The sequence below is a fragment of the Pseudomonas sp. EA_5y_Pfl2_R50 genome, from assembly GCF_963970475.1.
Classification (GTDB): domain Bacteria; phylum Pseudomonadota; class Gammaproteobacteria; order Pseudomonadales; family Pseudomonadaceae; genus Aquipseudomonas.
The window spans coordinates 1-55,622 of sequence record NZ_CAXAPT010000011.1 but is presented as its reverse complement, the minus strand read 5'-3'; the positions used below and the strand labels follow the sequence as shown (position 1 = coordinate 55,622).

At 60.1% G+C, this 55,622-nt stretch carries 53 protein-coding genes and 1 pseudogene (1 of these 54 running past the window's edge); 22 read left to right on the top strand and 32 right to left on the bottom strand.

Annotated features, from left to right (window positions below):
- The 6 genes from AACY19_RS19140 to exbB form a co-directional block, all read right to left on the bottom strand.
- Nucleotides 1-373, bottom strand: partial view of an aminoacyl-tRNA deacylase and HDOD domain-containing protein gene (locus AACY19_RS19140; RefSeq protein WP_339452903.1) — the 5' portion only. 1,028 nt of this gene lie to the left of the window's left edge; the window shows 373 of its 1,401 coding nt (coding positions 1-373); the start codon lies at nucleotides 371-373; the stop codon falls past the left edge of the window.
- 79 nt (nucleotides 374-452) lie between these two features.
- The gene (gene recG / locus AACY19_RS19135) at nucleotides 453-2,528 is read right to left on the bottom strand and encodes an ATP-dependent DNA helicase RecG (protein ID WP_339452901.1); all 2,076 of its coding nucleotides are present in this window, start codon (nucleotides 2,526-2,528) and stop codon (nucleotides 453-455) included.
- Nucleotides 2,529-2,537: 9 nt separating this feature from the next.
- The gene (locus AACY19_RS19130; protein ID WP_339452899.1) at nucleotides 2,538-3,467 is read right to left on the bottom strand and encodes a hydrogen peroxide-inducible genes activator; all 930 of its coding nucleotides are present in this window, start codon (nucleotides 3,465-3,467) and stop codon (nucleotides 2,538-2,540) included.
- Nucleotides 3,468-3,744: 277 nt separating this feature from the next.
- On the bottom strand, nucleotides 3,745-4,491 hold the full coding sequence (locus AACY19_RS19125; RefSeq protein ID WP_339452897.1) for an energy transducer TonB family protein: 747 nt from the start codon (nucleotides 4,489-4,491) through the stop codon (nucleotides 3,745-3,747).
- Complete coding sequence (gene exbD / locus AACY19_RS19120) at nucleotides 4,488-4,916, bottom strand: TonB system transport protein ExbD (RefSeq protein ID WP_339452896.1); 429 nt, start codon at nucleotides 4,914-4,916, stop codon at nucleotides 4,488-4,490. The genes AACY19_RS19125 and exbD overlap by 4 nt, the downstream gene beginning before the upstream one ends.
- Nucleotides 4,917-4,922: 6 nt before the next feature.
- Nucleotides 4,923-5,876, bottom strand: coding sequence for a tonB-system energizer ExbB (gene exbB, locus AACY19_RS19115; protein WP_339452894.1), 954 nt, complete (start codon nucleotides 5,874-5,876; stop codon nucleotides 4,923-4,925).
- 189 nt (nucleotides 5,877-6,065) lie between these two features.
- Here exbB and AACY19_RS19110 point away from each other — a divergent pair, with 189 nt between their 5' ends.
- Nucleotides 6,066-6,923 (top strand): SDR family oxidoreductase, encoded by an 858-nt coding sequence (locus tag AACY19_RS19110; protein ID WP_339452892.1) that lies wholly within the window; start codon nucleotides 6,066-6,068, stop codon nucleotides 6,921-6,923.
- 138 nt (nucleotides 6,924-7,061) lie between these two features.
- Here AACY19_RS19110 and AACY19_RS19105 read toward each other — a convergent pair whose 3' ends face one another.
- From AACY19_RS19105 to AACY19_RS19080, 6 genes are all read right to left on the bottom strand, one after another.
- On the bottom strand, nucleotides 7,062-7,802 hold the full coding sequence (locus AACY19_RS19105; protein WP_339452890.1) for a hypothetical protein: 741 nt from the start codon (nucleotides 7,800-7,802) through the stop codon (nucleotides 7,062-7,064).
- 68 nt (nucleotides 7,803-7,870) lie between these two features.
- Nucleotides 7,871-8,251 carry a RidA family protein gene (locus tag AACY19_RS19100; protein ID WP_003229509.1) on the bottom strand — a complete coding sequence of 127 codons (381 nt, stop codon included), beginning with the start codon at nucleotides 8,249-8,251 and terminating at the stop codon, nucleotides 7,871-7,873.
- Between the two features lie 24 nt (nucleotides 8,252-8,275).
- A complete protein-coding gene (gene spoT / locus AACY19_RS19095; protein WP_339452888.1) occupies nucleotides 8,276-10,381 on the bottom strand; it encodes a bifunctional GTP diphosphokinase/guanosine-3',5'-bis pyrophosphate 3'-pyrophosphohydrolase in 2,106 nt (701 codons plus the stop codon).
- Nucleotides 10,382-10,438: 57 nt separating this feature from the next.
- Nucleotides 10,439-10,702: a DNA-directed RNA polymerase subunit omega gene (gene rpoZ, locus AACY19_RS19090; protein WP_016985812.1), complete on the bottom strand. Its 264-nt coding sequence runs from the start codon at nucleotides 10,700-10,702 to the stop codon at nucleotides 10,439-10,441.
- Between the two features lie 167 nt (nucleotides 10,703-10,869).
- A complete protein-coding gene (gene gmk / locus AACY19_RS19085; RefSeq protein WP_339452886.1) occupies nucleotides 10,870-11,490 on the bottom strand; it encodes a guanylate kinase in 621 nt (206 codons plus the stop codon).
- 12 nt (nucleotides 11,491-11,502) lie between these two features.
- Entirely contained in the window at nucleotides 11,503-12,366 is an 864-nt protein-coding gene (locus AACY19_RS19080; RefSeq protein WP_339452884.1) for a YicC/YloC family endoribonuclease, read from the bottom strand.
- Nucleotides 12,367-12,636: 270 nt separating this feature from the next.
- On the opposite strand from AACY19_RS19080, the gene rph reads away from it, so the two are divergent.
- From rph to gltS, 3 genes are all read left to right on the top strand, one after another.
- Nucleotides 12,637-13,359, top strand: a complete 723-nt coding sequence (gene rph / locus AACY19_RS19075) for a ribonuclease PH (protein WP_095187917.1) — start codon at nucleotides 12,637-12,639, stop codon at nucleotides 13,357-13,359.
- A 28-nt stretch (nucleotides 13,360-13,387) separates the two neighbouring features.
- On the top strand, nucleotides 13,388-13,756 hold the full coding sequence (locus tag AACY19_RS19070; protein WP_339452882.1) for a DUF4870 domain-containing protein: 369 nt from the start codon (nucleotides 13,388-13,390) through the stop codon (nucleotides 13,754-13,756).
- Nucleotides 13,757-14,127: 371 nt separating this feature from the next.
- Nucleotides 14,128-15,336 (top strand): sodium/glutamate symporter, encoded by a 1,209-nt coding sequence (gene gltS, locus AACY19_RS19065; RefSeq protein WP_339452880.1) that lies wholly within the window; start codon nucleotides 14,128-14,130, stop codon nucleotides 15,334-15,336.
- A 78-nt stretch (nucleotides 15,337-15,414) separates the two neighbouring features.
- Here the strand turns inward: gltS and AACY19_RS19060 are convergent, their stop codons facing one another.
- The gene (locus AACY19_RS19060; protein ID WP_007920349.1) at nucleotides 15,415-16,194 is read right to left on the bottom strand and encodes an exodeoxyribonuclease III; all 780 of its coding nucleotides are present in this window, start codon (nucleotides 16,192-16,194) and stop codon (nucleotides 15,415-15,417) included.
- A gap of 82 nt (nucleotides 16,195-16,276) precedes the next feature.
- On the opposite strand from AACY19_RS19060, the gene pyrE reads away from it, so the two are divergent.
- Nucleotides 16,277-16,921, top strand: coding sequence for an orotate phosphoribosyltransferase (pyrE, locus tag AACY19_RS19055; protein WP_186619259.1), 645 nt, complete (start codon nucleotides 16,277-16,279; stop codon nucleotides 16,919-16,921).
- Between the two features lie 104 nt (nucleotides 16,922-17,025).
- On the opposite strand, the gene AACY19_RS19050 is transcribed toward pyrE, so the two are convergent.
- From AACY19_RS19050 to coaBC, 7 genes and pseudogenes are all read right to left on the bottom strand, one after another.
- Complete coding sequence (locus AACY19_RS19050) at nucleotides 17,026-17,409, bottom strand: hypothetical protein (RefSeq protein WP_339452872.1); 384 nt, start codon at nucleotides 17,407-17,409, stop codon at nucleotides 17,026-17,028.
- Nucleotides 17,396-17,968 carry a hypothetical protein gene (locus tag AACY19_RS19045; RefSeq protein WP_339452870.1) on the bottom strand — a complete coding sequence of 191 codons (573 nt, stop codon included), beginning with the start codon at nucleotides 17,966-17,968 and terminating at the stop codon, nucleotides 17,396-17,398. Before AACY19_RS19045 ends, AACY19_RS19050 begins: the two co-directional genes overlap by 14 nt.
- A 17-nt stretch (nucleotides 17,969-17,985) precedes the next feature.
- Nucleotides 17,986-18,198, bottom strand: coding sequence for a hypothetical protein (locus AACY19_RS19040; RefSeq protein ID WP_339452868.1), 213 nt, complete (start codon nucleotides 18,196-18,198; stop codon nucleotides 17,986-17,988).
- A gap of 203 nt (nucleotides 18,199-18,401) precedes the next feature.
- Complete coding sequence (argB, locus tag AACY19_RS19035) at nucleotides 18,402-19,307, bottom strand: acetylglutamate kinase (protein ID WP_115079687.1); 906 nt, start codon at nucleotides 19,305-19,307, stop codon at nucleotides 18,402-18,404.
- Nucleotides 19,308-19,324: 17 nt separating this feature from the next.
- A pseudogene (locus tag AACY19_RS19030) lies at nucleotides 19,325-20,701 on the bottom strand (phosphomannomutase/phosphoglucomutase); the annotation flags it as partial.
- A gap of 268 nt (nucleotides 20,702-20,969) precedes the next feature.
- On the bottom strand, nucleotides 20,970-21,425 hold the full coding sequence (gene dut, locus AACY19_RS19025; RefSeq protein ID WP_016985816.1) for a dUTP diphosphatase: 456 nt from the start codon (nucleotides 21,423-21,425) through the stop codon (nucleotides 20,970-20,972).
- A gap of 5 nt (nucleotides 21,426-21,430) precedes the next feature.
- Entirely contained in the window at nucleotides 21,431-22,639 is a 1,209-nt protein-coding gene (gene coaBC / locus AACY19_RS19020; RefSeq protein ID WP_095119812.1) for a bifunctional phosphopantothenoylcysteine decarboxylase/phosphopantothenate--cysteine ligase CoaBC, read from the bottom strand.
- Nucleotides 22,640-22,774: 135 nt separating this feature from the next.
- On the opposite strand from coaBC, the gene radC reads away from it, so the two are divergent.
- Entirely contained in the window at nucleotides 22,775-23,449 is a 675-nt protein-coding gene (gene radC / locus AACY19_RS19015; RefSeq protein ID WP_339452861.1) for a RadC family protein, read from the top strand.
- Nucleotides 23,450-23,525: 76 nt separating this feature from the next.
- On the opposite strand, the gene AACY19_RS19010 is transcribed toward radC, so the two are convergent.
- Complete coding sequence (locus AACY19_RS19010) at nucleotides 23,526-25,112, bottom strand: ABC transporter substrate-binding protein (protein WP_339452859.1); 1,587 nt, start codon at nucleotides 25,110-25,112, stop codon at nucleotides 23,526-23,528.
- 448 nt (nucleotides 25,113-25,560) lie between these two features.
- Between AACY19_RS19010 and rpmB the strand changes: the two genes are divergently transcribed.
- Together rpmB and rpmG are read left to right on the top strand one after the other, a co-directional pair.
- Nucleotides 25,561-25,794 carry a 50S ribosomal protein L28 gene (gene rpmB / locus AACY19_RS19005; RefSeq protein WP_007920377.1) on the top strand — a complete coding sequence of 78 codons (234 nt, stop codon included), beginning with the start codon at nucleotides 25,561-25,563 and terminating at the stop codon, nucleotides 25,792-25,794.
- A gap of 11 nt (nucleotides 25,795-25,805) precedes the next feature.
- Nucleotides 25,806-25,961: a 50S ribosomal protein L33 gene (gene rpmG / locus AACY19_RS19000; protein ID WP_016772554.1), complete on the top strand. Its 156-nt coding sequence runs from the start codon at nucleotides 25,806-25,808 to the stop codon at nucleotides 25,959-25,961.
- A gap of 183 nt (nucleotides 25,962-26,144) precedes the next feature.
- Here rpmG and AACY19_RS18995 read toward each other — a convergent pair whose 3' ends face one another.
- The gene (locus AACY19_RS18995; RefSeq protein ID WP_339452857.1) at nucleotides 26,145-26,507 is read right to left on the bottom strand and encodes a cupin domain-containing protein; all 363 of its coding nucleotides are present in this window, start codon (nucleotides 26,505-26,507) and stop codon (nucleotides 26,145-26,147) included.
- 238 nt (nucleotides 26,508-26,745) lie between these two features.
- Here AACY19_RS18995 and AACY19_RS18990 point away from each other — a divergent pair, with 238 nt between their 5' ends.
- Nucleotides 26,746-28,239, top strand: coding sequence for an aldehyde dehydrogenase (locus tag AACY19_RS18990; protein ID WP_339452855.1), 1,494 nt, complete (start codon nucleotides 26,746-26,748; stop codon nucleotides 28,237-28,239).
- Between the two features lie 187 nt (nucleotides 28,240-28,426).
- On the top strand, nucleotides 28,427-29,572 hold the full coding sequence (locus AACY19_RS18985; RefSeq protein WP_339452853.1) for an MFS transporter: 1,146 nt from the start codon (nucleotides 28,427-28,429) through the stop codon (nucleotides 29,570-29,572).
- Nucleotides 29,573-29,599: 27 nt separating this feature from the next.
- Here AACY19_RS18985 and AACY19_RS18980 read toward each other — a convergent pair whose 3' ends face one another.
- Nucleotides 29,600-31,168, bottom strand: coding sequence for a phospholipase D family protein (locus AACY19_RS18980; protein ID WP_339452851.1), 1,569 nt, complete (start codon nucleotides 31,166-31,168; stop codon nucleotides 29,600-29,602).
- 60 nt (nucleotides 31,169-31,228) lie between these two features.
- Nucleotides 31,229-32,650, bottom strand: a complete 1,422-nt coding sequence (locus tag AACY19_RS18975; protein WP_339452849.1) for an aminotransferase-like domain-containing protein — start codon at nucleotides 32,648-32,650, stop codon at nucleotides 31,229-31,231.
- 179 nt (nucleotides 32,651-32,829) lie between these two features.
- Between AACY19_RS18975 and AACY19_RS18970 the strand changes: the two genes are divergently transcribed.
- On the top strand, nucleotides 32,830-33,075 hold the full coding sequence (locus tag AACY19_RS18970; RefSeq protein ID WP_339452848.1) for a DUF1127 domain-containing protein: 246 nt from the start codon (nucleotides 32,830-32,832) through the stop codon (nucleotides 33,073-33,075).
- Nucleotides 33,076-33,190: 115 nt separating this feature from the next.
- Here the strand turns inward: AACY19_RS18970 and AACY19_RS18965 are convergent, their stop codons facing one another.
- On the bottom strand, nucleotides 33,191-34,501 hold the full coding sequence (locus tag AACY19_RS18965) for an NAD(P)/FAD-dependent oxidoreductase (protein ID WP_339452846.1): 1,311 nt from the start codon (nucleotides 34,499-34,501) through the stop codon (nucleotides 33,191-33,193).
- A gap of 149 nt (nucleotides 34,502-34,650) precedes the next feature.
- On the opposite strand from AACY19_RS18965, the gene AACY19_RS18960 reads away from it, so the two are divergent.
- Complete coding sequence (locus AACY19_RS18960; protein ID WP_339453169.1) at nucleotides 34,651-35,004, top strand: YkgJ family cysteine cluster protein; 354 nt, start codon at nucleotides 34,651-34,653, stop codon at nucleotides 35,002-35,004.
- Between the two features lie 118 nt (nucleotides 35,005-35,122).
- Here the strand turns inward: AACY19_RS18960 and AACY19_RS18955 are convergent, their stop codons facing one another.
- Complete coding sequence (locus AACY19_RS18955; protein WP_003177284.1) at nucleotides 35,123-35,611, bottom strand: Lrp/AsnC ligand binding domain-containing protein; 489 nt, start codon at nucleotides 35,609-35,611, stop codon at nucleotides 35,123-35,125.
- A 154-nt stretch (nucleotides 35,612-35,765) separates the two neighbouring features.
- Here AACY19_RS18955 and dadA point away from each other — a divergent pair, with 154 nt between their 5' ends.
- From dadA to AACY19_RS18925, 6 genes are all read left to right on the top strand, one after another.
- Nucleotides 35,766-37,070: a D-amino acid dehydrogenase gene (dadA, locus tag AACY19_RS18950; protein ID WP_339452843.1), complete on the top strand. Its 1,305-nt coding sequence runs from the start codon at nucleotides 35,766-35,768 to the stop codon at nucleotides 37,068-37,070.
- On the top strand, nucleotides 37,042-37,395 hold the full coding sequence (locus tag AACY19_RS18945) for a RidA family protein (RefSeq protein ID WP_034152045.1): 354 nt from the start codon (nucleotides 37,042-37,044) through the stop codon (nucleotides 37,393-37,395). Before dadA ends, AACY19_RS18945 begins: the two co-directional genes overlap by 29 nt.
- Nucleotides 37,396-37,489: 94 nt before the next feature.
- Entirely contained in the window at nucleotides 37,490-38,563 is a 1,074-nt protein-coding gene (gene alr, locus AACY19_RS18940) for an alanine racemase (protein WP_339452840.1), read from the top strand.
- Nucleotides 38,564-38,651: 88 nt separating this feature from the next.
- Complete coding sequence (locus AACY19_RS18935; RefSeq protein ID WP_025112726.1) at nucleotides 38,652-39,200, top strand: cupin domain-containing protein; 549 nt, start codon at nucleotides 38,652-38,654, stop codon at nucleotides 39,198-39,200.
- 182 nt (nucleotides 39,201-39,382) lie between these two features.
- On the top strand, nucleotides 39,383-39,796 hold the full coding sequence (locus AACY19_RS18930) for a c-type cytochrome (RefSeq protein WP_339453167.1): 414 nt from the start codon (nucleotides 39,383-39,385) through the stop codon (nucleotides 39,794-39,796).
- Between the two features lie 133 nt (nucleotides 39,797-39,929).
- Nucleotides 39,930-41,852, top strand: a complete 1,923-nt coding sequence (locus tag AACY19_RS18925; protein WP_339452837.1) for an acetyl-CoA hydrolase/transferase C-terminal domain-containing protein — start codon at nucleotides 39,930-39,932, stop codon at nucleotides 41,850-41,852.
- 146 nt (nucleotides 41,853-41,998) lie between these two features.
- Here the strand turns inward: AACY19_RS18925 and AACY19_RS18920 are convergent, their stop codons facing one another.
- Complete coding sequence (locus AACY19_RS18920; protein WP_339452835.1) at nucleotides 41,999-42,571, bottom strand: xanthine phosphoribosyltransferase; 573 nt, start codon at nucleotides 42,569-42,571, stop codon at nucleotides 41,999-42,001.
- A 57-nt stretch (nucleotides 42,572-42,628) separates the two neighbouring features.
- On the bottom strand, nucleotides 42,629-44,638 hold the full coding sequence (gene rep, locus AACY19_RS18915; protein ID WP_339452833.1) for a DNA helicase Rep: 2,010 nt from the start codon (nucleotides 44,636-44,638) through the stop codon (nucleotides 42,629-42,631).
- 264 nt (nucleotides 44,639-44,902) lie between these two features.
- On the opposite strand from rep, the gene AACY19_RS18910 reads away from it, so the two are divergent.
- Complete coding sequence (locus AACY19_RS18910) at nucleotides 44,903-46,576, top strand: putative bifunctional diguanylate cyclase/phosphodiesterase (protein WP_339452831.1); 1,674 nt, start codon at nucleotides 44,903-44,905, stop codon at nucleotides 46,574-46,576.
- A 45-nt stretch (nucleotides 46,577-46,621) separates the two neighbouring features.
- On the opposite strand, the gene AACY19_RS18905 is transcribed toward AACY19_RS18910, so the two are convergent.
- A complete protein-coding gene (locus AACY19_RS18905) occupies nucleotides 46,622-48,019 on the bottom strand; it encodes a NorM family multidrug efflux MATE transporter (protein WP_445262317.1) in 1,398 nt (465 codons plus the stop codon).
- Between the two features lie 158 nt (nucleotides 48,020-48,177).
- Here AACY19_RS18905 and AACY19_RS18900 point away from each other — a divergent pair, with 158 nt between their 5' ends.
- The 3 genes from AACY19_RS18900 (at nucleotide 48,178) to AACY19_RS18890 (ending at nucleotide 52,693) form a co-directional block, all read left to right on the top strand.
- Nucleotides 48,178-49,098: a LysR substrate-binding domain-containing protein gene (locus AACY19_RS18900; protein WP_339452827.1), complete on the top strand. Its 921-nt coding sequence runs from the start codon at nucleotides 48,178-48,180 to the stop codon at nucleotides 49,096-49,098.
- 184 nt (nucleotides 49,099-49,282) lie between these two features.
- Complete coding sequence (locus AACY19_RS18895) at nucleotides 49,283-51,259, top strand: methyl-accepting chemotaxis protein (RefSeq protein WP_339452825.1); 1,977 nt, start codon at nucleotides 49,283-49,285, stop codon at nucleotides 51,257-51,259.
- A 219-nt stretch (nucleotides 51,260-51,478) separates the two neighbouring features.
- Nucleotides 51,479-52,693 (top strand): aldose 1-epimerase family protein, encoded by a 1,215-nt coding sequence (locus tag AACY19_RS18890; RefSeq protein ID WP_339452823.1) that lies wholly within the window; start codon nucleotides 51,479-51,481, stop codon nucleotides 52,691-52,693.
- On the opposite strand, the gene AACY19_RS18885 is transcribed toward AACY19_RS18890, so the two are convergent.
- The 3 genes from AACY19_RS18885 to AACY19_RS18875 form a co-directional block, all read right to left on the bottom strand.
- A complete protein-coding gene (locus AACY19_RS18885; RefSeq protein ID WP_339452821.1) occupies nucleotides 52,690-54,183 on the bottom strand; it encodes a YifB family Mg chelatase-like AAA ATPase in 1,494 nt (497 codons plus the stop codon). The genes AACY19_RS18890 and AACY19_RS18885 overlap by 4 nt on opposite strands.
- 594 nt (nucleotides 54,184-54,777) lie before the next feature.
- Nucleotides 54,778-55,323: an N-acetyltransferase gene (locus tag AACY19_RS18880; RefSeq protein WP_339452819.1), complete on the bottom strand. Its 546-nt coding sequence runs from the start codon at nucleotides 55,321-55,323 to the stop codon at nucleotides 54,778-54,780.
- Nucleotides 55,324-55,513: 190 nt separating this feature from the next.
- The coding region (locus AACY19_RS18875; protein ID WP_146427598.1) for an IS3 family transposase at nucleotides 55,514-55,622 on the bottom strand (109 nt) is incomplete at its 5' end.

Below are 55,622 nucleotides of genomic sequence, written 5' to 3'. Positions count from 1 at the left end.
AGTTGATCAGCAGCTTCGGTTCGCGCAGCAGGCTGTCTTCATACAGGCACGGCGAACTGGTCAACGCCGGCAGGCCCGGCAGCAGGCTCAGGTTGTGTTTGCCGAGCATCTTTTGCAGGCGCTCGGTCGACACGGCGGTGAGGCGCCGGCCCGTCAGTTCGGCGAGGCGATTGAGGTCGAGCAACTGGCTCTGCGCAAACAGCACCATCAGCGCACCGACAGCGTCATCCAGCAACACGGCTTGCACCTTGCGCGATGCATTGAGGCCGTGGTGGTCGAGCACTTCTTCGTAGGCGATCCCGAGCTTGTCCAGCAGCAGCCGGATGACAGACGGCGCGTGCGGAGATTCGGGGGCGAGAGCGGCTTCGGTCATGATCTGTATCCGTTTTTGAAACAATGGCAGGAGTATAACCAGCTTGGTCAGAACGATCTGTCAGAAACTGCGATGGTGCTCACACTTGGCCGTATTGCTGCCCATGGCGCAACCAGCGGTCGAGCAGCGGACTGACGTGGGTCGGCCAGCGCTCCAGCAGGGCTTGCGCGGCGTCGCGCACGGCGGGTAACAAGTCGGCGTCGCGCATCAGGTCGGCGACTTTGAATTGCAGCAGACCGGTCTGGCGGGTACCAAGCATTTCCCCGGGGCCGCGCAGTTCGAGGTCTTTTTCGGCGATGACGAAACCGTCGTTGGTCTCGCGCATGATGCCCAGGCGCTGGCGGCCGATCTGCGACAGCGGCGGATGGTAGAGCAGCACGCAATGGCTGGCGGCGCTGCCCCGACCGACGCGGCCGCGCAATTGGTGCAGTTGCGCGAGGCCGAGGCGCTCGGGGTTTTCGATGATCATCAGGCTGGCGTTGGGCACGTCGACGCCGACTTCGATCACCGTGGTGGCGACCAGCAGTTGCAGGTTGCCGGCCTTGAATTCGGCCATGACGGCGGCTTTTTCGACGGGCTTCATGCGCCCGTGGATCAGCCCGACTTTCAGCTCGCCAAGCGCGGCGGTGAGGTCTTCGAAGGTGGTTTCGGCGGCTTGGCAGGTCAGCTCTTCCGACTCTTCAATGAGTGTGCAAACCCAGTAAGCCTGACGCCCCTCGGCGCAGGCGCTGCGCACCCGTTCGATGACTTCGACGCGGCGCGTGTCGGTGACCAGCACGGTGTTGACCGGGGTGCGCCCAGGCGGCAGTTCGTCGAGGATCGAGGTGTCGAGGTCGGCGTAGGCGCTCATCGCCAGCGTTCGAGGAATCGGCGTGGCGGTCATGATCAGTTGATGTGGGCACATGCGTCCGCCGACGCCTTTCTGCCGCAGTGCCAGACGCTGCTGCACGCCGAAGCGGTGCTGTTCATCGATGATCACCAGCGCGAGGTTCTTGAACTGCACTTCGTCCTGAAACAGCGCGTGGGTGCCGACCACCATGGGTGTGCCGCTGGCGATCTGTTCCAGCGCGGCGACGCGGTTCTTGCCCTTGAGCTTGCCGGCCAGCCACGCCACTTCAATGCCCAGCGGTTCGAGCCAGCGCTTGAAGGTGATGAAGTGTTGCTCGGCGAGAATCTCGGTCGGCGCCATCAGCGCGACCTGATAGCCGGCCTCCAGCGCTTGCAGCGCAGCGAGGGCGGCAACCACGGTTTTTCCGGCGCCGACATCGCCCTGAATCAGGCGCAGCATCGGTTCGTGCTGACTGAGGTCATAGGCGATTTCGTTACCGACGCGCTGTTGCGCCCCGGTCGGGCTGAAACCGAGGTTGGCCAGGTATTTCGGTGGCAGCCTGGTCGCTTTTGGCATCGCCGGCGCGCGCAGGGAGCGCATACTTTCGCGCAGACGTTGTTGCGACAGCTGATGGGTCAACAATTCTTCGAAAGCAAGACGATGCTGCGCCCAGTGATGACCGAGGGCGAGTTCGTCGACATCGGCATCGGCGGGCGGGTTGTGCAGGTAGCGGATCGCGTCGGCCAGCGGCGCGAGTTGATAGTCGCGCGCCAGTTCGGTCGGCAGCCAGTCGGGCAGGGTGGCGGGCTTGAGCAGGGTCAGGGTCTGCATGCACAACTGGCGTAGACGCGCTTGGGTCAGGCCTTCAGTGAGTGGATACACCGGGGTCAGGGTTTCATCCACGGGCGGCGGCTCGTCGCCGGTGATGGCGCGGTATTCCGGGTGGTAGATTTCCAGACCAGAAGCGCCGGGGCGGGCTTCGCCGTAGCAGCGAACCCGCGTGCCGCGCTTGAGGCCTTCTTTCTGCGCGTTGCTGAAATGGTAGAAGCGCAGGCTGAGGCCGCCGGTGCCGTCCTGCAAGCGCACAACGAGGCTGCGCCGCCGGCCCATGACCACATCGGCGCCGCTGACGGTGCCTTCGACCACGGCGTCCTGTCCCGGTCGCAGAGCACCAATCGGCACCACGCGGGTGCGATCCTGATAACGCAACGGCAGATGGAACAGCACGTCCTGAAGGTTTTCCAGGCCGACCTTGGCCAGTTTCTCGGCCATGGCTTCACCGACACCCTTGAGTGCCGTCACCGACACTTGCGACAGCTCAGTCATGACGCTCGCTTAACCGGCTGTAACCGGCGCTGCGGGTTTGGCCACCGAGCACAGGCGAATGGAGTCAGCGAGGATGTCGATGGCTTTCGGCCGCGGGAAGCTTGCGCGCCAGGCGATGGCCACGGTGCGGAACGGCACTGGCGGCGACAGTGGGCGCACTTCGATGACGCCCGGGGCGTAGTGATGGCTGTCGACAGCCGACAACGGCAGGATCGAGATGCCCAGACCGGACGCGACCATGTGGCGAATGGTTTCCAGTGAGCTGGATTCGACGGTGGTGTGCTTGGCGCCGTCGTTGCCCTTGGTCAGGGTCGGGCAGGCTTCCAGCACCTGATCGCGGAAGCAATGACCTTCGCCGAGCAGCAGCAGGCTCTTGTCGTTGAGCAGGCCGGCGTCGATGGATTCTTTTTTCGTCCACGGATGCTGCGCCGGCATGAGGACGTAGAACGGTTCGTCGTAGAGCGGCAGAGTCAGCACATCGGCTTCGTTGAACGGCAGGGCGATGATGATCGCGTCGAGTTCGCCGTTGCGCAGTTTGTCGCGCAGCACGTGGGTGAAGTTTTCTTCGATGTACAACGGCATCTGCGGGGCGACCCGGTGCAGTTGTGGAATCAGATGTGGGAACAGGTACGGGCCGACGGTGTAGATCGCGCCGACTTTCAGCGGTGCGGTCAGCTGGTTCTTGCCAGCCTGGGCCAGTTCGCGGATGCCTTGCGCCTGTTCCAGCACTTTCTGCGCCTGGGCGACAATGCCTTCGCCGACCGGTGTCACGCGCACCGCGCTCTTGCTGCGCTCGAAAATCAGCACACCGAGTTCGTCTTCAAGTTTCTTCACGCCCACCGACAGGGTCGGCTGGCTGACGTGGCACTTCTCGGCCGCATGGCCGAAATGCTGCTCTTGGGCGAGAGTAACGATGTAGCGTAATTCTGTGAGGGTCATAGCAAGCGTCCATGAAGATGCGGGCCAAGCATACCGGCTGCAATCGATAGACGCACGTTATCAGACTGAGTGTGGAATGCGACACCGGGCAATGTGGGTTTGCCGCGTACAGATATGCAAAAGGCACCTTTCGGTGCCTTTTCGACTTGGATCATCCGGCTGGCGGAGAACCTTGTGGGAGCTGGCTTGCCAGCGATAGCGATGGGTCAGTCAATAATCCTTGTCTGACATACTGCAATCGCTGGCAAGCCAGCTCCCACAGGTCTTGCGATGTTTCTTAGCGGCGGCGCTCGAGCGAGTAAACAAACGGTGCAACAATTTCAATCGTGCCGTTGTTCAGCATGTCGGCCGGTGGCTTGGGCAGCGGTTGGGCGCGGCGGATCATTTCCAGGGTAGCCCGGTCCAGATCGGCGTTGCCGGAGCGGCCCACCAGTTCGAACGACAGCACGTTGCCTTCGCCATCGACCACGAAACGCAGACGGTTCAGACCTTCCTTGCCCCGTGCCTGTGCGCTTTGCGGGTACTTTTTGTACTTGGCCAAATGCGCGAGCAGGGTGCCCTGCCAACTGGCCTTGGCGGCCAATTGAGCTGGCGATGGGCCGGGCGCCGGTGCAGCGGATTTCTCCGTCGGTGCCTGGGTCGGTTGCGTGTCGGCCGGTTTTTCCTCGGAAGGTTTTTCCTTCGGCGGATCAGGCAGCTTCTTCTCGACCGGCTTCGGTGGTTTGGGCTTTGGCTTCGGCTTGGGCTTGGGCACCGCAATTTCCGCTTTCGGTGCTTCGGCCAGCTTCGGAATCGGCAACTCTTCAACCGGAGCCGGTGGCTGTGGCGGTGTGACGACTTTCGGCGGTGCAGGCGGTGGCGGGGCCGGAACCGGTGCCAGCTCGACCATCATGGCCTGTGGCGGCAATTCGATGGGCGGGCGGGCGGTCCAGTTCAGCGCCAGCGCGATGGCGAGCGCGTGAACGCCCAGCACCACGGCCAGGCTACCGCTGTAACGCGTCAGCTTATGGCGCGTCGTGATCATTTTTTGGCAGCCGTCTCAAGTCCGACCAGACCGACCTTCAGGTAACCGGCGGAGCGCAGTTTGTCCATCACGCTCATGAGGTCGCCGTAATCCACGCCTTTGTCGGCCTGGAAGAAGATGGTGGTGTCTTTCTTGCCCTGGGTCTTGGCGTCGAGCACGGCGCCCAGGGTTTCGGCGTTGACTTCGTCGTCGCCGATGTACAGGCGCTGGTCAGCCTTGACGCTGAGGAACACCGGTTTCTCTGGCCGCGGCGCCGGTTTGGCGGTTGAGGCAGGCAGGTCGACCTTGATGTCCACGGTGGCCAAAGGCGCCGCCACCATGAAAATGATCAACAGTACCAGCATCACGTCGATGAACGGTGTGACGTTGATTTCGTGGTTCTCGGCCAGATCGTCGTCTGCGCCTTCTTTCAAATGCAGGCCCATGGCCGATTACCCCACTTTGACCATGTGCGGCTGTGAGCTGCGCTCAGGCTGGTGGTCGAGGTCGCGGCTGACCAGCAGCAGGACTTCTGCCGACGCATCGGAAACCTGCGCCTTGTAACCGGCGATGGAGCGGGCGAACACGTTGTAGATCACCACGGCTGGAATCGCGGCAACCAGACCCAGTGCAGTCGCCAGCAGCGCTTCAGCGATACCCGGTGCCACAACGGCGAGGTTGGTGGTCTGGGTTTTGGCGATGCCGATGAAAGAGTTCATGATGCCCCACACGGTACCGAACAGACCGACGAACGGTGCGGTGGAACCGATGGTGGCGAGGACGCCGGTGCCGCTGCTCATGTTGCGGCCGCAGGCTGCAACGAGGCGCTCGAGACGGAAGCTGACGCGCTCCTTGATGCCTTCTTTCTCGCGGCTGTTGGTCGACAGGCGCATCTCTTCGAGCGCGTCGTGGACCAGCAGGTTGGCGAGGGTGCCTTCCTTGCCGGCAGTGACGCTGGCCTCTTTCAGGGTGGTGGCTTTCTTCAGGGCGGCGATCTCGCCACGCAGACGACGCTTGGCGCCCATCAGTTCAAAGCCCTTGGCAATCCAGATGGTCCAAGTGATGATCGAAGCAATCGCCAGACCGATCATCACGATTTTCACGATGATGTCGGCGTTCTGGTACATGCCCCATGGCGACAGGTCGTGGGCCATGCCCAGGCTGTTGTCGGCTTCGAGAACTTCAGGAACGTCCGCAGCGTCAACCGTTTGCACCGGATCGGTAGCGGCCGGGGCAGCCGGAGCGGCGGCTGGTGCGCTTTGCTCGGTGGCGGCTGGCGTTGCAGGTGCCTGGGCATCGGCGAACGCGGCGGTCGGTGCCAGCATCAGGCTGAGCAGCAGCGCTGCCACCGCGCTCCAGGCGCGAGGTCGATTGGTTGGCGAAGCGGGGATTTGATTACGTGTCATGCTGGCCGGACCTGAGATAGAAAAACGGTGATGCTCTACCAGGCCTCGTGAGGCCGAGAACAAAAGTGGCGTGCATTATTGCAAGTAATTCTTGTTAACAAAAGTAATAGAGTATCTTTTTTTCCTTGATTGCTAGCCGTTCGTCCTTCGCCGGCGCTAGTCTGTTCCTTTGCGATGGGAGTTTTTTTGATGTCTGCGCCCTCTGTTTTGATTGCCGGTTGTGGTGACGTCGGCAGTCGTCTGGCCACCCAATTACTTGCCGCTGGCTGGGAAGTGCATGGTCTGCGCCGTGATGTTTCGAAGCTGCCTGATGGAGTCATCGGTGTGGCCGGCGACCTGTTCAGTGAAGACTGTCCGGCAACCTGGCCGGTGGGGGCGGTGGACTATCTGGTGTATTGCGCCGCCGCAACCGATCACGATGAGGCCGGTTACCGCGCGGCCTACGTGCAGGGTTTGCAGAACGTGCTGAGCTGGCTCGACGACTACGGACAAGTGCCTGAGCGCTTGATTTTTGTGTCCAGCAGCAGTGTCTATGGGCAACAGGATGGCGGCTGGGTAGATGAGACGTCCGAGACGGTTGCCACCGGTTATTCCGGACGGTTGATGCTGGAGGCCGAGCAAGTGGCACTCGACAGCGGCATCCCCGCCAGCATCCTGCGTCTGACCGGCATCTACGGGCCGGGCCGCGAATGGCTGCTGACTCAGGTGCGTCGCGGTTATCGCGTAGCGGTTGATCCGCCGCTGTATGGCAACCGGATTCATGCTGATGATGCAGCCGGGCTATTGGCTTTTCTGCTGGAGAAGGATCGGCAGGGAGTGAAGCTGGAGCCGTTCTACATCGGCGTCGACGATGCGCCGGCGCCGTTGGCTGAAGTGGTGGGCTGGCTGCGCGAGTACCTGGGTGTTACCGAGTGGGCGGAAGATGCCAGCGTGCGGCGCACTGGCAGCAAGCGTTGCAGCAATGCGCGGATAAAGGCGTTGGGCTGGACGCCAACGTACCCGAGCTACCGCGAGGGCTACGCCGCGATCCTCGAAGGTAAATGCTGACCTCGAGACCCCCAAAACAACTGTGGGAGCGAGCCTGCTCGCGAATGCGGTGCATCAGGCAATATTACTTTGACTGATACACTGCTTTCGCGAGCAGGCTCGCTCCCTCATTTGATCTTTAGTGGTTTCAGAAGCGGGTTACTGCTTCTCGAGCAACCACTTGCGCTCACCGGCGGTGAACTGTGGTTGTTCATCGGCCAAGGCAGTATTCACCGCTTGGAGGATTTCCAGCTCTTTGCCCTTGCGCACAAAGATCCAGTTATTGCCCTGACCGTTCTGTTGCAGCCACATGCTGTCGTTGCCATTGCTCATCGATGCGCAATCGCCCGCCAGGCACAAGGCATAACGATCAGCGCCCGGCAGGCCGGACACCTGGCCATCGGCCTGGAATTGCACGGTATTGCCTTCGCCCTGGCCACTGGCAATTTTCCAGTCGCCGCCCAGATACGCCGAGTACAACGCACGTTCGAAGCTGGCGCCAATCGGCGCGCCTTCCGGCACTGGAATCTGCGCGCGGTCGAAGACCTGCTCGGGTTCGTTGTCGCTGGCGGATTGCTGCAACTGGCTGCCATCACGTTTCAGCTCACTGGCGGAGCTGCCATAGAAGTCGACCTTCCAGGTGCCGGACTGTTCGCCCAGCAGCCGTCCTTCGACATTTTCAAAACCGTTGGTGTAGCGGGCCTGACTGGCCTTGGTGTTGACGTCCCACTCCAGGTTCGGGCCATAAGCCTGAAGCGCTTCGCGCAGGGGGCCGCCCTTGGCTGCGGCATCGATTGCCACCTGGTTGATCCAGGTGCCGCTGATGTCACGGTCGGCAGGGTTGCTGGCGCAGCCGCCGAGGAAAATGGCGAGCAGCGGGAGAGCTAGCGCTTTGCGCATGGTGGAATCCTTTCAAAACCTTTTCTTGCAGAGCAGTCGGCGCGACGTTTAACGCCGCGCCGTGCGCATCACTCGATGACCAGAATGGCATCCATTTCAACCTGCGAACCCTTTGGCAGGGCAGCAACGCCAATGGCGGCGCGGGCCGGGTACGGCTGGTCGAAGTATTTGCCCATGATCTCGTTGACCTTGGCGAAGTGGCTCAGGTCGGTGAGGAAGATGTTCAGTTTGACGATGTCCTTGAACGAACCGCCGGCGGCTTCGGCCACAGCTTTGAGGTTCTCGAACACCTGGACGGTCTGGGCTTCGAAGCCTTCAACCAGTTCCATGGTTTTTGGGTCCAGAGGAATCTGACCCGACATGTAAACGGTGTTGCCTGCCTTGATCGCCTGGGAGTAAGTACCGATGGCGGCCGGGGCCTTGTCGCTGGTGATTACGGTTTTGGTCATGAATGACTCCTTGTAATAGGCAGGTTATGCACGCATGCGGGTGATGCGGATCACCCCGGTCAAGGCGCGCAGCTTCTTGATCACGCGGGCCAGGTGCACACGGTCGTGGACGCTGACCACCAACTGGACCACGCTGATGCGACCATCGCGTTCGTCCATGCTGATTTTCTCGATATTGCCGTCGGCGGCGTTGACGCTGCTGGCCAGCAGGGCGATCAGGCCGCGCTGATGTTCCAGTTCGACGCGCAGTTCGACGTTGAATTCGCCGGTGACATCCTTGGCCCACGAGAGCTGGATGCATTTTTCCGGGTTGTGCCTGATTTCGCTGATATTGCGGCAGTTGTCCAAGTGCACAACCATGCCTTTGCCCGCCGACAGGTGCCCGACAATCGGGTCGCCCGGGATCGGCGTGCAGCATTTGGCATAGCTCAGAACCAGGCCTTCGGTGCCGCGAATCGCCAGCGGGCCTTCCGGGCTCGGCAGCTGTTCGCCTTCGCCGAGCAGTCGACGAGCCACGACGTAAGCCATGCGGTTGCCCAGGCCAATGTCCTCGAGCAAGTCTTCGATCAGTTCGAGGCGGTACTCGGCGAGCATCGCCTTGACGCGCTCGCCCGGGATCTTTTCCAGCGCACTGTCGAAACCGTTGAGAACTTTGTTCAGCAGGCGTTCGCCGAGACTGATGGATTCGGACCGCCGTTGCAGCTTCAGCGCATGGCGGATGTGCGTGCGCGCCTTGCCGGTGACGACGAAATTGAGCCAGGCCGGGTTTGGTCGTGCGCCGGGGGCGCTGACGATCTCCACCGTGGAGCCGCTTTGTAGCGGTTCGGACAGCGGTGCGAGGCGACGGTTGATCCGGCAGGCAATGCAGCTGTTGCCGACGTCGGTGTGTACCGCGTAAGCAAAGTCGACCGCCGTGGAGCCTTTCGGCAGCTCCATGATCCGGCCTTTGGGCGTGAACACATAGACCTCGTCCGGGAACAGGTCGATCTTCACGCTCTCGATGAATTCCAGCGAATTACCGGCACGTTGCTGCATTTCCAGCACGCCTTTGACCCACTGACGGGCGCGGGCATGAGTGCCTTTCGGCTGCTCGTCACCGCTGGATTTGTACAGCCAGTGGGCGGCGATGCCGTTGTTGGCCATCTCTTCCATTTCGCGGGTGCGGATCTGGATCTCGATGGGCACGCCGTGCATGCCGAACAACGTGGTGTGCAACGACTGATAGCCGTTGGCCTTGGGGATCGCGATGTAATCCTTGAAGCGCCCAGGCAACGGTTTGTACAAATTATGTACAGCGCCGAGCACGCGGTAGCAGGTATCGACCTTGTCGACGATGATCCGGAACGCGTAGACGTCCATGATCTCGTTGAAGGCCCGACGCTTGCCGCGCATTTTCTTGTAGATACCGTAGAGGTGTTTCTGGCGACCGCTGACTTCACCCTGGATGCCGTCGACAGTGAGGCAATGGCCGAGTGATTCTTCGATCTTGTTGACGATTTCCTTGCGGTTGCCCCGGGCGCGTTTAACAGCCTGGTAAATCCGCGCGGAGCGCATCGGGTGCATGGCCTTGAAGCCGAGGTCTTCGAATTCGATGCGGATCGCATGCATGCCCAGCCGGTTGGCGATGGGCGCGTAGATTTCGAGGGTTTCCTTGGCGATGCGGCGGCGTTTTTCGCCGGATAGCACTTCCAGCGTGCGCATGTTGTGCAGGCGGTCGGCAAGTTTGACCAGGATGACGCGAATGTCGCGCGCCATGGCCATGGCCATTTTCTGGAAGTTTTCGGCTTGGGCTTCGGCTTTGGTTTCGAAGTTCATCTGGGTCAGTTTGCTGACCCCGTCGACCAGTTCGGCCACGGTTTCGCCGAACTGCGCTTGCAGCGCTTCCTTGGCGATACCAGTGTCTTCGATCACGTCATGCAGCATCGCGGCCATCAGGCTCTGATGGTCCATGTGCATGTCGGCAAGAATATTGGCCACGGCAAGCGGATGCGTGACATAGGCCTCGCCGCTGCGACGGCGCTGACCGTCATGGGCTTGTTCGGCGTAGAAATACGCTCGGCGGACCAGGTTGACCTGGTCGTTGCCGAGGTAGGTCGATAAGCGATCGGCGAGGGCGTCTATGCTCGGCATGATGATTCCTGCCGTGAGCTGTGACCCCGCGCCGTGCTACGTCGACCAGGCATAGGCTTAGACGGCCTCGTTGGACTCGTCCTCGAACGCTGCGAACAGCGGTTCATCCTGGACGATTTCCTGCTCGGCGATGAACTCGTAGCTCATCAGGCCTTCAGCGATTTCACGCAGCGCGACAACCGTCGGCTTGTCGTTTTCCCACTGAACCAGTGGCTCTTTGCCGCCGGTGGCCAGTTGACGGGCACGTTTGGTAGAGAGCATGACCAGCTCAAAACGGTTTTCCACGTGGTTCAGGCAGTCTTCAACGGTTACGCGGGCCATGGTATTCCTCGGAGCGAATGCAATATGCGCGCTGCCCGGTTGGGCGAGCGGACTCAACAGTTTAAAAAATCACCAGCGATTAGGGAAGCGCTGATTTTTTGATCAAGCTCTTCAACGCGCTGCAAGTGCCAATGTAAAGCGCTTGCAGCGGTTTTGGGAAGTGCTGGTTAACCGAGCAATTCAGCCAGCAATTTGCCGTGCAGCTGCTGCTGACGCTTCTGGATCAGCTGATTGGCTCGGAAAATCGCCTTCAGATCGTCCAGCGCGTGGGCAAAATCGTCGTTGATGATCAGGTAGTCATAGTCGACATAGTGGCTCATCTCGCTGACCGCTTCACGCATGCGGCCGTCGATAATCTCGTCGCTGTCCTGGCCACGGTTGGTCAGGCGCGAATGCAATGCTTGCAGCGATGGCGGCAAGATGAAGATCGAGCGCGCCTGCGGCATCAGCTTGCGCACTTGTTCGGCGCCCTGCCAGTCGATCTCCAGAATCAGGTCGTGGCCGGCGTCCAGAGTTTGCTGCAGGTGGCTTTGCGAGGTGCCGTAGAGGTTGCCGAACACTTCGGCGCGCTCAAGAAAATCGCCGTGCTCGCCCATCTTCACGAATGCTTCGCGGGAGACGAAGTGGTAGTTCACACCGTCTACTTCGCCCGGACGCATGGCGCGGGTGGTGTGCGAGACAGAGACGCGGATCTCTGGCTTGGCATCGGTCAAAGCCTTGACCAGACTGCTCTTGCCTGCGCCCGAAGGGGCAGAAATGATGTACAGGGTGCCGGTGCTGTGGGTCATGTCAGGGTTGCCTTACTCAATGTTCTGCACTTGTTCGCGCATCTGCTCGATCAACACCTTGAGGTTGACGGCCGCTTGGGTGCTGCGCGGGTCGAAGGCCTTGGAGCCCAGTGTGTTGGCTTCGCGGTTGAGCTCCTGCATCAGGAAATCCAGGCGCCGACCGGCGGCACCGCCGGACTTGAGCACGCGGCGAACTTCGATGATATGGGTGCTCAGGCGATCCAGTTCTTCGGCCACATCGCTCTTTTGCGCGAGCATGACCATTTCCTGTTCCAGGCGCTGCGGGTCAAGCTCGGCCTTCATGTCGGCAAAGCGGTCGAGGACTTTCTGGCGCTGGGTGGCGAGCATCTGAGGCACCAGTTCGCGCAGGGTCACGACGTCTTCTTCTATGGAAGTCAGACGCTCGTTGATCAGGCGAGCCAACTCCGCGCCTTCGCGCTCGCGGCCAGCCTTCAGCTCTTTTAGGCCTTGGTTGAACAGAGCCAGTGCATCGGCATTCAGCGCCTGCGGATCAGCGGCGTCGGCCACCAGTACGCCGGGCCAGGCCAGCACTTCCAATGGGTTCAGGGCGGCGGGATTGTTGATCAGTCCGGCAACGGTCTCGGCGGCGGCCACCAGTTGCGCAGCGCGCTCGCGATCGACTTGCAGTGCCTTGCCGGTGCTTTCTTCGGTAAAACGCAGGGTGCACTCCAGTTTGCCCCGCGAAAGGCCCTGACGCAGCGCTTCACGCACGGCACCTTCGAGGTCGCGAAACGATTCCGGCAGGCGCAGGTGCGGCTCCAGATAGCGGCTGTTGACCGAGCGCAGTTCCCAGCTCAGGGTGCCCTGAGCGCCGGCTTTTTCGACGCGGGCGAAGGCGGTCATGCTGTGCACCATGGCGGTGACCTCGCAATGCAGATCGGCGCGAAAACGGAATTTCGCGAGCGCGATATGAATGAATTTAAGCCGACTGGCAGCAAAGGCGCAGGATTGTAGCGCAGTGCGGCGAATGCGCCCAAACACACGGTGTGACAAAGGGCTGCAGCCCGTCGGTAACAGGTGTTCCAGGTGCTTGAGTCGTCGACCCGATTTTTTAGCGAGTGCCCAGGCGCGGTGCAGCGCTCTATAATGCTCGGCAGTTTTCCGTCCTCAGTACAGGTACCTCCTATGAAACGTCCAAGTGGTCGCGCTGCCGATCAGCTCCGCTCGATCCGCATTACCCGCAACTACACCAAACACGCCGAGGGGTCCGTGCTGGTCGAGTTCGGTGATACCAAAGTCATTTGCACTGTCAGTGTCGAAAACGGCGTGCCGCGCTTTCTTAAAGGTCAGGGCCAGGGTTGGTTGACTGCCGAGTACGGCATGCTGCCGCGAGCCACCGGCGAGCGTAACCAGCGTGAAGCCAGCCGTGGCAAGCAGGGCGGCCGTACCCTGGAAATCCAGCGTCTGATCGGTCGTTCCCTGCGCGCTGCGCTGGACATGTCCAAGCTGGGCGATGTGACGCTGTATGTCGATTGCGATGTGATCCAGGCTGACGGCGGTACTCGCACCGCTTCCATCACCGGTGCCATGGTTGCCCTGGTTGATGCGTTGAAAGTGATCAAGAAGCGCGGCGGCCTGAAAGGCGGCGACCCGCTCAAGCAAATGATCGGCGCGGTCTCGGTCGGCATGTATCAGGGCGAGCCGGTACTGGATCTGGACTATCTTGAAGATTCCGCTGCCGAGACTGATCTCAACGTGGTCATGACCAGCAGCGGTGGTTTCATCGAAGTGCAGGGCACCGCCGAAGGCGCGCCGTTCCAGCCTGAAGACTTGAACGCCATGCTGGAACTGGCCAAGAAAGGCATGAACGAAATCTTCGAACTGCAAAAGGCGGCACTGGCCGACTGAGCGGGTTCATAACCGCAAGGAGGACGCGATGAGTGACGAGCAAGAGTTGCTGCCCAAACCGAGCCGGGAGGTTCGCCAATGGGCGATGTTTTGTCACTTGTCCGCCTTGCTGGGGATCTGGATTCCGTTCGGTACGCTGATCGGGCCGCTCATCCTGTGGCAGATGAAGCGCGAGATGGACCCCTTCATTGATGCGCAGGGTAAAGAGGCGCTGAACTTTCAGATCACCGTCGCGATTGCATCGGCCATCTGTTTGTTGCTGATGGTGCTGATTATCGGATTCTTTCTTTTTGGTCTGCTGGCCATCGGTGCGTTGATTCTGACAATCATTGCCGGTGTGAAGGCTAATGAGGGGTTCCCGTATCGTTATCCATTTACCTGGCGACTGATTAAATAAATAGCCGTTGGCAATACTTGAAAGTGCCCTGATATGTCAGGGCATTTTTATTTCCATAACTTAATTATCTAGATTTTGTATGTAGGATTTTTCTGGTGGTGATGGTCGGTAGTTAATATTTCGCATGAGTCCACTGATTACATTTTTAGTCACAACTGCGTGGCTCAGTGACTGCGCATGTCCTTGGCAATCAGGATTGTCGGTTGGTAGAGTTGGCCCCCGCGTAATATTGCTAATGAAATATTCCGATATATTCAAGCCATCGAAGGCTCTTGAATTCCTCAGTAATCAGTGTTGAGACAATCAGCCAGTTCATGGGGCGGATGCAGGTAAACAATTCGCCCATGAATATCTAGCCAAGAATAATCCATATGATTCAACTCGATTTTTACGGAACACTCGTGGCCGCTTCCCTGGTACTTTTACTTGGGCGCGGACTTGTTGCGCGTGTTGGTTTCATGCGAAGTTACAATATTCCTGAGCCTGTAGCCGGTGGCCTGGTGGTCGCATTGCTTTTGTTGATTCTGCGATCATTCAATATTGAAGTGCGCTTTGATACTTCGCTTCAAACGCCGCTGATGCTGGCCTTTTTTGCCACCATCGGTTTGAGCGCTGATTTTGCGAGCCTGAAGAAAGGCGGGCGTATCGTCGGGATATTCCTGTTGGCAGTGACCGGGCTGTTAGTGGTGCAGAACGCAATGGGTATCGGGCTGGCAACCATGCTCGGGCTCGACCCTTTGATGGGGCTGTTGACCGGCTCCATCACCCTGGCAGGCGGCCACGGCACCGGAGCCGCATGGGGTACGGCGTTCAGCGAGAATTACGGTCTGGCGTCGGCTTCCGAGCTGGCGATGGCCTCCGCGACGTTTGGTCTGGTGCTGGGTGGTCTGATCGGAGGCCCGGTTGCGCGTTTGCTGATCAAGCGTGTTGAAGTGCCGGGCTGCAATCAACAGGAAGCGCCGCGGTTGCCCAAGGGCTTTGAGCAGCCGAACAAAGAGCGCTCGATCACACCTTTCTCGTTTATCGAAACCCTGGCACTGATCGCCGTCAGCCTGTTGGCCGGCAGTCTGCTCAATGGCTGGCTGCAAGGAACTGCGCTCGAACTGCCGACGTTCGTCTGTGTGCTGTTTGTGGGAGTGATTTTGCGCAACAGTCTTTCGGCGCTGGGCTTGTATCAGGTGTTTGAACGTGAGGTCTCGGTGTTGGGCAACGTCAGCCTGTCACTGTTTCTGGCAATCGCCCTGATGTCGCTCAAATTGTGGGATCTGGCTGCACTGGCGCTGCCGATTTTCATCATTCTGGCAGCGCAGGCTTTAGTCATGGCGCTGTTCGCGATTTTCGTTACTTTCCGGGTGATGGGCAGCCATTACGACGCCGCCGTACTTGCTGCGGGACATTGCGGTTTCGGCCTCGGCGCCACACCGACCGCCATCGCCAACATGCAGGCGGTGACACAGCGCTTCGGGCCATCGCAGATCGCGTTTCTGGTGGTGCCGATGGTGGGAGCGTTCTTCATCGACATCATCAATGTCATCGTGATCAAACTTTATCTGGCCCTGCCATTCTTCGTGGCTGTTTAGGTTGGGTTTGCTTTGACTGACGCATAAAAAATGCCCGCATCTTGCGATACGGGCATTTTTTGTACGGCGAATTGACGCTTAGATGGTCAGCGTCCAGTCGTAGTCGACGATCAGCGGTGCGTGTTGCGAGAACCGCGGCTGACGTGGCAGACGTGCGCTGCGCACGAAGCGTCGCAGGCCTGGCGTCAGGATCTGGTAGTCGAAGCGCCAGCCCAGATTGAGCATCTCGGCCTGTTCGTTGTCCGGCCACCAGCTGTACTGGTCACCTTCACGGCTGACTTCGCGCAGGGCGTCGACGTAACCCATGTTGCCGACAATCTCGTCCATCCAGGCGCGTTCCGGCGCCAGGAAGCCCGGGGATTGCTGGCTGTCGCGCCAGTTCTTGATGTCGAGTTTCTGCTGCGCCACGTACAACGAGCCACAATAAATGTACTCGCGACGTTTGCGTCGCTGTTTGTCCAGGTACTTGCCGAAGTCGTCCATGAGCTTGAACTTCTGGTTCAAGTCCTCATCGCCGTTCATCCCCGAAGGAAGCAGCAAGGTGGCAATACTGACTTTGTCGAAATCTGCTTGCAGGTAGCGCCCGTAGCGGTCGGCCGTCTCGAAACCGAGACCGCTGATGACAGCCTTCGGTTGCAACCGCGAGTACAAAGCCACGCCGCCTTGGGCAGGGACTTCAGCATCGCAGGCATAAAGGAAGTAGCCATCCAGTTGGAAGGCTGGGTCATCCAGTTCAAAGGCGGAGGCACGGGTGTCCTGCAGGCAGATGACGTCGGCATTCTGTGCTTGCAGCCAACTGAGCAAACCACGCTCGACTGCAGCCTGAATACCATTGACGTTCACACTGATGATCCGCATAAATGGCCCCAAAAATCGCGTGCGTGTATGATACACGGCGTCAAGCTAATTAGCTAAATCCGTGGTATTTGGGGTTTTTTTCATGCAAGCGTATCAGCGCGATTTCATTCGTTTTGCCATCGATCGCGGCGTTTTGCGCTTCGGTGAGTTCACCCTGAAGTCCGGGCGCACCAGTCCCTACTTCTTCAACGCCGGCCTGTTCAACTCGGGCTCGGCCCTGGCGCAGCTGGGGCGTTTCTACGCTGCAGCCATCGCTGAAAGCGGCATTCCTTTCGACGTTCTGTTCGGCCCGGCTTACAAAGGCATTCCGCTGGCGGCGACCACCGCCGTCGCGCTGGCCGAGCATCACGGCCGTGATCTGCCATGGTGCTTCAACCGCAAGGAAGCCAAGGCCCACGGCGAAGGTGGCAGCCTGGTGGGCGCGCCGCTGACCGGCGACGTGCTGATCATCGACGACGTGATCACCGCGGGTACCGCAATCCGCGAAGTGATGCAGATCATCGCTTCCCAGGACGGCGCCAAAGCGGCTGGTGTGTTGATCGCCCTGAACCGTCAGGAGCGTGGCAACGGTGAGTTGTCGGCGATTCAGGAAGTCGAGCGCGATTTCGGCATTCCGGTGATCAGCATCGTTTCTCTGAACCAGGTGCTGGAATTCCTCGCTGACGATCCGCAGCTAAAGCAGCACTTGCCAGCCGTGGAAGCGTATCGCGCCCAGTTTGGCGTCTGATTGCGACCGGCTTTGCATTCGCGAGCAAGCCCGCTACCACGTCGGATTGTCGGTAATAAAAAGACCCCGTTCAGTCACGCTGAATGGGGTCTTCTGGTTTTTGGCTAGCGCAGGTTCCGCCATTTTCGCAGCAAGTTCACGGCCAGCCCTGCGTTTATCAGCGCAAATGCCAAAAGCGCCAGCACGACCATCACGTACAGCGTGCGATCCACATCAAAATCCCACAGAGCGAATTCACTGCTGCCCAAGATGCCTGCTGCGGCGGGCAGGTTGACGTAAAACAACGCTGAAAAAGCGCACGTCAGTGGCAGCGCTCGCCAGTAAAGGGCATCCCTGACCTTTTTCCGGCTGCGCCTTCTGTTCTGTGGGCCTGACTGGAATTCATCCAGCGACAAGGCCTCATCGAGCGTCGGCCATGCCAGATTGAACATGAATGTGGTCAGGGTCAGCAGCAAGCCACTGACCGCGACGATGTCACTGAACGGCATTGAGTCCGAGCGTGGCGCACAGCAAATCGTGAGAATCCTCACTGATCTCGAACTGCCCGGCGCTGCCCTTACGCTTGGTGATAGGTTTGAAGGTCGGCTCGTTCTGGGTGATCAGCATGTTCAGCTCGTCGCGGATCACGTCCGAGCTGATGACCACCAGATACACAGTTTGCGCATATTCCGCAGACGCCACGACCGCACGCATGCTGTGTTGCAGGATGTCATCGAGCTGATTGCGAAACCGCGACACCGTGTTCTTCAGCAGGGTTTTGCTTTGGCTCTGGGTCAACTGAAAGATCGTCGAAATCTGCGATTCCGTCGGCAAGGTCTGCCCGAAGTAGCTTTGAATCAGGTAGAGCAGGCGATCCTGCTTGGCTTCGTCGGCCCGGCTGGGCATGCCGCCCTCGACCAGCATTTTCAGGTATTCCGTCAGGCTGGCCTTGGCGATGCGCTGAAGGGCGTGGGTAATTTCGGCGTCGTTGATGCGCAGCGTCTTCTTGACCGGTTCCTTCTGTTCCTGCTCGAAAGCGTCGGCGTCGATCGTGAACGAAATCTGCATGATTCAGCCCTCCACGATCAATGGGAAGACTGGCCTGGGTACGGATCTGCCGCTGCATCGCCCTGGCCGGTCTGAATGTTCCAACCGTTGAGCACGTGGGTGCTGGGCTGGTAGTCAGGGCAGGGCGGCAGCGAGGTTTTCGACTGGTTGGAGTATTTGCGTCCACAGTCTGCACACTCATAGGTGCCTGCTGAAACGTCGCTGCCGTAAGGTACGTGGTCTTTTTGCATGAGGAAGATCTCCTGTGGATTCAGGGAAGATCCTATGGGGATTGTTGCTTTTGCGATGTCGGACGTTTCGTTGATGAGTGTCAGACGTTTCTCTAGCGCACAAAAAAGATCGCAGACTTCGCCAGCACCTACAGAAATTTCATACAGATGAAATTCGCTTTCGTAGGTGCTGGCGCAGGCTGCGATCTTTTGCGTTTCAGCGATCAGTGACGCTTGCGATTGCTGATCAGCGTACCTACACCGGTGTCGGTGAAGATTTCCAGAAGGATCGCGTTAGGCACACGACCGTCGATGATCAACGAGCTGCCAACGCCGCCCTGAACTGCTTCCAGCGCGCAACGGATCTTTGGCAGCATGCCGCCGTAGATGGTGCCGTCGGCGATCAGATCGTCGACCTGCTGCGTGCTCAGGCCGGTCAATACGGTGCCCGACTTGTCCATCAGGCCTGCGATGTTGGTCAGCAGCATGAGCTTTTCGGCTTTCAGCGCTTCGGCCACCTTGCCGGCGACCAGGTCAGCATTGATGTTGTACGACTCGCCGTTTTCGCCGACGCCGATTGGCGCGATGACCGGGATGAAGTTGCCTTTGACCAGCAGGTTCAGCAGTTCGGTGTTGATCCCGACCACTTCGCCGACGTGGCCGATGTCGATGATTTCCGGCTGGGTCATCTCCGGGGTCTGGCGGGTGACGGTGAGCTTTTTCGCACGAATCAGCCCGGCGTCTTTGCCGGTCAGACCGATGGCGCTGCCGCCGTGACGGTTGATCAGGTTGACGATGCTCTTGTTGACCTGACCGCCGAGGACCATTTCCACCACGTCCATGGTCGCGGCGTCGGTGACGCGCATGCCATCGACAAAGTGGCTTTCAATCGACAGGCGCTTGAGCAGATCACCGATCTGCGGGCCGCCGCCGTGCACGACCACCGGGTTGATCCCCACGGCTTTCATCAGCACGATGTCGCGGGCGAAGCCGGTTTTCAGCTCCTCGCTTTCCATCGCGTTGCCGCCGTATTTGATCACCAGGGTCTTGCCGACATAGCGTCGGATGTAAGGCAGCGCTTCGGACAGGACCTTGGCAGTGTTGGCGGCGGCATCGCGTTCGAGGGTCATTCAGGGCTCCGGGTGGATCAGAACGGTAGTTGGAGATCGGGTGCAACGCGTTTCAGTTGGGCGTGGAACACATCTTTGATGCGCTGCAATTCAGCCTCGTCATCGGCCTCAAAACGCAGCACCAGCACCGGTGTGGTGTTGGAGGCGCGCACCAGGCCCCAGCCTTTGGCGTAATCGACTCGCACGCCGTCGATGGTGGTCAGGTCAGCGCCTGCACCCCACTGTGCGTCGTGCAGCGCATCAATGATGCTGAATTTGCTCTCTTCGGTCACATGGATATTGATTTCCGGCGTAGAAATATCGTTCGGGAAGGTCGCAAACAGCTCTTCCGCGGTGGATTTTTCCTTGCTGAGGATCTCCAGCAGCCGTGCGGCGCTGTAGATGCCGTCGTCGAAACCGAACCAGCGCTCCTTGAAGAAGATGTGCCCGCTCATTTCACCAGCCAATAGCGCGCCGGATTGTTTCATTTTCTTTTTGATCAACGAATGACCAGTCTTCCACATTAGCGGCCGACCACCGTATTCCTTGATCAGCGGCACCAGGCGGCGGGTGCATTTGACGTCGAAAATGATTTCCGCGTCCGGGTTACGCGCCACCACGTCACGGGCGAACAGCATCAGCAGGCGATCCGGGTAGACGATGCTGCCGGTGTTGGTCACCACGCCGACTCGGTCGCCGTCACCGTCGAAAGCCAGGCCGATGTCAGCGTTGGTTTCCTTGACCTTGGCGATCAGGTCGACGAGGTTCTCAGGCTTGCCCGGGTCCGGGTGGTGGTTCGGGAAGTTGCCGTCGACTTCGCAGAACAACGGAATGACTTCGCAGTTCAGTGCTTCGATCAGTTGCGGGGCGATCACGCCGGCCGCGCCGTTGCCGCAATCGACCACGACTTTCAGGCGCCGGGCCAATTTGATGTCCTGGACGATTTCGGTGTTGTAGCGGTCGAGGATTTCGACCTGGGTAACGCTACCTGCACCGCTGCTCAGGTTGTTGGTCTTGATGCGCTCGTGCAGCACCTGGATCTGTTCGTTGGCGAGGGTGTCGCCGGCGATGACGATCTTGAAGCCATTGTAGTTCGACGGGTTGTGGCTGCCGGTGAGCATCACCCCGGATTTGCCTGCCAGCACGCTGGCGGCGTAATACAGCGCCGGCGTCGGCACCAGACCGACGTCGCTGACGTGGCAGCCGCTCTCGGCGATACCGCGGATCAGCTCTGCTACCAGTTCCGGGCCGGACAAGCGGCCGTCACGACCGACCGACACGTTCGGCTCGCCTTGGGCCAGGCTCTGCGAACCAATGGCGCGGCCGATCCAGTAAGCGGTTTCGGCGTTGAGGAATTCCGGCACGGTGCCGCGAATGTCATAAGCGCGGAAAATGCTGTCGGGCAGCTTCGGGGCAATCTTGGCTGGGGTGCTCATCTGCACAAATGCTCCATCTCGAAAGTGGCGGGACAGACCGACGAATCGTTCGACGGCAGGCTCAAACTGAAGGGTATGACGGCGTTTTCCACAGAGAGTTCGTGGTGTGAAAGGGCCATGACGCCTCGGCTGGCGCGGCTTTCGGCCGGCAAAACCTTGATTTTCGGTGTTAAAACCTGCTGTTGAAAATGCACGAATTTCCCCTGCAGGAGCCGCCGAAAGCTGCTCCTGCCAGGGTGTTATTCGCTTATTTGGTGCCGGTGTGGCCAAACCCGCCGGTGCCGCGTTCGGTTTCGACGAACTCCTCAACCATTTCGAAGTGCGCCTGTACTACCGGTACCAGCACCAGTTGCGCCAGACGTTCGCCGACGGTCATGGTGAAGTCGGTCTGGCCACGGTTCCAGCACGACACCATCAGCGGGCCTTGGTAATCGGAGTCGATCAGGCCGACAAGGTTGCCCAGCACGATGCCGTGCTTATGGCCCATGCCCGAGCGCGGCAGGATCAGCGCGGCCAGGTTCGGGTCGCCGATGTACACCGACAGGCCGGTAGGGATCAGCACGGTTTCACCCGGTTTGATGACGATGTCCTGCTCCAGCATGGCGCGCAGGTCGAGGCCGGCGGAGCCTGGTGTGGCGTATTGCGGCAGCGGGAATTCAGTGCCGATGCGTGGGTCGAGGATCTTGGCTTGCAAAGCGTGCATGTAAATTAAACCTGGTTCAGACGTTCGGCGATAAAAGTGACCAGTTGGCGAGCGATCTTGCTCTTGCTGGTCTGGGCGAAAACCGTGGCGTGCAGCGCACGGTCAATCACGCTGCAGGCGTTTTCTTCGCTGTTGAAACCGATGCTCGGGTTGGCGACGTCGTTGGCGACGATCAAATCGAGATTCTTGTCTTTCAGCTTGCGTGCAGCGTAGTCGAGCAGGTGTTCGGTCTCGGCGGCGAAGCCGACACTGAACGGACGGTCGGGACGGGTCGCGATAGTGGCGAGGATGTCCGGGTTACGCACCATTTGCAGGACGAAGCCGTCACCGCTCGTAGGATCTTTCTTGAGTTTTTGCGGGGCCACGACTTCCGGGCGGTAGTCCGCCACGGCTGCCGAGGCGATAAACACGTCGCACGGAATCGCGGATTCACAAGCGGCGAGCATGTCGCGGGCGCTGACCACGTCGATGCGCGTGACGCGATCCGGGGTTGGCAGGTGTACCGGGCCGCTGATCAAGGTCACGCGAGCGCCGGCTTCAACGGCCGCTTCGGCCAAGGCAAAGCCCATTTTCCCGGAGCTGTGGTTGGTAATGTAGCGCACCGGGTCGATGTTTTCCTGGGTCGGGCCGGCGGTAATGACCACGTGCTTGCCGGTCAGCGCCTGACGCTGGAAGCAATCCGCCGCGCACTGCGCCAGATCGGTCGCTTCCATCATGCGGCCCATGCCGACGTCGCCACAGGCCTGGCTGCCCGAGGCCGGGCCGAAAGTCTTCAGGCCACGGCTTTCCAGGAGTTGCAGGTTGGCCTGGGTGGCCGGGTCGCGCCACATCGCCTGGTTCATCGCTGGAGCAACGGCGACGACAGCGTCGGTGGCCAGCACCAAAGTGGTCAGCAAATCGTTGGCGATGCCTTGGGCCAGACGGGCGAGCAGGTCGGCGGTGGCCGGGGCGATCAGCACCAGATCGGCCCACTTGGCCAGCTCGATGTGGCCCATCGCGGCTTCTGCGGCCGGGTCGAGCAAGTCGAGGTGCACCGGGTGACCGGACAGGGCCTGCATGGTCAGCGGGGTGATGAACTCGGCGCCGCCATGTGTCATGACCACGCGCACTTCAGCGCCCTGGTCGATCAGGCGACGAACCAGATCGGCGCTCTTGTAGGCCGCGATGCCGCCGCCGACGCCCAGAACGATGCGTTTCCGATACAGCCGCTGCATAGGTCTGCCTTTCATTTCGTTGGGGACATACGTGGCGAAACCCCCTCCCCAGGGTGAATTCGCCCGCAAAAAAGATGGGCTACGATATCACAGCGCCCGCTAGGGAACAGCGGCGCCCACAGACAAGGAATGTGTATGAGTATTCGCGATTGGCCTGCGGCTGAACGGCCGCGGGAAAGGTTATTGGAACATGGCGCAGCGAGCCTGTCGGACGCTGAGTTATTGGCCATTTTTCTACGCACCGGCTTGCCCGGAATAAGTGCGGTGGATCTGGCGCGCAATCTGCTGACTCAATTCGGCAGCCTGCGTTTGCTGCTTGAGGCCGATCAGGACGCATTCAGCAAACAATTGGGGCTCGGGCCGGCGAAGTTTGCGCAACTGCAAGCTGCCCAGGAAATGAACAGGCGGCACCTGGCCGAGCAGTCACGAGCAAAACCGGCACTGGAAAACCCGAGAGCTGTCCGCGATTTCCTCAAGGCCATGCTGCGGCATGAGCCCCATGAGGTGTTCGGCTGCCTGTTTCTCAATTCAAAACACCAAGTGCTGAATTTCGAAGCGCTGTTTCGCGGCTCTATCGACAACACCAGCGTTCATCCCCGGCAAGTGGTCAAACGCGCGCTGGCGAATAACGCTGCTGCGCTGATCCTGTGTCACAACCATCCATCCGGAAATCCTGAGCCCAGTCAGGCGGACCGGCTTCTGACCAAGCGCTTGCAAAAGGCGCTGGAGCTGATTGATGTGCGGGTGCTCGACCACTTCATCGTGGGCGACGGTGAACCGCTGTCGATGGCGGAGAATGGCTGGATGTAAATCTGCAGGGTAAAACGCTCAACCTTTGTGGGAGCGGGCTAGCCCGCTCCCACAATGGGATTCAGGGTGTGAGCGGTTATTTGACGTTGACCTTGGAATAGTCCTGCCGGCCAAACGGGCTGACCGAGTAACCCTGCACGTCCTTGCGCGTCAGTGCATACGCCGTCGGATGCGCCAGCGGCAACCACAGCGCCTGCTGCTGAATCTGCGTCTGCGCTTGTTCATACAGCTTGGTGCGCACGCCTTGTTCGCTGGTGGTCTTGCCGGCGCTGATCAGCTTGTCCAGATCGGCATTGCAGTAGCGCGCGAAGTTGGTGCCCGACTTGACCGCCGCGCAGGAAAACTGCGGTGTGAGGAAGTTGTCCGGATCGCCGTTGTCGCCGGCCCAACCCATGAACAGCAGATCATGCTCGCCGGCCTTGGCGCGACGAATCAGCTCGCCCCACTCGATCACGCGGATTTCCGCCTGAATGCCGATTTCTGCCAGATCCGACTGCAACATCTGCGCGCCCAGGCTCGGGTTCGGATTGAGCAGGCTGCCCGAAGGACGCGTCCAGATGGTGGTCTGGAAGCCATCCTTCAGCCCGGCCTTGGCCAACAGCGCCTTGGCTTTGGCGACATCGTGCGGATAGCCAGGCAGGTTCTTCGCGTAACTCCACGTGTTCGGTGGATAGGGGCCGTTGGCAGCTTGCGCCGTGTCTTCAAACACAGCCTTGATGTAGTTGGCCTTGTCGAAGGCGAGGTTGATCGCTTGGCGCACTTCCGGCTTGTCCAGCGGCGGATGCTGGCTGTTGATGCCGACGAAAGCAGTCATGAACGCATCAGTCTTTTCGACTTTCAGCGTCGGTTCTTTCAGCGCGGCCTGTACGTCGAGGGGTTTCGGCGACAGGGCGATCTGACACTCATTGCGCCGCAATTTTTGCAGGCGCACGTTGGCGTCTGGAGTAATGGCGAAGATCAACGGGTCGACCGAAGGCTTGCCGCCGAAGTAGTCCGGGTTGGCCTTGTAGCGGATCGCGGCGTCTTTCTGGAAGCGGTTGAAGACGAACGGGCCGGTGCCGATCGGCTGGCTGTTGAGTTTTTCGGTCGCGCCGGCTTTCATCAGTTTGTCGGCGTATTCGGCGGAGTAAATTGAAGCGAAGCCCATGCTCAGGGTTGCCAGGAACGTCGAATCCGGGTGATCAAGGGTGAAGCGCACGGTCAGCGGATCGAGTGCATCGATCTTCTTGATCAGTGTCGGCAACTGCATCGACTGCGCATGCGGGAAACCGCTCTGGGCGACTTTGTGCCAAGGGTTGGCCGGGTCGAGCATGCGGTCGAAACTGAATTTGACGTCTTCAGCGGTCAGCTCGCGGCTCGGCTTGAAGTATTCGGTGCTGTGAAATTTCACCTGCGGATGCAGCTTGAATACGTAGGTCAGACCATCGGTACTGACTTCCCAGCTGTCGGCCAGGCTTGGTACGACTTTGCCGCTGGCGGTGTCGAAGTCCACCAGGCGGTTCATCAGCACATCAGCGGAGGCGTTGGTGGTGGTCAGCGAGTTGTACTGCACCACGTCGAACCCTTCCGGGCTGGCCTCGGTGCAGACGCTCAGCGCGGCGGCCTGGGCCAGGGGGCTCAGCAGGAGCGGGGCGAGCAGCAGGGGTAGGGCAGCGAGGCGCATGGTCGGTTTCCTTTTACAGATCGAAGGCCCATCTGCAAGTGCAGTCTGGAAAAGGCCTACCCTAGAGGGCTGGATTACAAATGACTATCCCCTTTTTGCATTTAAAGGGCACAGTGATGGCAATTTTTCAGACCGCGGCGTCTCGCGAAAAGTCTGAAACGTCTGCGCAGACGATTTTCTGCGACGAGTGGTAAAAATCGATGTCAGCCTTTATCCAAGGCGTTCGCCGGCCGGAAAAACGCCTTTTTGCCGATTGATTGCACACCGATTGTTGTTGCTCCGAAGTCTTTCTGGTATAAAGCAGCGCTCTTTTCTAGGGGCCCGGTTCCTTCACTGTAGGTGTAGCCGGTAAGACCTCTAAAGAAACGCGGCGCCTGGCGCCAAATGACTGAGAGATTAAGCGGCCAACCCATGCCGGGTTGGGCATGTGGTTTTAGAGGGCTGAGGCATGTCGAGAGTATGTCAAGTTACCGGTAAGGGTCCGGTGACTGGGAATAACATTTCCCACGCAAACAACAAAACCCGTCGTCGTTTCCTGCCGAACCTGCAGCATCACCGCTTCTGGGTTGAAGAAGAGAAACGTTTTGTGCGTCTGCGCGTATCTGCCAAAGGCATGCGTATCATCGACAAGCGTGGCATCACTGTCGTGCTCGCCGAACTTCGCCGCGATGGCAAGATTTAAGGGAGCTAATCATGCGTGAATTGATTCGTTTGATCTCGAGCGCCGGTACTGGTCACTTCTACACTACCGACAAGAACAAGCGTACTACCCCGGACAAAATCGAGATCAAGAAATATGATCCGGTTGTTCGCAAGCACGTGATGTACAAGGAAGGCAAAATCAAGTAATTGATTTTTCCGGACTTACGAAAAAGGCCCGTATCTCAGGATACGGGCCTTTTTTGTTGCCTCGATTTTTGTGTCGCCTGTCCTGACGCCTTCGCGAGCAAGCCCGCTGCCACACTGGAATGCGGTCGAATGTGGGAGCGGGCTTGCTCGCGCAGGGGCCGGCCCAGACACCACCTCAAACCATCAGGCTTTCTGTTCGAAAATCACATAGACCTTGCGGCAAGCCTCCAGCACCTCCCAGGTGCCACGGAAACCTGCTGGAATGACAAAACGGTCGCCAACGCGCAACGTTCTGGCATTGCCATCGCTGTCACGCAGCACTGAAACGCCCTGCAAAATCTCGCAGTATTCATGCTCGGTGTAATTCACCGTCCACTGCCCAACCGCGCCTTCCCAAACGCCGACGCCCATTTGCCCGCAAGGGCTGTCGTATTGATGGAACACGGCTTGTTCAGGGTCGCCCTTAAGTACCTTGGTCGGGTCCGGGCGATAGCGCTCGGCTTCGCTGCTGGCCAGGCTGATGTCGACGACGTTCTGGATGTTCATTGTTGTTTTCTCCCGTAAAGGACGACGCGATGGTTGGAATGGGCCGAAGTCTATGTTTATTAAAATGAACACCGCAAGGCTGTATAGCTGCCTTGTGTCAAATATATTGAAACAACCCCGGCCGCTGGTTTAGGGTGGCGGGTGCCTTGGGCCGAAATGCAGGCTGGCCGGGCAGAATTTTTGAGGACGCTGGCGAACATCGCGCGGCGCTCGTATTCAACAAGAGGAGGACACTTAAATGACCACCCTGACTCGTGCCGACTGGGAACAACGCGCTCGCGACCTGAAGATCGAAGGCCGCGCCTACCTCAATGGCGAATACACCGACGCCGTCTCTGGCGAAACCTTCGAGTGCATCAGCCCGGTTGATGGCCGTCTGCTCGGCAGGATCGCCAGCTGTGACGCCGCCGACGCCCAACGCGCCGTGGAAAACGCCCGCGCTACGTTCAATTCTGGCGTCTGGTCGCGCCTGGCGCCGACCAAACGCAAAGCCACCATGATTCGTTTTGCCGGGCTGTTGAAGCAGCACGCCGAAGAGCTGGCCCTGCTCGAAACCCTCGACATGGGCAAGCCGATCAGCGATTCGCTGTACATCGACGTACCGGGCGCGGCGCAAGCGCTGAGCTGGAGCGGCGAAGCCATCGACAAGATCTACGACGAAGTGGCGGCCACGCCGCACGACCAGTTGGGTCTGGTGACCCGCGAGCCAGTGGGTGTAGTCGGCGCGATTGTGCCGTGGAACTTCCCCCTGATGATGGCCTGCTGGAAACTCGGCCCGGCGCTGTCGACCGGTAACTCGGTGATCCTCAAGCCGTCGGAAAAGTCGCCGCTGACCGCCATCCGCATCGCGGCGCTGGCCGTTGAAGCCGGTATTCCGAAAGGCGTGCTCAACGTGCTGCCAGGCTATGGCCACACCGTCGGCAAGGCTCTTGCCCTGCACAACGATGTCGACACGCTGGTGTTCACCGGTTCGACCAAGATCGCCAAGCAACTGATGATCTATTCCGGCGAATCGAACATGAAGCGCGTGTGGCTGGAAGCTGGCGGCAAGAGCCCGAACATCGTCTTTGCCGATGCGCCGGATCTGCAAGCTGCCGCTGAATCCGCCGCCAGTGCCATCGCCTTCAACCAGGGCGAAGTCTGCACCGCTGGTTCGCGCCTGCTGGTCGAGCGTTCGATCAAGGACAAGTTCCTGCCGATGGTGATCAAAGCGCTGAAGTCCTGGAAACCGGGCAACCCGTTGGACCCGGCGACCAACGTCGGTGCGCTGGTCGATACCCAGCAGATGAACACCGTGCTGTCGTACATCGAGTCGGGTCATACCGATGGCGCCAAACTGGTGGCTGGCGGTAAACGCATTCTTCAGGAAACCGGTGGCACTTACGTCGAGCCGACGATCTTCGACGGCGTGAGCAATGCGATGAAAATTGCCCAGGAAGAGATCTTTGGCCCGGTGCTGTCGGTCATCGCTTTCGATACTGCCGAGGAAGCCATCCAGATCGCCAACGATACGCCTTATGGTCTGGCCGCGGCCGTGTGGACCCAGGACATCTCCAAGGCGCACCTGACCGCCAAAGCCCTGCGTGCCGGTAGCGTGTGGGTCAACCAGTACGATGGCGGCGACATGACTGCGCCGTTCGGTGGCTTCAAGCAGTCGGGCAACGGTCGCGACAAGTCGCTGCATGCGTTCGACAAGTACACCGAGCTGAAAGCGACGTGGATCAAGCTGTAAGCCGTTAAGGGAGCCTGATCCAATCGGGCTCCCGAACCATGCAGAGACCCCCTGTGGGAGCGGGCTTGCTCGCGAAAGCGGTGTGTCAGTCAGCCCAAGCGCTGAGTGTGAAACCGTAATCGTGAGCAAGCCCGCTCCCACAGTGGTTTTGTGGTGCACATAAAAATAGTCCACAGGAGTGTGGAACATGCGGTGGGCGACGTATTTCGCCGTGTTGGCGTCTGTCTTGAGTGTCGGCCTGGCCCTGGGGGTCAGCATGCCGCTGGTTTCCTTGCGCCTGGAGGGTTGGGGCTACGGTTCCTTTGCCATCGGTGTGATGGCGGCGATGCCGGCCATTGGTGTGTTGCTGGGCGCGAAGATGTCCAGCCATCTGGCCGCGCGTTTTGGCACGGCCAACCTGATGCGCCTGTGCCTGTGGGCCGGGGCGCTGTCGATTGGCTTGCTGGCGCTGTTGCCGAGCTATCCGGTGTGGCTGCTGCTGCGGTTGATGATCGGCGTGATCCTGACCATCGTGTTCATCCTCGGCGAGAGCTGGATCAACCAACTGGTGGTTGAGCACTGGCGCGGGCGATTGGTGGCGCTGTATGGCAGCAGTTACGCGTTGAGCCAACTGTGTGGTCCGTTGCTGTTGGGTGCGCTGGGCACCGAGCATGATTACGGTTTCTGGGGCGGCGTCGGCCTGCTGTTGGTTTCGCCCTTGCTATTACTGGGTCGCAGCGGTGCGCCTGGCAGTGAAGCCAGCAGCGTGACGTTTCGCGATTTATGGGGATTTGCTCGCGAGTTGCCGGCCATTGCCTGGGCGGTGTCGTTGTTTGCGGCCTTCGAGGCAATGATCCTGACCTTGCTGCCGGTGTATTGCCTGCAACAGGGTTTCACTGCTGAAATCGCCTTGGCGATGGTCAGCACCGTGGTGGTCGGTGATGCGCTGCTGCAATTGCCGATTGGCGCGTTGGCCGATTACCTGTCGCGGCGCACGCTGTTTGCCGGGTGCGCGGTGGTGCTGATGGTGTCGAGCCTGGCGATTCCGTTGTTGCTTGATACGCTGCTGATCTGGCCGCTGTGGGTGTTGTTCGGTGCCAGCGCCGGGGGGCTGTTTACCCTGTCGCTGATTCTGATCGGCGAGCGATATCGCGACGATGCGCTGGTGCGCGCCAATGCGCACATCGCGCAGCTTTGGGGTGTGGGTTGCCTGCTCGGGCCGCTCGCGGCGGGCGCGGGCAGCCAGTGGATCAACGGGCATGCGTTGCCGCTGTTGATGGCGATCGGGGCGTTCGGGTTGGTGATACTGCTCTTGCGCCAAGGGGCATTCGGGCCGGTGACCGAACCTGCATGAGTGCTCCCACAATGGATCTCTCTGGGGTTAAAGCATGCGTTCCAGGCCGACAGTGGTACTGAACCACGCATTGAACCGTCGCCACCAACTCCCCGGCTCTTTGGTCAGCGTGTGGATCTGGCCATTGTCCTCGGTCTCCCAGACGATCTCCCCGTTCTCCAGTTTTGCGTGGTAACTCAGCGCCGGCGCCATACCCTGCAAGGCCAGTTCACGCACATGCTCGGCCAGCTCGGGGCTGTCGACCAGGACCCCGACTTCGGTGTTCCACAGCACCGAGCGCGGGTCGAAGTTGAACGAGCCGATAAACGACTTCTGCCGGTCAAAGATTATCGCCTTGCTGTGCAGGCTGGAATCCGAGCCGCGATACGATTTGCTGTAAAACACATGCGGCCCGCTGCCATCGTTATCCCCAGGCTGGCGCCGCAGCTCATACAGTTTCACGCCATGCTCCAGCAAAGCCTTGCGGTACGGCGCATAGCCGCCGTGCACCGCCGGCACGTCGGTCGCCTCCAGCGAATTGGTCAGCAGGCTCACCGCAACACCGGCATCGGCGCGCCCGGTCAGGTACACCAACCCCGGTTGACCCGGCACGAAGTACGCCGAGATCATGATCAGCTCTTTGCTGACGCCACGCAGCTCAGGGGCCAGCTGTGTGGTCAGAAGCAATTGCGGGTCCGGTTCATCTTTGGCCAGCACCTTGCTCGGCGCATCCCACAGCGCCTGATTCCAGGCCCAGATCAGTTCCTTGCGCCAGATGTCCATGCGCGGCTCGGTCTTGAACGTCATCAACTGCTGATACAGCGCGTGGTTCTGTTGCCGGGTTTCTTCCAGGGATTGTTCCAGGCGCGTGCGGGTGTTCTGCAAGTCCCTGGCACTCGGTTTGCTGGAGAGAAATGCCTCGATCGGCTTGCTCAGTGCGCTGTTCCAGTACTGATCGAAACTGTGCCCGAGTTGCTCGGCGACCGGCCCGACACTGAGCATGTCGATGTCAGTGAAATTCAGGTTGGGCTCGGCGTCGAAATACTCATCTCCCAGATTGCGCCCGCCGACAATGGCCGCGCTGTTGTCCGCCAGCCACAGCTTGTTGTGCATGCGCCGGTGTTGCAGGGACAGGTTGAATAGCCGTCCCGCCGCGCGGGTGACGCCAGTGCTGCGACCGAGATGCAGGGGATTGAATAGTCGAATCTGGATCTGCGGATGCGCCGCCAGGGTGGCGATGATCTGATCGAGGCCGTCGCTGGTGGTGTCGTCGAGCAGGATGCGCACGCGCACACCGCGATCCGCAGCCTTGAGCACTTCATCCACCAGCATCCGCGTGCTGATGCCGTCATGGACGATGTAGTACTGCAAGTCGAGGCTGGTTTGCGCATGGCGGATCAGTTCGGCGCGAGCGGTGAAGGATTCAGTGCTGTTGGACAACAGGCGGAAGCCGGACTGGCCCTTGTAGGGCGCCGCTTGCGCCTGGATCGAGCGGCCAAAGCCGGAGCTGGAGGCTGGCAACGCCTGGCTTGGCTCGCGCGGTACATCGAGACTGGCACAGCCGCTCAGGAACGAGGCAAGTAACAGCAAAGCGGGTAGGGGCTGTCTGAAGCTCACGTAGGGTCGTTCCGGTTGGCGGCTGGGGTCGGCATATGGACGCTGGTCGGCAGAAAAAAGTCAGTCGGTTTCGGCCAGCAGTCTGATCGCGGTCTCGCCGACTTTGCGCACCGCCTCTTCAATCTGCGCTGTCGGTTTGGCAGCGTAGTTCATCCGCAGGCAATTGCGGTACTTGCCCGAGGCGGAAAAGATGCTGCCGACGGCGATTTGTACGCCTTGATCGTGCAAGGCGCGGTTGAGCTTCAAGGTGTCGAAACCATCGGGCAATTCAACCCACAGCATAAAACTCCCCTGCGGACGGCTGGCACGAGTGCCGGCGGGGAAGTAACGAGTGACCCAGTCGATCATCATGTCGCGATTGCGCTGGTATTGCGTGCGCATCCGCCGCAAATGTGGTTCGAAATGACCGGACTTCAGAAATTCGGCAATGGCGATCTGCGGCTGCGGAGCGGTCGACCCGGTGCTGATGTATTTCATGTGCAGCACACGTTCCAGATAACGACCCGGTGCGACCCAGCCAATCCTCAGCCCCGGCGCCAGGGTCTTGGAAAACGAACTGCAGAGCAGCACGCGGCCGTCTTCGTCAAAGGATTTGATCGTGCGCGGACGCGGGTAGGTGTAGGCCAGTTCGCCATACACATCGTCTTCGATGATCGCTACGTCGAAGCGTTGCGCGAGGTTGAGGAGGGCGCGTTTGCGCGACTCCGGCATGATGTAGCCGAGCGGGTTGTTGCAGTTCGGGGTGAGCTGGATGACCTTGATCGGCCATTGCTCCAGCGCCAGTTCCAGCGCTTCGAGGCTGATGCCGGTGAGCGGATCGGTGGGGATTTCCAGGGCTTTCATGCCCAGGCCCTTGAGCGTTTGCATGGCGCCGTGAAAGCTCGGTGAGTCCACCGCAACGATGTCGCCGGGTTCGCAGATCGCGTGGATGCTGGTGGAGAGCGCTTCGTGGCAACCGGTGGTGACCACCAGGTCGCTGGCGCTCAACTGGCAGCCGGAATCGAGCATCAACCGCGCAATCTGCTCGCGCAGTTCGAGGGTGCCGTGGATGTTGTCGTAATACAGGCCGGGCATGTCCTGGCGGCGGCTGATACGGGCGAGGCCGCGCAGTAGCGGTTTCATGGTCGGCGAACTGATGTCGGGCATGCCGCGCCCCAGTTGCACGACGTCCTTGCGCGGTACCGCGCGAATCAATTCCAGCACCTGATCCCACTGCGAAATTTCCACCGGCCGTTGCGCTGGGCGACCCACGGCGGGCAACTCCGGCAGCTCGCGCCCGACCGGGACGAAGTAGCCGGACTTGGGTTTCGGCATGGCCAGGCCACTGTCTTCGAGCATGCGATAAGCCTGCTGCACCGTGCTCAGGCTGACCCCGTGTTCGACGCTCAAGGCGCGCACCGATGGCAGGCGATCACCGGGACGGTAGAAGCCTTGTTCGATGCGCGTGCCGAGCAGTTCGGCGAGGTTTACGTAAAGGGTCATGGCACTGCCTCGATGCGGGTGATCCGTTAAACCAGTACAGATGCAACAAAAATCGACAATTCAGTCTTCAAGGCGGCAAATCTGTATGGAGTTAATACAGGCACTTTGAATCTGTAATGGTTTTGTTCGCCCGCGCATCATGGAATCTCTGGCTACCCAAGTAAACAGGAGAGACAAAAATGAACGGCTTGAGCGATGTGCGGCTGACGTTACACAGTCAGGAACTGGCGGCAGGGCAGAAGGATCGTGCGCGCAATGAGAGCATGCGTAACGCGCCGTCCGGCCTTGGTCGCTGGGGCCTGATGTGGCATCGTCTGTACACGCGCAAGGCGTTGCTGGAATTGACGGCGGACCAGCTCAAGGATGTCGGGCTGACGCGTGAGCAAGCGAGGGAAGAAGGATTGAAGCCGTTCTGGCGGATCTGAGATCTGTATGGTCATTTGTCTCTTCGCGAACAAGCCTGCCCCCACCGTAAAGTGCATTTCAAACTGTGGGTGCGGGCTTGCTCGCGAAGGCGACCTCAGGAACGCTGCAAATACATCAGACCAACTCTTTCATCCGATGCCACAACATCCCCAACGCCAACAGCGGCGAACGCAGATGCTTGCCGCCCGGGAAGGTGATGTGCGGCACCTTGGCAAACAGATCAAAGCCACCGCTGTGCTGCCCGCTGATCGCCTCGGCGAGCAACTTGCCCGCCAGGTGCGTGGCATTCACCCCGTGGCCGGAATAGGCCTGGGCGTAATACACATTCGGCTGGTCCGCGAGCCGACCGATCTGCGGCAAACGGTTCGCACCGATGCCGATCATGCCGCCCCACTGATAATCGATCTTCACGCCAGCCAGTTGCGGGAATACCTGGAGCATCTTCGGCTGCATATACGCGGCGATGTCTTTCGGATCGCGCCCCGAATAATGGCAGGCACCGCCGAACAGCAAGCGCCGATCCGCCGAGAGCCGGTAGTAATCCAGTGCGACTCGCTGATCACAGACCGCCATGTTCTGCGGCAGCAGGTTGTGCGCCTGTTCTTCGCTCAACGGTTCGGTCGCAATGATGTAGCTGCCGGCCGGCAGGACCTTGCCGCTGAGTTGCGGATTCAGATCGTTGAGATAGGCGTTGCAGCCGAGCACCAGTGTCTTCGAACGCACCGAACCTTGGGCAGTATGGACGTTGACTTCCGGGCCATAGTCGATACGCGTCACCGCCGAATGCTCGAACAGTTTCACGCCCAGTTGCTGTGCCGCGGCTGCCTCGCCCAAGGCCAGGTTCAGCGGATGCAGGTGGCCGGAGCCCATGTCGATCAAGCCGCCGACGTAGCGCCCGGAGCCGACCACCGTGTGCATCTCGTTGGCTTGCAGCAAGCGGGTTTCGTAGCGATAGCCGAGGCCGCGCAGTGCTTCGGCGTCTTCGGCGAAACCTTCGAGGTCGGAAGGCTTGTTGGCGAGGTCGCAGTAGCCCCAGGTCAGGTCGCAGGCAATCTGAAAACGCTCGACGCGCTGACGAACGATTTCCACCGCTTCCAGGCCCATCAGTTTCATCTCGCGCACGCCGTCGGTGCCGATGACGTTGGCGAACTGATCGAGGCCGTGACCAACGCCACGAATCAATTGTCCGCCGTTGCGCCCGCTGGCGCCCCAGCCGATCCTGTGCGCTTCCAGCAACACCACGCTGAGGCCGCGTTCAGCCAGTTCCAGCGCTGTGTTGAGCCCCGAAAAGCCTCCACCGACCACGCAAACGTCGGCAACCACCTCACCTTGCAGCGACGGATGGTCCGGCTGCGGCAGGCTGCTGGCGGCGTAATAGGAGGCAACGTGGGGTTGGCTCGCGAAAGTTTGGGCGCGGGCAGTCATAGGCGTCATCCAACGGCTAATGTGTCGAGAAAATTTGACGGAGCATAAGCCGCACGCCGGAACGCGGGCAACACTGGTCGGCCTGCAGTGTCTGGATCACGGATTTTGCGGCACAATTGCCGCCCATTTCCACCGTGGTCAGCGCTTCGATGAGTTGCAACAGCCAGAAAATCCGCACCCTGCGCCAGCAGATTCCTTCGTTCGAGTGCGTGCCCGGCTGCCACGACTGCTGTGGGCCGGTGACCACCTCGCCGGAAGAAATGGCGCGCCTGCCGCGAAAGACCCGCGCCGAGCAGGATGCGGCGATGCAAGAGCTGAACTGTGTGCACCTGGGGCCGAACGGTTGCACGGTGTATGACGAGCGGCCGTTGATTTGTCGGTTGTTCGGCACGACCAAGACCTTGCCTTGCCCGAATGAGCGACGGCCGGTGGAGCTGATTCATCCGCAGGTGGAGAAGCAGATATTCGAATACATGGCGGCGCATCGGCAGGTGCTGGTTTAACGGGTTCACTCGGAGCCGAGTCGACACCTTCGCGAGCAAGCCCGCTCCCACAGGAGAATGCATTCCAAATGTGGGAGCGGGCTTGCTCGCGAAGAGGCCGGGTCAGACAGCGAAAATCTCAGTCTGGAATCGGCAGGCTCAAGCTCTCCTTTACCTCTTCCATCACGATGTAACTCTTCGACTCCCGCACATGCGGCAGCTTCAGCAGAATGTCGCCCAGCAGCTTGCGGTACGAAGCCATCTCGGAAATCCGCGCTTTCACCAGATAGTCGAAATCCCCCGACACCAGATGACACTCCAGCACATGCGGCAACTTCAGCACCGCGCGTCGGAACTCCTCGAAAGTGTCACCGGATTTGTAGTCGAGGCTGATCTCGACAAACACCAGCAAGCTACCCTTCAAATGCTGCGGATTCAGCCGGGCGTTGTAGCCCATGATGATTCCCTCGCGCTCCAGACGTCGCACCCGCTCGGTGCACGGCGTGGTGGAGAGGCCGACCTTTTCGCCGAGCTCGGTAAAGGAAATCCGCCCGTCCGCCTGCAGTATCCGCAGGATGTTGCGGTCGATCTTGTCCAGCTCACGTTTGGTCTGAGTGTTGGTACGCATAGGGGATGCGCCTCCGTGAAAAGGGTTTTTGCCGAGAATTGTCGCCAAATATAGGCGCTTATATAGTGAAAAGCACTGGCATTTCTTTTTTACACTGCGCCCATCATTGCTCTAACAACACAGCTCGGCGAAAAGCCGCGATGAGGGATACAAAATGCGCGTTATGGTCTTGGGTAGCGGCGTCATCGGTACCGCCAGTGCTTACTATCTGGCCCGTGCCGGGTTTGAAGTGGTGGTGGTCGACCGGCAGCCCGCTGCGGCCATGGAGACCAGTTTCGCCAACGCCGGCCAGGTCTCGCCGGGGTACGCCTCGCCGTGGGCCGCGCCGGGCGTGCCGCTCAAGGCGATCAAGTGGCTGCTGCAGCGACACGCCCCTCTCGCGATCAAGGCCACCGCCGACATCGACCAGTACCTGTGGATGGCGCAGATGCTGCGCAACTGCACCGCCAATCGTTACGCGGTGAACAAGGAGCGCATGGTGCGTCTGTCCGAGTACAGCCGCGACTGCCTCGACGAATTGCGCGCCGAAACCGGCATTGCCTACGAAGGCCGCAGCCTCGGTACGACCCAACTGTTCCGCACCCAGGCGCAACTGGATAACGCCGCCAAAGACATTGCCGTGCTGAAAGAATCCGGCGTGCCGTTCGAAGTCCTCGATCGCGCCGGCATTGCCCGTGTCGAGCCAGCGCTGGCGGGTGTCACTGACATCCTCGCCGGCGCCCTGCGCCTGCCGAACGACCAGACTGGCGACTGCCAGATGTTCACCACCCGTCTGGCCGAAATGGCGGAGAAACTCGGTGTCGAATTCCGCTTCGGCCAGGACATCCAGAAACTCGACTACGCCGGTGATCGCATCAACGGCGTGTGGATCGACGGCAAGCTGGAAACCGCCGACCGCTACGTGCTGGCCCTCGGCAGCTACTCGCCGCAACTGCTCAAGCCGCTGGGCATCAAGGCGCCGGTGTATCCGCTCAAGGGTTATTCGCTGACCGTACCGATCACCAACCCGGCGATGGCACCGACGTCGACCATTCTCGACGAGACCTACAAGGTCGCCATCACCCGTTTCGACAACCGCATCCGCGTTGGCGGCATGGCCGAGATCGCCGGTTTTGACCTGTCGCTGAACCCGCGCCGCCGCGAAACCCTGGAGATGATCGTCAACGACCTTTATCCTCAGGGCGGCAATCTGGCCGAGGCGAGCTTCTGGACCGGCCTGCGCCCGACCACGCCGGACGGCACGCCGATCGTGGGTGCCACGCCGTTCAAGAACCTGTTCCTCAACACCGGTCACGGCACGCTCGGTTGGACCATGGCGTGCGGTTCCGGTCGTCTGCTGGCCGATCTGATGGCGAAGAAAAAGCCACAGATCAGCGCCGAAGGCCTCGATATTTCCCGTTACGGCAACAAAACCCAGGAGTCCGCAAAACATGTCAATCCAGCGCCAGCTCACCAATGAGCGCATGAGTCAGATCGTCAGCCATAACGGCACCGTGTATCTGGCCGGGCAGGTCGGCGACGACTTCGACGCCGGGATTGAACAGCAGACGCGCGACGTACTGGCCAATATCGAGCGTTTGCTTGATCTGGCCGGCACTGACAAACAGCATCTGTTGTCGGCAACGATCTACCTGAACGACATCGAAGCGCACTTCGCCGGAATGAACTCGGTGTGGGATCAGTGGCTGCCAAAAGGCGCCGCCCCGGCCCGTGCCACCGTCGAGGCGAAAATGGCCAAGCCGAGCATTCTGGTGGAAATCTCCATCGTCGCCGCGCTGCCGTAACCGTTGTAAAGATCCCTCTCCCGGCGCTGTTGGCGGTTCACGTCGTCAGTCGGCGCCGGTTTTTCTTCCCATGACCGCCTAGAAGTCTGCCGCCATGCGTCCTGCCCGTGCCCTGATCGACCTTCAAGCCCTGCGCCACAACTACCGAATTGCCCGCGAAGTCACCGGCGCCAAGGCGCTTGCGGTGATCAAGGCCGATGCCTATGGGCATGGCGCGGTGCGTTGCGCCCAGGCGCTGGAAGCCGAGGCCGACGGATTTGCCGTCGCTTGCATCGAAGAGGCTTTGGAGCTGCGCGCAGCCGGCATTCGTGCGCCGGTGTTGTTGCTCGAAGGTTTCTTCGAAGCCGATGAGCTGGCGCTGATCGTCGAACATGACTTCTGGTGCGTGGTGCATTCGCTGTGGCAGCTCGAAGCAATTGAGCAGGCGACGCTGAGCAAGCCGATCACCGTGTGGCTGAAGCTCGATTCGGGCATGCACCGCGTTGGCCTGCATCCGAAGGATTATTCGGCGGCCTATCAGCGTCTGCTGGCCAGCGGCAAAGTGGCGAAAATCGTCTTGATGAGCCACTTCGCCCGTGCCGATGAACTGCACGCGCAGAGCAGTACAGAGCAAGTTGCGGTGTTTGAAGCCGCGCGTCAGGGCCTGGCGGCGGAAGTCAGCCTGCGAAATTCCCCCGCCGTGCTTGGCTGGCCGCAGATTCACAGCGACTGGGTACGTCCGGGCATCATGCTCTACGGCGCCACCCCGTTCGAAGAAGCCAACGCCGTCGCCGATCGCCTGCGACCTGTAATGACCCTGGAATCCAAAGTCATCAGCGTGCGCGAACTGCCTGCCGGCGAGCCGGTGGGCTATGGCGCCAGATTCATCACCGACAAGCCGATGCGCGTCGGCGTGGTCGCCATGGGGTACGCCGATGGCTATCCGCGTCAGGCACCGACCGGCACGCCAGCCCTGGTGGCCGGCAAACGCAGCCGTATTCTCGGTCGCGTGTCGATGGACATGCTCTGCATTGATCTGACCGATGTGCCGGAAGCGGGTCTCGGTTCGACCGTCGAGCTGTGGGGCAAAAACATCCTCGCCAGCGACGTGGCGACGTGGGCCGATACCATCCCGTACCAGATCTTCTGCAACTTGCGCCGGGTGCCAAGGCTCTATTCCGAGGGTTGACGCCGCTGCGGGGGCCAAGTGTTGTAAATACTGAACGCTGTCGCCATGATAACGCTCAATATTCTTACAACATCAGGAGGCTCCCGCCTTGGACGTCGGTGAACGACTGCAATCGATCCGCAAGCTCAAAGGGCTTTCCCAGCGTGAACTCGCCAAGCGTGCGGGCGTCACCAACAGCACCATTTCGATGATCGAGAAGAACAGCGTCAGCCCTTCGATCAGTTCGCTAAGGAAGGTTCTGGGCGGGATTCCCATGTCCATGGTCGAGTTCTTTTCCGAAGAAATCCTGCAGGAAATCCCGACCCAGATCGTCTACAAGGCCAACGAGCTGATCGACATTTCCGACGGCGCCGTGACCATGAAGCTGGTCGGCCGCGCGCACCCCAGCCGCGCCATCGCATTCCTCAACGAAATCTACCCGCCGGGTGCCGATACCGGCGAAGAAATGCTCACCCATGAGGGCGAGGAAACCGGAATTCTGGTGGAAGGTCGCCTGGAGCTGGTGGTGGGGCTGGAAACTTTTATTCTCGAAGCCGGCGACAGCTACTACTTTGAAAGTACCAAGCCGCATCGTTTTCGTAATCCGTTCGACTTGCCTGCGCGACTAATCAGCGCAGCCACGCCGGCGAATTTCTAAACCAAGAGGCGCCAAGCCACAACGGCGAAGGCACCCGGACCGTTTTACCGATGCGCTACAAGACCCCTTTAATCATGGGGTTGTTTCAGTGTGGCGGGCTAACCGCTATACTTGCGCCCGCCTGCGAACCGTGGCCGCAGGCGTGAATAGCCACCATTGAGGGTGAACGCGTGAATCTAATTATGAAAATGCTGGCTGCACCAGCAACCGTATTGGCCCTCTGGGCTGTCAGCGCTCAAGCTGCGACGAATGACGACATTGCCGAACGCCTCGAGCCGGTGGGCCAGGTGTGTGTTCAAGGGCAGGAATGCAAAGGGATGGAAGTTGCTGCGACTGCTGGCGGCGGTGGCGCGAAAACCCCTGACGAAGTGATTGCCAAACATTGCAACGCTTGCCACGGCTCCGGCCTGTTGGGCGCGCCGAAAATCGGTGACACCGCTGCCTGGAAAGAGCGCGCGGATCACCAGGGCGGCCTCGACGGTATCCTCGCCAAAGCCATCACCGGTATCAATGCGATGCCAGCGAGAGGCACCTGCGCCGATTGCTCGGATGAAGAGCTAAAAGGTGCAATCGAGAAAATGTCCGGCCTGAAATAAGGCGAGCCTCTGACAAAAAACCGTCTTCGGACGGTTTTTTTGTGCCTGCGATTTGCGCCTGAGGCTGTTCATTGCAGCAAAGTAGCGGCAAGCTCGGTCTACCTCTATTCACGGAACGGGCAGGAGGCTTCAGATGGTGCAGTTGTGTTCGATCGAACAGGCAGTGGACGACGTGCTGGCACGCTTGCCGGCACACATCCACATGGGCATGCCGTTGGGACTGGGCAAACCCAATCACTTCGTCAACGCACTGTACCGGCGCGTCAAAGGTTTGCCCGAGCGGCAACTGACGATCTACACCGCGCTGTGCCTCGGCCGCCCGAGTCTGGGCGACGGTTTGCAGAAGCGCTTCATCGAACCCTTCGTCGAGCGCGTGTTTGGCGACTACCCGGAATTCGATTTCCTCGCTGACCTGCACCGCGACAGCCTGCCTGCCAACATCCGTATCGAACAGTTCTTCATGCAGCCCGGCAGTCTGCTCAACAGCGCGCCGGCCCAGCAGGACTATGTCAGCAGCAACTACAGCCACGCCGCCCGCGACATCAACGCCGCCGGGCTGAACCTGGTGGCGCAATTACTCGCCAGCAGCAGCGAGCATCCGGATCGTCTGAGCCTCAGTTGCAACCCTGACATCACCCTCGACCTGTTGCCGATGATCGCCACGCGCCGCGACGCCGGCGAAACGATTTTGCTGGTCGGCCAGGTGCACACTGACCTGCCGTACATGCCCGGTGATGCCGAAGTCGACATCGACACCTTTGACCTGCTGATCGACGAAAAGGACAGCAGCACGCTGTTTTCCACGCCGAACATGCCCGTAGGTTTTCAGGATCATTTCATCGGTCTGCACGCCAGCACTCTGGTGCGCGATGGTGGCACGTTGCAGATCGGTATCGGCTCGATGGGCGATGCGCTGACCGCAGCGCTGCTGGCGCGGCAGGCGGATAACGCCGGTTATCGAGCCTTGCTGGATGACATCAACCTCAGCCAGTGGGCGCAGTTGATCGCGCGCGAAGGCGGCACCGCACCGTTCGCCAAAGGTCTTTACGGTTGCAGCGAAATGTTCGTCAACGGCCTGCTGGTGCTGGCAGATGCCGGGATCATCCGGCGCAAGGTCTACCCCGATATACCGACTCAGGAGCAGGCCAACGCCGGCACCCTCGACGAGGCCGCGCAGCCTGACGGCATCTCCGTGCACGGTGGCTTCTTCCTCGGCCCGCGCAGTTTCTACGAGCGACTGCGCGAGTTGCCGCAGAGCAAACGCCTCGAATTCAACATGACCCGCATCAGCTATATCAACGAACTGTACGGGCAGGAAGCGCTCAAGCGTTTGCAGCGCCTCGATGCGCGTTTCATCAACACGGTGTTCACCATGACTCTGCTCGGGGCTGGCGTGGCCGATCAACTGGAAGACGGGCGCGTACTCAGCGGTGTCGGCGGGCAGTACAACTTCGTGGCGCAGGGGCATGCATTGCATGATGCGCGGTCGATTCTGATTTTGCGCAGTTGGCGTGAGTCCGGTGGCGAGGTCAGTTCCAACATCGTTTGGGAATACGGTCATTGCACGATCCCGCGGCATCTGCGCGATATCGTCGTGACCGAGTACGGCATCGCTGATCTTCGCGGCAAGTCTGACGCTGTGGTGATCGAGTCGCTGCTCAATATCAGCGATTCGCGCTTTCAGCCGGGGCTCATCGAACAGGCGCAAAAGGTCGGTAAACTGCCGAAGGATTTCCGCCTCGATCCACGATTTACTGACAATACACCGCAGCGCTTGCAGGCGATTGCCGCGCGGCATGCGAACCTGTTTCCGGAGTATCCGTTGGGCTGTGATTTCACCGTGATCGAGCGCGATCTGTTGCGCGCACTTAACTGGCTGAAGAGCAAGTTCAAACTGACCGAGATTCTGGAACTGGGCAAAGCAGCCCTCGATGCCCCCGAGCCATCGCTATACCCCGAACACCTTGAGCGCATGCAACTCACCAACCCGGAAGGCCTGAAAGAAGACCTCTTCCAGCGCCTGCTCCTCACCGGTCTCAAAGCCACCACCCAATAACTGCCGCCCCCAGAACCCATTGTGGGAGCGGGCTTGCTCGCGAAAGCGGTGCATCATTCGAGAAAAATATCGACTGACACGATGCCTTCGCGAGCAAGCCCGCTCCCACAGGGGTAATGACCCACAGGGTATTGCGAGGTGACGGGTTACTCGATGAAGGTGACGACGCCGCCAGTCAGCGATTTCACGCGCGCCAGCGACTCAACGCGATAGCCCTGCGCATCCAGTTCGGCGCGGCCACCCTGGAACGATTTCTCGATCACGATGCCCAGACCGGCCACCGTGGCGCCAGCCTGCTTGATGATCGAGATCAGCGCTTGCGACGCCTTACCGTTGGCCAGGAAGTCGTCGATGATCAGCACGCGGTCGCTGCTGGTCAGGTGGCGCGGGGAGATGGCCACTGTGCTTTCGGTCTTCTTGGTGAACGAGTAAACGGTTGCCGACAGCAGGTTTTCGGTCAGGGTCAGGGACTGTTGCTTGCGAGCGAAGATCACCGGAACGCCGAGGTTCAGACCGGTCATGATCGCCGGGGCGATGCCTGAGGCTTCGATGGTGACGATCTTGGTAATGCCCGAATCCTTGAACAGCGTGGCGAATTCGTCGCCGATCAGCTTCATCAGGGCCGGGTCGATCTGGTGGTTCAGGAAGGCGTCGACCTTCAGGACCTGGTCGGAAAGCACAATGCCTTGTTCGCGGATTTTCTGGTGCAATGCTTCCATGAAGCTGTCCTCATTTGGCGCTTTGTGCGCCGAAGGTCTAGTAAAAAGGGGTCAATTCTAGCGCTTTAACATCGCGCGTATATCGGCCAATGCGTTGTTGCCGCGCACGGCTTTGACTTCGGTCGGTGTGTCGTCGTTACCTTCCCACGCCAAGTCGTCCGGCGGCAGCTCATCGAGGAAGCGGCTGGGCGCGCAGTCGATGATCTCGCCGTACTGCTTGCGCTTGGCGGCGAAGGTGAAGGCCAGGGTCTGGCGCGCGCGGGTGATGCCCACGTAGGCCAGGCGGCGTTCTTCTTCGATGGTGTCGGCTTCGATGCTGGAACGGTGCGGGAGGATTTCCTCTTCCATGCCCATGATGAACACGTAGGGGAATTCCAGGCCCTTGGACGCGTGCAGCGTCATCATCTGCACGCCTTCGGCGCCGTCCTCTTCTTCCTGCTGACGTTCGAGCATGTCGCGCAGCACCAGTTTGCCGATGGCGTCCTCGACTGTCATTTCGCCTTCTTCATCCTTTTCGAGGGTGTTTTTCAACGCCTCGATGAGGAACCAGACGTTGCCCATCCGGTAATCGGCAGCCTTGTCGCTGGAGCTGTTGGTGCGCAGCCAGTTCTCGTAGTCGATGTCCATGACCATGCTGCGCAGCGCCGAGATCGGGTCTTCACCGGCGCACTGCTCACGGACCTTGTCCATGAAACGCTTGAAGCGCGCCAGGCGATCGGTGAAGCGGCTGTCCAGATGTTCACCCAGACCGATTTCGTCGGTGGCGGCGTACATCGAGATCTTGCGTTCGGTGGCGTAGTTGCCGAGTTTTTCCAGGGTGGTCGAGCCGATTTCACGGCGCGGCACGTTGATCACCCGCAGGAAGGCATTGTCGTCGTCCGGGTTCACGATCAGGCGGAAGTAGGCCATCAGGTCCTTCACTTCCTGGCGGCCGAAGAAACTGTTGCCGCCGCTCAGTCGGTACGGCACCTGATGGTGCTGCAACTTCAGTTCGATCAGCTTGGCCTGATAGTTACCGCGATAGAGAATCGCGAAATCGCTGTAGGGGCGGTCGGTGCGCAGGTGCAGGCTGAGGATTTCCATGGCCACGCGCTCGGCTTCGGCGTCCTCGTTGCGGCAGCGGATCACGCGGATCTCGTCACCGTGGCCCATCTCACTCCATAGCTGCTTTTCGAATTCGTGCGGGTTGTTCGAGATCAGCACGTTGGCGCAGCGCAGAATGCGGCTCGTCGAGCGGTAGTTCTGCTCGAGCATCACCACTTTCAGCGATGGATAGTCGTCCTTGAGCAGCATCAGGTTTTCCGGCCGCGCGCCACGCCAGGCGTAGATCGACTGGTCGTCGTCGCCCACTACGGTGAACTGGTTGCGCTTGCCGATGAGCATTTTCACCAGCAGGTACTGGCTGGCGTTGGTGTCCTGGTATTCGTCGACGAGCAGATAACGCACCTTGTTCTGCCACTTTTCGAGAATGTCGGCGTGCTCCTCGAAGAGTTTTACCGGCAGCAGGATCAGGTCGTCGAAGTCCACCGCGTTGAACGCTTTGAGTGTTCGCTGATAGTGGGTGTAGACGATGGCGGCGGTCTGTTCCTTGGGATTGCGCGCGTTCTCCAGCGCCTGAGGCGGCAGGATCAGGTCGTTTTTCCAGGCGCCGATCATGTTCTTGATCTCGTCGACGCCGTCGTCGCCCGCGTATTCCTTCTGCATGATGTCGGTCATCAGCGCTTTGACATCCGTCTCGTCAAAGATCGAGAAGCCGGGCTTGTAGCCCAGCCGCACGTGTTCCTTGCGGATGATGTTCAGGCCCAGATTGTGGAAGGTGCAGACCGTCAGGCCGCGACCTTCGCCGGCGCGCAGCAGGGTGCCGACCCGCTCTTTCATCTCGCGCGCGGCCTTGTTGGTAAAGGTCATGGCGACGATGTACTGGGCGCGAATGCCGCAATTCTGGATCAGGTGCGCGATCTTGCGCGTGATCACGCTGGTCTTGCCGGAGCCAGCACCGGCGAGCACCAATAGAGGGCCGCCGACGTAGTTCACGGCTTCTTGCTGCCGGGGATTGAGTCGGGACATACGAAAATTCGGGAGTCGTTGACGAAATGGGCCGGCATTTTAACAGGCTCAGCGATTTGTGCTGCTCTGTCCGACTTGTGACGTACCACGCGATTCAAATTTGCCGGTTTTGTTACTTTCACGCAGGATGCGCGGTGATTTTGCGGCTAATGTTCTCATCCGTGACACAAAATAACGTTTCGATAACTGTTGTCATTTGGCCATTGGTCACAGCAACGGCATAATGCCCGCCGCCCACATCATTGCAGAGTCTAGGGAGCTAGCTTGTCTACGCCTGTCGAACCCTTGCGTTTGCTGCTACTGGCCGAAGAGCCAGCGTGGACAGCGTTATTGCGCGAGTGTCTGGCTCCGATGGGGAGCGCGGCGGTGCTGATCAGCGCGCCGAGCTGGGAGTCGGTCAGCAGTTTGTTCGAAGACAATCGCCACGCGGTGTTGTTGACCCTTCCGGCGTTGCAACCGGCACCGGGCCGTTGCAGCTTGCCGACGGTGTTGCTGCTGGAGCACGAACCGGAAACGGCGCCCGTGGGCGTCAGTGACTGGCTGGTGTTCGACGCCCTCGACGCCGGCATGCTGCGCCGTTGCCTGCGCCATGTACGCGAGCGCGGTGTCCTTGAAAACACCCTGCTACGCCTGGCCGAACAGGACCCGCTGACCGGCATCGCCAACCGTCAGGGGTTCCAGACCTTGCTCGCCGCGCGCCTCGCCGAAAACGACGGTCGTGGCCTGGCGTTGGGGCATCTCGATCTCGACAATTTTCGCCACGCCAACGATGCCCTCGGCCATCAGGCCGGCGACCGTCTGATCCTGCAAGTCGTCGCGCGGCTGAAAAGCCAGCTTGAGGTCGGCGATCAACTGGCGCGGCTGGGCAGCGACGAATTTGCCCTGCTGATTGACACCCGCCGTGCGCCGCAACGCGCCGAGTGGATGGCCGAGCGCATCACCGAGGCCTTGTCCGAACCGTATTGGGTCGATGGCGAAAGCCTGCTGATCGGCTCCAGCCTTGGCATCGCCCATGCCCGCGCGCAGGGCGGCGCCGACCCGTTGATGTGGCACGCGCACATCGCCATGCAGCAGGCCAAGAGCACCCAGGGCTGCACCTTTCACATCTTCAACGAACGCATCAACCGTAACGCGCGAAGCATGGCCGACCTCGAAAGCGAGCTGCGCCGGGCGTTGCGTCGCGATGAGCTGGAGCTGCATTACCAGCCACGCCTGAATCTTGAGGACGGCCAGATTGTCGGCCTCGAAGCCCTGGTGCGCTGGCGCCACGGTGAACGCGGTCTGTTGCCGCCAAGCGAGTTCGTGCCATTGGCCGAGCAGAGCGGTTTGATCGTGCCGCTGGGTTACTGGGTGATTTCCCGGGCGCTGCGCGACATGCAGGCGCTGCGCGAGCGCGGGCTGCCGGCGTTGCACATGGCGATCAACCTGTCGTTCCGCCAGTTTCAGGACAGCCAGTTGTTGCCGACGCTCAGTCGTTTGATCGCCGAACGTGGCGTAGAGGCGCAATGGCTGGAATTCGAACTGACCGAAACCGCGGTGATGCGCCGCAGCGATCTGGTCAAGCAGACCATGGACGCCCTGGGGCGCCTCGGCGTGCGCTTTTCGCTGGATGATTTCGGCACCGGGTTCTCGTCGTTCGTGCACCTCAACAGCCTGCCGATCACCTTGCTGAAGATCGACAAGAGCTTTGTCGGTGGCATGGAACAGCGTGAAGAGAATCGCAAGCTGGTGCACGCGATGATCAATCTTGCGCACAACCTGCATCTGGAAGTGGTGGCGGAAGGGGTCGAGACGCCGGAGCAACTGGAACTGCTGCGCGGGTTTGGTTGCGATCAGGTGCAGGGTTATCTGATCAGCCGACCGTTGCCGTTGGCGGAACTGGTTGAGTACCTGACCTTCGGCGCGGGCCAGCAGCCAGCCCTCGAAATCGTCAACTGAGCACCCTCTGCGGGCTGCCTTGAACCCGCTCCCACAGGCGGGATCTCAGTCAGTCTGAGGAACTGTGAATGGCGTGGATGACGCAGGCTCCAGCCGAATCATCCGTTTCATCTTCCATTCAAACGCCAGCGTCAGGCTCACAGCCGCACACGCCAGCCCCAGCGCCAGACCCCACCAGACGCCCGTCGGCCCCCAGTTCAAGTGAAACGCCATCCACCACGCTGCCGGTGCGCCGATCAGCCAATAGCAGCCGAGCCCGACCAGAAACGTGGTCTTCGCATCCTTGAGGCCACGGATGCAGCCCATGGCAATCGTCTGCGTGCCGTCGAACAGTTCGAACCACGCGGCCACGGCCAACAGGCTGACCGCTAAACGGATCACCTCGGCAAACGCCGGATCGTTGTGGTCGAGGAACAGGCCCACCAACTGGTTCGGCAGCAACCAGAACACCATGGCGAAACCCAGCATCACCACCGCGCCAAACACGATCCCGACCCGCCCGGACATCCGCGCATCGTTCAATTGCCCGGCGCCATAATGCTGGCCGACGCGCATGGTGATCGCGTAGGACATCCCTGCCGGAACCATGAACGCCACCGAGACGATTTGCAGGGCGATCTGGTGCGCGCCCAACTGCGTGCTGCCCATGGTGCCCATGCACAGCGCCGCGAACGCGAACAATCCGACTTCCACCGCGTAGGTGCCGCCAATCGGCAGGCCGAGTCGCCACAGTTCTTTCAGGTATTGCCGGTTCGGCCGCGACAGGCCCGCGCGCAACGGATATGCGTCATAGGCAGGGTGCCGGCGGATATGCCAGGCCAATGCCAGCGCCATGCAGTTGGCGACAATCGCCGTGACCAGACCAATGCCCATCAGCCCGAGTTTCGGCACACCGAACATGCCAGTAATCAGCGCGTAATTGAGCAGGAAGTTGGCCACGGTGCCGGCCAGGCTGATGACCATCACCGGTGTCGCCCGGCCAATTGCACTGGTGAAACCGCGCAGGGCCATAAAGCTCAGGTAGCCGGGCAGGGCGAAGGGCAGGGCGATCAGGAATTGCCCGGCCGCGTTGACGTTGGTTTCAGTCTGGCCAAACAACAGCAACACCGGTTTCAGGTTCCACAGCAGCAACCCGGCGCCCAGCGCCATCAGCCACGCCAGCCACAAGCCGGCCTGGGTCAGCCGCGCTGCGCCAATGATGTCGCCGGCACCTTTGCGAATCGCCACCAGCGTGCCGACCGCCGCGATCACACCGATGCAGAAAATTGACACGAACGAATAGCTTGCCGCGCCGAGGCCGCCACCGGCCAGCGCTTCGGGACTCAGGCGCGCCATCATCAAGGTGTCAGTCAGCACCATCAACATGTGCGCCAACTGTGAAGCGATCAACGGCCCTGCCAGCCGCAGAATGGCCCAGAGTTCGGTACGCACAGATTGTTGCATGGTCATCACCACTCGATTTCAGAGGGAACAGGAGACCGTCGATTCTCAGCGCTTGGGCGGCATTGCACAAAGGGATAAAAAGGATGGGTGGCATGATTAAAACTCATCCTGTGTGGATTCTGCTAAGTTGGCCGCATCCCGCCACAGGAGCTTTGTGCATGTCTCGTCGACTTCCTCCGTTGTATGCCCTGCGCGCATTTGAAGCGGCGGCACGGCACAGCTCTTTCACGCGCGCGGCGGAGGAGTTATCGATTACCCAGAGTGCGGTCAGCCGGCACATTCGCACGCTCGAGGATCATTTTGCCTGCCGCCTGTTTCATCGCAGCGGGCGTAATCTGCAACTCACCGAATCGGCGCGCCTGCTGTTGCCGGGCATTCGCGAAGGCTTCGCCGCCCTTGAGCGGGCCTGCAATACCCTGCGCGCCGAGGACGACATCCTGCGCATGAAAGCGCCGTCGACCCTGACCATGCGCTGGCTGCTGGCCCGGCTCAGTCGCTTCCGCCATTTGCAGCCGGGCAATGAAGTGCAACTGACCAGCGCCTGGATGGACGTTGACTCGGTGGATTTCAACCATGAACCGTTCGACTGTGCGGTGCTGCTGAGCGACGGGCATTTTCCGCCGGACTGGGAGGCCAGCCTGTTGTTCCCCGAAGAGCTGATCCCGGTGGGGGCGCCGAACTTGCTGAACGATCAGCCGTGGGATGTGGCGCGGCTGGCTGCCGCCGAATTATTGCACCCGACCCCGGATCGTCGTGACTGGCGTAGTTGGCTGGAACACATGGGGTTGTCCGGGCAGGTTTCGCTCAAGGGCGGACAGGTGTTCGATACCCTTGAACTGGGGATGATCGCGGCGGCACGCGGCTACGGGGTGTCGATGGGCGATCTGTTGATGGTTGCCGAAGATGTGGCGCAGGGACGTTTGAGTCTTCCATGGCCGACCGCCGTCGCCAGCGGACTGAATTATTATCTGGTGTGGCCAAAAACCCGTCCGGGAGGTGAACGTTTGCGCCGTCTCAGCGACTTCCTGCAAGGCGAAGTCCGTGCGATGGAGTTGCCGGCGGTTGCGCGCTTGAGCTGAAACGTTCGAGCCTCCACAATGCCGGCCTTGTGCCATAACCTTGTTTTCCGCTCAAGTATTTGGATCCACCGCCGAATACGTGCTTGTGGAACCGTCGTGCCGGTCTCCACGATTCACCCCCACTATTAGAAAATTATCCGAGTCGAGATCAAGGAGGATCACATGGCTCGGCCAGGAGCTGTCCATGTCTCAACCTCGCGCTCGGATCGCCTCGCAGCTGGGCCTCGCGCTCGCTGTGATACTGGCGATTGTCATCAGTGGCAGTACGGTGTTCGCCCTGCGTTCGCTGGACTCCGCCAACCTCGCCACACGTGAAGAGCATCTGGCCAGTGAGGCGCGGCTGCTGGCCGACCAACTGAGCACCTTCCACGGCACGCTGCGTGAAAGCACCCAGCGCCTGAGCGGTTTGTTCGAGAAGCGCTTCAGCACCGGCCTGAGCATTCACCCGGATGAACCGGTGAGCGTCGCCGGTACCCAGACGCCGGGCCTGCATCTGGGCAGCGAAGTGTTGAACAACAACTTCAAGGAAGTCGACGAGTTCAAGCAGATGACCGCGGGCGTCGCCACGCTGTTCGTGCGCAGCGGCGAAGACTTTGTGCGGGTCAGCACCTCCCTGACCAAACAGGACGGCGCCCGCGCCATCGGCACTTTGCTCGATCATGGCCACCCTGCCTACGCCAGGTTGATGGCGGGGCAAAGCTACGTCGGTCGCGCCTTGTTGTTCGAGCGCTCCTACATGACCCAGTACACCCCGGTGCGCGATGGTAGCGGCAAGGTGATTGCGGTGCTGTTCGTCGGCTTCGATTACACCGACGCGCAGAACGCCCAGTTCGATAACCTCAAGCGTTTCCGCATTGGCCAGACTGGCTCCCTGGCGCTGCTCGATGAGCAGAGCAAATGGCTGGTTGCGCCGGCGGGCGTGCAGGCACTGGATCAGGCGATTCCAGTGATCACGGGTCTGGCGAAGACGCCGGGCAAAGGCCAGTTCTGGGAGGACAAGTCCGAAGATTTCTACAGCGTTGCCGTGCCGTTCGACGGCGGCCCGTGGTCGGTGGTGGCGAGCATGCCGAAAGCCGAGATTCGCGCGGTGACCTGGAGCGTCGGCACGCAATTGGCCATTGGCAGCCTGCTGGCGATGCTGTTGGCGGTGGGGTCCGTGGTCTGGTTGCTGCGCAGCAAACTGGCGCCACTGAGCGATCTGGTACGTCAGGCCGAAGCCTTGGGCGCCGGTGATCTGAGCGTGCGTCTGAACGTGTCGAGCAATGACGAAATCGGTCAGTTGTCCCGCGCGTTCAACCAGATGAGCCAGGCATTGTCGACCATGGTCGAGCACATTCGCCGCTCTTCGGAAGAGGTCAACAGCCGAGCCCAGGCCCTGTCCGGTTTGTCTGGCGGTGCCTATGAAGGCATGGAGCAGCAGTCCGGTGAAATCACCAGCATGGCCGGCGCGGTGGAAGAGTTCAGCGCGACCTCGCTGAACATCGCCGACAACATGGGCGCGACCCAGCGTCTGGCGCAGGAAAACGCTCAGCAGACGCAGATCGGGCGCAGCTCGATGGAAGAAGCGTCGTCCTCGCTGGAGCAAATTGCTGGCGCCCTGAACAGCACCGCCACCGTGATCAATACCCTCGGCCAGCGTTCCCAGGAAATTGGCGGCATTGTCGGTGTGATCACCTCGATTGCCGAGCAGACCAACCTGTTGGCGCTCAACGCTGCAATCGAAGCGGCCCGTGCCGGTGAGCAAGGTCGCGGTTTTGCCGTGGTAGCGGATGAAGTGCGCAGCCTGGCCTCGCGTACCCGTCAGGCGACGGATGAAATTTCCAGCATGATCCACAGCATCCAGCAGGAAACCGGCAACGCGATCAGCACCATGGAGCAGGGCAATGTGCTGATGCAGGAAGGTTTGTCGCGCAACGCCAACGTCGCTTCGGCGCTGGCGCGCATTGATGAGCAGAGCCGTTCGGCGGGGCAGCAGTTTGCTGCGATTACCACGGCCACTCAGGAGCAGAGCAGCACCGCAACGTTGCTGAGCAGTAACCTGCAAAGCATTGCGCTGGCCAACAGTGAGCAGCGTGAAGTGGTGTCGAACCTGGCGGTGACGGCTAAAGAGCTGGAGAAGCTGGCGGCGGATTTGCGTTCCGAGGTTGATCGGTTTCGTTGATACGCCTTTGAAATAGCTTCGCGAGCAGGCTCGCTCCCACAGTTTCCGGTGCAAATCACAGATTTTGTGAAGACCCGGATTCCCTGCGGGAGCGAGCCTGCTCGCGAATGCATCAATGAAGATCTGCGGCAGGACATGCCACCGATTGATCCAATACACTTGCTGAAACGTTTCCGCAGCGCTATAAAAATGGCACAACTCCAATAAAAGGCTGCTGCCATGACCCCGCTCAAACTCGCCGTCGCCCTCGGCGCATTCACTGCTGCTTCCCATGCCATGGCCTGGGATTACGTCCTTCTCGATGCCAGCAAGCCCGCGCAAAACTGGACCATCACCAGTGCGCAGCTCGGCGTGAAAACCGACAAACCCTTCTCCGTGAGCCTGCGTACCTTGCACGGAGGGCGGCAGGAAGGTGTCAGCGTCGTCGATATCGATAACGGCACGATGAAACTCTCGGTGGTGCCGACCCGAGGCATGAATGTCTTGCAGGCCTCTGTCGGCAACGTGCGCATGGGGTGGGATTCGCCGGTCAAGGAAGTGGTCAACCCGGCCTTCATCGAACTCAACGGACGCGGTGGGCTGGGCTGGCTGGAAGGGTTCAATGAACTGGTGACCCGCTGCGGGTACGAGTGGGTCGGCCATCCCGGCATGGACAACGGCGAACTGCTGACCTTGCACGGTCGCGCCGCCAACATCCCGGCCAGCACCGTGACGTTGCACATTGACGAAAAACCACCCTACGCCATCAGTCTGCGCGGCGAGCTGAAGGAACAGGCCTTCAAGAAAGTCGACTTCTCGGTCGTCACTGAGTTGGTCACCGAGCCCGGCAGCGTGCGTTTTGCACTCAACGACACTCTGACCAACAACGGCGACTATCCGAAGGAATATCAGGCGCTGTATCACAGCAATTTCAGTACGCCGTTCCTCGAGCAGGGCGCCCGATTTGCCGCGCCGGTGAAACAGGTATCGCCGTTCAACGACAAGGCCAAGGGCGATCTGGCTGACTGGCAGACTTATCGCGCGCCGACCAAGGACTACGACGAAACGGTCTACAACGTCGTGCCCTATGCCGACGGCAAAGGTGAAACCCTGACCGTTCTGCACAACAAGGCCGGTAGTCTCGGCGTCTCCGTCGGCTTCAATACCCAGCAGTTGCCGGTGTTTTCCCTGTGGAAAAACACTGACACCCAAGGCCAGGGCTATGTCACGGGACTGGAGCCGGGCACCAGTTTTTCCTACAACCGCCGCTATCAGCGTCCGCTGAATCTGGTGCCGACCATTGCGCCGAAGGCCAGCCAACAGTTCCAGATCAGCTACAGCCTGCTGGCAGACAAGGGCGCTGTGGACAACGCGTTGAAGCGCGTGACCGAGATTCAGGCCGGACGCGAAACTGAAGTGCGGCAGACGCCGCTGGTGGATCTGACCGAGCATTAAGGTGTCGCCGGCCGATACTGCAGCGCTTCGGCCAAGTGCTCACGGCTGATTGCATCGACCTGCTCAAGGTCGGCCAGGGTTCGGGCGACTTTGAGCAGGCGATGCGCTGAGCGCAGCGACAACGTCAGCCGCTCGCAAGCTGATTCAAGCCACGTTTCATCGGCTGTGGATAACTTGCAGTGGTGCTTCAATCCCGGCAGATCGAGAAACGCATTGGCGCAGCCTTGGCGCTTTTGCTGGCGCTCGCGTGCCTCGGCCACCAAGGCTGCCGCGCTGGCACTGTCTTCTCCCGGTTTTACCTGCGGGTTCAACGCCGTCGCTTCCCGCGCCACCGTCAGGTGCAAATCGATCCGGTCCAGCAACGGCCCCGAGAGCTTGTTGCGATAACGCTGCACCATATCCGGCGTGCAGGAGCAGCGCCCGGTCGGCTCGCCAAGATATCCACAAGGGCAGGGATTCATCGCCGCCACCAACTGGAAGCGCGCCGGAAAGCGCACACGATCCTTGGCTCGGGAAATCACGATATGCCCTGACTCCAAGGGCTCGCGTAAAACCTCCAATACCTTGCGATCAAACTCCGGCAGCTCATCGAGAAACAGCACGCCGTGGTGGGCGAGGGTGATCTCGCCGGGTTGCGGTTTTGAACTGCCGCCGACCAGTGCCGGCCCGGATGCGGAGTGGTGCGGTTGACGGAAGGGACGCTGCGGCCAATGAGTCAGCGGTGCGCCACTGGCGACTGACTGAATCGCCGCCACTTCAAGTGCCTCACTTTCGGCCAGCGGCGGCAACAGCCCCGGCAGGCGACTCGCCAACAATGTCTTACCCGTCCCAGGTGGCCCGCTGAACAACAAGTTATGCGCACCCGCAGCAGCAATCAGCAACGCCCGTTTCGCCGCCACTTGCCCCTGCACTTCATTCAAGTCGGGATAAGGCTTGCTGGCGTGCATCAACCCGTCGGAGACATAGGGTTCAACCGGCGTATGCCCATTGAAATGCGCCACCGCCTCCAGCAAATGATCCACCGCAAACACCTTCAACCCCGAGGCCAGGCACGCCTCCTCGGCATTCGCCCGCGGCACCACCAGCGCGCGACCCGCCTTGCGTGCAGCCAATGCCGCTGGCAACACCCCGCGCACCGGCCGCACCGCACCGGACAACGCCAGCTCACCGAGGCACTCCACTTCATCCAGCGTCAGACACGGCACCTGCACACTCGCCGACAGAATCCCCAGAGCAATCGCCAGATCAAACCGCCCGCCGTCCTTGGGCAGATCCGCCGGCGCCAGATTCAAGGTGATCCGCCGCGCCGGAAACTGCAGCCCGGAATTGATGATCGCGCTTCGCACCCGATCCTTGCTCTCCTTCACCGCCGCCTCGGGCAGCCCGACCATGGTCAGCGACGGCAGGCCGTTGGCCAGATGGACTTCGACGGTGACAGCGGGGGCTTCCACGCCTATCTGGGCGCGACTGTGGACGATTGAGAGGGACATGGTCGTTCCTTGAGTTGAATCGGGGGCCGCTTCCTGCGGGTTTTTGAAGGGTAGTTGAGCCGGGTTTCAGTGCTGGAATAGAGGTTTACAAGACGTATCAAAACCCAATGGCGCGGCACTGCTTCCCTGAATTGGAGCGTAGACTCTCGACCGGCATTGACGGATCATTCCGTTCGAGGACTGCAACTGCGCATTCGTCGGGACTGGGCACCAGCAAAAGCTCCCCCGCATTTTTGGCAGCAGAGAAAGCTGGTTTCTCTGAAGTAGTGACGACGGGCTAGCCTGTCGGATTCTGAACCCAAGGCCGTAAAGCCAGGAGCTAAAGAATCGCTGCGACTACTCCTCCAAACACAAAAAGGCGTCCTATGGACGCCTTTTTATTTTTGACTCAGGATCTTCTACCGGCCAGCGGGCCGCTTGGCTCAAGCTCTGGCCCACATGTAACAGCAACTTCAATAAATCGCCGTTGGTTGGCTGACATATCCCCAGCCAACCGGAGTGCTTCGAGATGTAATTCAACAATCTGAAGAAGCTTTGCCTTTCGCTTTTTTGGGCTCATACGCACCTCGTGCGATTGGGTTGTTGATTTCGATGTTATTGACCGTCCACAGAAATGACAAGCCGGTTGGCCTGGTCGAATTCGAACCCCAGTTTCCGGTAGTAAAAAACAACATTCGGATTAGGATCCTGAATCTCGATTTCTTTGCATCCTAGCGCTCGCGCATAGTGATCTGCGACAAGCAGAGCAATCGGCGCGATCCTGCCGCGAAGCGGATGCGCCCTATCCGGATGCCCTTCCAACAGAACAATCTTTAAGCAGATAGAGCTTGCGCGCGGGGTCGCATAGCACATGCCGCAAAGAATCTGTTTGTACCATATCGCCAAATCCAGACCTTTCGCATCTTTACTTTTCCAGTCTGCAACGTCATCCCAAGGGAAAATTGTTGGCCCCTCCCAGAGTAAGTATTGCTTTATCGCTGCTGGGGTAATCGGCTCAAACTTGACCGCTGCTGCATCAATATTTGGGATTCTCGGGGCAATGTCCTTGAGAAAGAATTTGTAGGCGATCTTTCGCGAGTTTGATCTGAATGTCTGGTCACGAAGATCCGTCGCTTTGCCTTTTCTTCTCATTGTTTTCATCTGTTTGGATCTGGTCGCAGAAGATAGCCAGCAGAGAGGGGGCAGCGAAATCAGACGTGGGGGACGCGTTTTGTAGGACGTTACTTCTGTGAGTGGAGGATGTCGGAGGAGGGGGGTGGAGATAACGAAGACACAAAAAAGGTCATTTCAGTGGTATCGCTGAAATGACCTTTGAATCGCCCCGGATTCTCTAGACACCTTGCAAGCTCATTGCGTAACGCTTTTCAAACTCTACCGGTGACAGCTGATTGTTGAAACCATGGCGGCGTTTTACGTTGTAGAACATCTCGATGTAATCA

What these genes read in the sequence shown, in the direction of transcription:
- AACY19_RS18930 (WP_339453167.1), top strand. Translation starts at nt 39,383, where the DNA reads ATGAAAATGCTGGCTGCACCAGCAACCGTATTGGCCCTCTGGGCTGTC.
- AACY19_RS19070 (WP_339452882.1), top strand. Translation starts at nt 13,388, where the DNA reads ATGAGTGACGAGCAAGAGTTGCTGCCCAAACCGAGCCGGGAGGTTCGC.
- AACY19_RS18960 (WP_339453169.1), top strand. Translation starts at nt 34,651, where the DNA reads ATGAGTTGCAACAGCCAGAAAATCCGCACCCTGCGCCAGCAGATTCCT.
- AACY19_RS19040 (WP_339452868.1), bottom strand. Translation starts at nt 18,198, where the DNA reads ATGCAAAAAGACCACGTACCTTACGGCAGCGACGTTTCAGCAGGCACC.
- AACY19_RS19045 (WP_339452870.1), bottom strand. Translation starts at nt 17,968, where the DNA reads ATGCAGATTTCGTTCACGATCGACGCCGACGCTTTCGAGCAGGAACAG.
- radC (WP_339452861.1), top strand. Translation starts at nt 22,775, where the DNA reads ATGAGTATTCGCGATTGGCCTGCGGCTGAACGGCCGCGGGAAAGGTTA.
- gmk (WP_339452886.1), bottom strand. Translation starts at nt 11,490, where the DNA reads ATGACCCACAGCACCGGCACCCTGTACATCATTTCTGCCCCTTCGGGC.
- AACY19_RS19010 (WP_339452859.1), bottom strand. Translation starts at nt 25,112, where the DNA reads ATGCGCCTCGCTGCCCTACCCCTGCTGCTCGCCCCGCTCCTGCTGAGC.
- AACY19_RS19060 (WP_007920349.1), bottom strand. Translation starts at nt 16,194, where the DNA reads ATGCGGATCATCAGTGTGAACGTCAATGGTATTCAGGCTGCAGTCGAG.
- AACY19_RS18965 (WP_339452846.1), bottom strand. Translation starts at nt 34,501, where the DNA reads ATGACTGCCCGCGCCCAAACTTTCGCGAGCCAACCCCACGTTGCCTCC.
- AACY19_RS19110 (WP_339452892.1), top strand. Translation starts at nt 6,066, where the DNA reads ATGTCTGCGCCCTCTGTTTTGATTGCCGGTTGTGGTGACGTCGGCAGT.
- AACY19_RS18995 (WP_339452857.1), bottom strand. Translation starts at nt 26,507, where the DNA reads ATGAACATCCAGAACGTCGTCGACATCAGCCTGGCCAGCAGCGAAGCC.
- AACY19_RS18970 (WP_339452848.1), top strand. Translation starts at nt 32,830, where the DNA reads ATGAACGGCTTGAGCGATGTGCGGCTGACGTTACACAGTCAGGAACTG.
- pyrE (WP_186619259.1), top strand. Translation starts at nt 16,277, where the DNA reads ATGCAAGCGTATCAGCGCGATTTCATTCGTTTTGCCATCGATCGCGGC.
- AACY19_RS18895 (WP_339452825.1), top strand. Translation starts at nt 49,283, where the DNA reads ATGTCTCAACCTCGCGCTCGGATCGCCTCGCAGCTGGGCCTCGCGCTC.
- AACY19_RS18885 (WP_339452821.1), bottom strand. Translation starts at nt 54,183, where the DNA reads ATGTCCCTCTCAATCGTCCACAGTCGCGCCCAGATAGGCGTGGAAGCC.
- AACY19_RS19080 (WP_339452884.1), bottom strand. Translation starts at nt 12,366, where the DNA reads ATGGTGCACAGCATGACCGCCTTCGCCCGCGTCGAAAAAGCCGGCGCT.
- rpoZ (WP_016985812.1), bottom strand. Translation starts at nt 10,702, where the DNA reads ATGGCCCGCGTAACCGTTGAAGACTGCCTGAACCACGTGGAAAACCGT.
- gltS (WP_339452880.1), top strand. Translation starts at nt 14,128, where the DNA reads ATGATTCAACTCGATTTTTACGGAACACTCGTGGCCGCTTCCCTGGTA.
- AACY19_RS18920 (WP_339452835.1), bottom strand. Translation starts at nt 42,571, where the DNA reads ATGGAAGCATTGCACCAGAAAATCCGCGAACAAGGCATTGTGCTTTCC.
- exbD (WP_339452896.1), bottom strand. Translation starts at nt 4,916, where the DNA reads ATGGGCCTGCATTTGAAAGAAGGCGCAGACGACGATCTGGCCGAGAAC.
- AACY19_RS18890 (WP_339452823.1), top strand. Translation starts at nt 51,479, where the DNA reads ATGACCCCGCTCAAACTCGCCGTCGCCCTCGGCGCATTCACTGCTGCT.
- AACY19_RS18945 (WP_034152045.1), top strand. Translation starts at nt 37,042, where the DNA reads ATGTCAATCCAGCGCCAGCTCACCAATGAGCGCATGAGTCAGATCGTC.
- rep (WP_339452833.1), bottom strand. Translation starts at nt 44,638, where the DNA reads ATGTCCCGACTCAATCCCCGGCAGCAAGAAGCCGTGAACTACGTCGGC.
- spoT (WP_339452888.1), bottom strand. Translation starts at nt 10,381, where the DNA reads ATGCCGAGCATAGACGCCCTCGCCGATCGCTTATCGACCTACCTCGGC.
- AACY19_RS18880 (WP_339452819.1), bottom strand. Translation starts at nt 55,323, where the DNA reads ATGAAAACAATGAGAAGAAAAGGCAAAGCGACGGATCTTCGTGACCAG.
- AACY19_RS18990 (WP_339452855.1), top strand. Translation starts at nt 26,746, where the DNA reads ATGACCACCCTGACTCGTGCCGACTGGGAACAACGCGCTCGCGACCTG.
- AACY19_RS18955 (WP_003177284.1), bottom strand. Translation starts at nt 35,611, where the DNA reads ATGCGTACCAACACTCAGACCAAACGTGAGCTGGACAAGATCGACCGC.
- AACY19_RS18925 (WP_339452837.1), top strand. Translation starts at nt 39,930, where the DNA reads ATGGTGCAGTTGTGTTCGATCGAACAGGCAGTGGACGACGTGCTGGCA.
- argB (WP_115079687.1), bottom strand. Translation starts at nt 19,307, where the DNA reads ATGACCCTCGAACGCGATGCCGCCGCCAACACTGCCAAGGTCCTGTCC.
- AACY19_RS19105 (WP_339452890.1), bottom strand. Translation starts at nt 7,802, where the DNA reads ATGCGCAAAGCGCTAGCTCTCCCGCTGCTCGCCATTTTCCTCGGCGGC.
- AACY19_RS19130 (WP_339452899.1), bottom strand. Translation starts at nt 3,467, where the DNA reads ATGACCCTCACAGAATTACGCTACATCGTTACTCTCGCCCAAGAGCAG.
- rpmG (WP_016772554.1), top strand. Translation starts at nt 25,806, where the DNA reads ATGCGTGAATTGATTCGTTTGATCTCGAGCGCCGGTACTGGTCACTTC.
- AACY19_RS18905 (WP_445262317.1), bottom strand. Translation starts at nt 48,019, where the DNA reads ATGCAACAATCTGTGCGTACCGAACTCTGGGCCATTCTGCGGCTGGCA.
- recG (WP_339452901.1), bottom strand. Translation starts at nt 2,528, where the DNA reads ATGACTGAGCTGTCGCAAGTGTCGGTGACGGCACTCAAGGGTGTCGGT.
- AACY19_RS18900 (WP_339452827.1), top strand. Translation starts at nt 48,178, where the DNA reads ATGTCTCGTCGACTTCCTCCGTTGTATGCCCTGCGCGCATTTGAAGCG.
- dut (WP_016985816.1), bottom strand. Translation starts at nt 21,425, where the DNA reads ATGCACGCTTTGCAAGCCAAGATCCTCGACCCACGCATCGGCACTGAA.
- AACY19_RS19050 (WP_339452872.1), bottom strand. Translation starts at nt 17,409, where the DNA reads ATGCCGTTCAGTGACATCGTCGCGGTCAGTGGCTTGCTGCTGACCCTG.
- rpmB (WP_007920377.1), top strand. Translation starts at nt 25,561, where the DNA reads ATGTCGAGAGTATGTCAAGTTACCGGTAAGGGTCCGGTGACTGGGAAT.
- exbB (WP_339452894.1), bottom strand. Translation starts at nt 5,876, where the DNA reads ATGACACGTAATCAAATCCCCGCTTCGCCAACCAATCGACCTCGCGCC.
- alr (WP_339452840.1), top strand. Translation starts at nt 37,490, where the DNA reads ATGCGTCCTGCCCGTGCCCTGATCGACCTTCAAGCCCTGCGCCACAAC.
- dadA (WP_339452843.1), top strand. Translation starts at nt 35,766, where the DNA reads ATGCGCGTTATGGTCTTGGGTAGCGGCGTCATCGGTACCGCCAGTGCT.
- AACY19_RS18975 (WP_339452849.1), bottom strand. Translation starts at nt 32,650, where the DNA reads ATGACCCTTTACGTAAACCTCGCCGAACTGCTCGGCACGCGCATCGAA.
- AACY19_RS19100 (WP_003229509.1), bottom strand. Translation starts at nt 8,251, where the DNA reads ATGACCAAAACCGTAATCACCAGCGACAAGGCCCCGGCCGCCATCGGT.
- AACY19_RS18985 (WP_339452853.1), top strand. Translation starts at nt 28,427, where the DNA reads ATGCGGTGGGCGACGTATTTCGCCGTGTTGGCGTCTGTCTTGAGTGTC.
- rph (WP_095187917.1), top strand. Translation starts at nt 12,637, where the DNA reads ATGAAACGTCCAAGTGGTCGCGCTGCCGATCAGCTCCGCTCGATCCGC.
- coaBC (WP_095119812.1), bottom strand. Translation starts at nt 22,639, where the DNA reads ATGCAGCGGCTGTATCGGAAACGCATCGTTCTGGGCGTCGGCGGCGGC.
- AACY19_RS19125 (WP_339452897.1), bottom strand. Translation starts at nt 4,491, where the DNA reads ATGATCACGACGCGCCATAAGCTGACGCGTTACAGCGGTAGCCTGGCC.